The sequence below is a fragment of the Proteiniphilum sp. genome, from assembly GCF_040307845.1.
In the GTDB taxonomy this organism is placed as follows: Bacteria; Bacteroidota; Bacteroidia; order Bacteroidales; family Dysgonomonadaceae; genus Proteiniphilum.
The window spans coordinates 1-57,671 of record NZ_JAWRIS010000039.1 but is presented as its reverse complement, the minus strand read 5'-3'; the positions used below and the strand labels follow the sequence as shown (position 1 = coordinate 57,671).

The 57,671-nt window shown below is 45.4% G+C and carries 40 protein-coding genes and 1 tRNA gene (1 of these 41 running past the window's edge); 21 read left to right on the top strand and 20 right to left on the bottom strand.

The window, feature by feature from the left end; translation table 11 throughout:
- The 4 genes from ABV001_RS10135 to ABV001_RS10120 form a co-directional block, all read left to right on the top strand.
- Positions 1 to 1,427 carry the 3' portion of an alpha-L-fucosidase gene (locus ABV001_RS10135; protein ID WP_352422692.1) on the top strand. Its footprint begins 664 nt before the window's first position, so only the last 1,427 of its 2,091 coding nucleotides appear in the window; its start codon lies off the left edge, out of view; its stop codon occupies positions 1,425 to 1,427.
- 146 nt (positions 1,428 to 1,573) lie between these two features.
- Positions 1,574 to 1,930: an arsenate reductase family protein gene (locus ABV001_RS10130; RefSeq protein ID WP_352422691.1), complete on the top strand. Its 357-nt coding sequence runs from the start codon at positions 1,574 to 1,576 to the stop codon at positions 1,928 to 1,930.
- A gap of 67 nt (positions 1,931 to 1,997) precedes the next feature.
- Complete coding sequence (gene dusB / locus ABV001_RS10125) at positions 1,998 to 2,984, top strand: tRNA dihydrouridine synthase DusB (protein WP_352422690.1); 987 nt, start codon at positions 1,998 to 2,000, stop codon at positions 2,982 to 2,984.
- Positions 2,985 to 3,028: 44 nt separating this feature from the next.
- On the top strand, positions 3,029 to 3,391 hold the full coding sequence (locus ABV001_RS10120) for a hypothetical protein (RefSeq protein WP_352422689.1): 363 nt from the start codon (positions 3,029 to 3,031) through the stop codon (positions 3,389 to 3,391).
- Positions 3,392 to 3,455: 64 nt separating this feature from the next.
- On the opposite strand, the gene ABV001_RS10115 is transcribed toward ABV001_RS10120, so the two are convergent.
- The 4 genes from ABV001_RS10115 to ABV001_RS10100 all read right to left on the bottom strand — a co-directional run bounded on the left by ABV001_RS10115 (position 3,456) and on the right by ABV001_RS10100 (position 7,741).
- Positions 3,456 to 5,201, bottom strand: coding sequence for a S41 family peptidase (locus tag ABV001_RS10115; protein ID WP_352422688.1), 1,746 nt, complete (start codon positions 5,199 to 5,201; stop codon positions 3,456 to 3,458).
- Between the two features lie 76 nt (positions 5,202 to 5,277).
- On the bottom strand, positions 5,278 to 5,886 hold the full coding sequence (locus tag ABV001_RS10110) for an L-threonylcarbamoyladenylate synthase (protein WP_352422687.1): 609 nt from the start codon (positions 5,884 to 5,886) through the stop codon (positions 5,278 to 5,280).
- Between the two features lie 104 nt (positions 5,887 to 5,990).
- Positions 5,991 to 6,848, bottom strand: coding sequence for an enoyl-ACP reductase FabI (locus ABV001_RS10105; protein WP_352422686.1), 858 nt, complete (start codon positions 6,846 to 6,848; stop codon positions 5,991 to 5,993).
- A 209-nt stretch (positions 6,849 to 7,057) separates the two neighbouring features.
- Positions 7,058 to 7,741 carry an MIP family channel protein gene (locus tag ABV001_RS10100; protein WP_352422685.1) on the bottom strand — a complete coding sequence of 228 codons (684 nt, stop codon included), beginning with the start codon at positions 7,739 to 7,741 and terminating at the stop codon, positions 7,058 to 7,060.
- A 213-nt stretch (positions 7,742 to 7,954) separates the two neighbouring features.
- Here ABV001_RS10100 and ABV001_RS10095 point away from each other — a divergent pair, with 213 nt between their 5' ends.
- The 5 genes from ABV001_RS10095 to ABV001_RS10075 all read left to right on the top strand — a co-directional run bounded on the left by ABV001_RS10095 (position 7,955) and on the right by ABV001_RS10075 (position 13,318).
- Positions 7,955 to 8,680 carry an MBL fold metallo-hydrolase gene (locus tag ABV001_RS10095; protein WP_352422684.1) on the top strand — a complete coding sequence of 242 codons (726 nt, stop codon included), beginning with the start codon at positions 7,955 to 7,957 and terminating at the stop codon, positions 8,678 to 8,680.
- Positions 8,681 to 8,958: 278 nt separating this feature from the next.
- Positions 8,959 to 9,339 (top strand): VOC family protein, encoded by a 381-nt coding sequence (locus tag ABV001_RS10090; protein WP_294081774.1) that lies wholly within the window; start codon positions 8,959 to 8,961, stop codon positions 9,337 to 9,339.
- Between the two features lie 83 nt (positions 9,340 to 9,422).
- Positions 9,423 to 11,276, top strand: a complete 1,854-nt coding sequence (locus ABV001_RS10085; RefSeq protein WP_352422683.1) for a 4-hydroxy-3-methylbut-2-en-1-yl diphosphate synthase — start codon at positions 9,423 to 9,425, stop codon at positions 11,274 to 11,276.
- 167 nt (positions 11,277 to 11,443) lie between these two features.
- Positions 11,444 to 11,517: transfer RNA gene (locus ABV001_RS10080), tRNA-Ile, on the top strand.
- A gap of 211 nt (positions 11,518 to 11,728) precedes the next feature.
- The gene (locus tag ABV001_RS10075) at positions 11,729 to 13,318 is read left to right on the top strand and encodes an outer membrane protein assembly factor BamB family protein (protein ID WP_352422682.1); all 1,590 of its coding nucleotides are present in this window, start codon (positions 11,729 to 11,731) and stop codon (positions 13,316 to 13,318) included.
- 43 nt (positions 13,319 to 13,361) lie between these two features.
- Here ABV001_RS10075 and ABV001_RS10070 read toward each other — a convergent pair whose 3' ends face one another.
- The 15 genes from ABV001_RS10070 to ABV001_RS10000 form a co-directional block, all read right to left on the bottom strand.
- Positions 13,362 to 13,988, bottom strand: a complete 627-nt coding sequence (locus tag ABV001_RS10070) for a cytidylate kinase-like family protein (protein WP_352422681.1) — start codon at positions 13,986 to 13,988, stop codon at positions 13,362 to 13,364.
- 83 nt (positions 13,989 to 14,071) lie between these two features.
- Positions 14,072 to 15,454, bottom strand: coding sequence for an MATE family efflux transporter (locus ABV001_RS10065; RefSeq protein WP_352422680.1), 1,383 nt, complete (start codon positions 15,452 to 15,454; stop codon positions 14,072 to 14,074).
- Positions 15,455 to 15,608: 154 nt separating this feature from the next.
- Positions 15,609 to 16,979, bottom strand: a complete 1,371-nt coding sequence (locus ABV001_RS10060) for an alpha-L-fucosidase (RefSeq protein WP_352422679.1) — start codon at positions 16,977 to 16,979, stop codon at positions 15,609 to 15,611.
- 168 nt (positions 16,980 to 17,147) lie between these two features.
- On the bottom strand, positions 17,148 to 18,581 hold the full coding sequence (locus ABV001_RS10055; RefSeq protein ID WP_352422731.1) for an MFS transporter: 1,434 nt from the start codon (positions 18,579 to 18,581) through the stop codon (positions 17,148 to 17,150).
- Between the two features lie 304 nt (positions 18,582 to 18,885).
- Entirely contained in the window at positions 18,886 to 19,554 is a 669-nt protein-coding gene (locus ABV001_RS10050; protein ID WP_352422678.1) for a bifunctional 4-hydroxy-2-oxoglutarate aldolase/2-dehydro-3-deoxy-phosphogluconate aldolase, read from the bottom strand.
- Between the two features lie 126 nt (positions 19,555 to 19,680).
- A complete protein-coding gene (locus ABV001_RS10045) occupies positions 19,681 to 20,718 on the bottom strand; it encodes a PfkB family carbohydrate kinase (RefSeq protein WP_352422677.1) in 1,038 nt (345 codons plus the stop codon).
- A 1-nt stretch (position 20,719) separates the two neighbouring features.
- Positions 20,720 to 21,865 (bottom strand): BT3233 family polysaccharide utilization protein, encoded by a 1,146-nt coding sequence (locus ABV001_RS10040; RefSeq protein ID WP_352422676.1) that lies wholly within the window; start codon positions 21,863 to 21,865, stop codon positions 20,720 to 20,722.
- A 225-nt stretch (positions 21,866 to 22,090) separates the two neighbouring features.
- Positions 22,091 to 22,882, bottom strand: coding sequence for a gluconate 5-dehydrogenase (locus ABV001_RS10035; protein WP_352422675.1), 792 nt, complete (start codon positions 22,880 to 22,882; stop codon positions 22,091 to 22,093).
- Between the two features lie 6 nt (positions 22,883 to 22,888).
- Positions 22,889 to 23,731 (bottom strand): 5-dehydro-4-deoxy-D-glucuronate isomerase, encoded by an 843-nt coding sequence (gene kduI / locus ABV001_RS10030; protein ID WP_352422674.1) that lies wholly within the window; start codon positions 23,729 to 23,731, stop codon positions 22,889 to 22,891.
- Positions 23,732 to 23,817: 86 nt separating this feature from the next.
- Positions 23,818 to 26,154 (bottom strand): pectinesterase family protein, encoded by a 2,337-nt coding sequence (locus ABV001_RS10025; RefSeq protein ID WP_352422673.1) that lies wholly within the window; start codon positions 26,152 to 26,154, stop codon positions 23,818 to 23,820.
- A gap of 44 nt (positions 26,155 to 26,198) precedes the next feature.
- A complete protein-coding gene (locus ABV001_RS10020) occupies positions 26,199 to 27,380 on the bottom strand; it encodes a glycoside hydrolase family 88/105 protein (RefSeq protein WP_352422672.1) in 1,182 nt (393 codons plus the stop codon).
- A gap of 41 nt (positions 27,381 to 27,421) precedes the next feature.
- Positions 27,422 to 29,098 carry a glycoside hydrolase family 28 protein gene (locus tag ABV001_RS10015; protein ID WP_352422671.1) on the bottom strand — a complete coding sequence of 559 codons (1,677 nt, stop codon included), beginning with the start codon at positions 29,096 to 29,098 and terminating at the stop codon, positions 27,422 to 27,424.
- A 117-nt stretch (positions 29,099 to 29,215) separates the two neighbouring features.
- Positions 29,216 to 30,763, bottom strand: a complete 1,548-nt coding sequence (locus tag ABV001_RS10010) for a DUF4957 domain-containing protein (RefSeq protein ID WP_352422670.1) — start codon at positions 30,761 to 30,763, stop codon at positions 29,216 to 29,218.
- Positions 30,764 to 30,777: 14 nt separating this feature from the next.
- A complete protein-coding gene (locus ABV001_RS10005) occupies positions 30,778 to 32,541 on the bottom strand; it encodes a RagB/SusD family nutrient uptake outer membrane protein (protein ID WP_352422669.1) in 1,764 nt (587 codons plus the stop codon).
- Between the two features lie 22 nt (positions 32,542 to 32,563).
- Positions 32,564 to 35,770 (bottom strand): SusC/RagA family TonB-linked outer membrane protein, encoded by a 3,207-nt coding sequence (locus ABV001_RS10000; RefSeq protein WP_352422668.1) that lies wholly within the window; start codon positions 35,768 to 35,770, stop codon positions 32,564 to 32,566.
- Between the two features lie 440 nt (positions 35,771 to 36,210).
- Between ABV001_RS10000 and ABV001_RS09995 the strand changes: the two genes are divergently transcribed.
- The 11 genes from ABV001_RS09995 (at position 36,211) to ABV001_RS09945 (ending at position 55,083) form a co-directional block, all read left to right on the top strand.
- Positions 36,211 to 37,827: a glycoside hydrolase family 43 protein gene (locus ABV001_RS09995; protein WP_352422667.1), complete on the top strand. Its 1,617-nt coding sequence runs from the start codon at positions 36,211 to 36,213 to the stop codon at positions 37,825 to 37,827.
- 61 nt (positions 37,828 to 37,888) lie between these two features.
- Positions 37,889 to 42,322 carry a hybrid sensor histidine kinase/response regulator transcription factor gene (locus tag ABV001_RS09990; RefSeq protein ID WP_352422666.1) on the top strand — a complete coding sequence of 1,478 codons (4,434 nt, stop codon included), beginning with the start codon at positions 37,889 to 37,891 and terminating at the stop codon, positions 42,320 to 42,322.
- A 53-nt stretch (positions 42,323 to 42,375) separates the two neighbouring features.
- Positions 42,376 to 43,605, top strand: a complete 1,230-nt coding sequence (locus ABV001_RS09985) for a DUF4861 family protein (RefSeq protein WP_352422665.1) — start codon at positions 42,376 to 42,378, stop codon at positions 43,603 to 43,605.
- Positions 43,606 to 43,693: 88 nt separating this feature from the next.
- Positions 43,694 to 45,100 (top strand): glucuronate isomerase, encoded by a 1,407-nt coding sequence (gene uxaC / locus ABV001_RS09980; protein ID WP_352422664.1) that lies wholly within the window; start codon positions 43,694 to 43,696, stop codon positions 45,098 to 45,100.
- Positions 45,101 to 45,233: 133 nt separating this feature from the next.
- Positions 45,234 to 46,484: a tagaturonate epimerase family protein gene (locus ABV001_RS09975; RefSeq protein WP_352422663.1), complete on the top strand. Its 1,251-nt coding sequence runs from the start codon at positions 45,234 to 45,236 to the stop codon at positions 46,482 to 46,484.
- A gap of 94 nt (positions 46,485 to 46,578) precedes the next feature.
- On the top strand, positions 46,579 to 47,391 hold the full coding sequence (locus tag ABV001_RS09970) for an SDR family oxidoreductase (RefSeq protein ID WP_352422662.1): 813 nt from the start codon (positions 46,579 to 46,581) through the stop codon (positions 47,389 to 47,391).
- Between the two features lie 425 nt (positions 47,392 to 47,816).
- Complete coding sequence (locus ABV001_RS09965) at positions 47,817 to 48,896, top strand: sugar kinase (RefSeq protein ID WP_352422661.1); 1,080 nt, start codon at positions 47,817 to 47,819, stop codon at positions 48,894 to 48,896.
- 202 nt (positions 48,897 to 49,098) lie between these two features.
- Positions 49,099 to 50,553 carry a decarboxylating NADP(+)-dependent phosphogluconate dehydrogenase gene (gene gnd / locus ABV001_RS09960; RefSeq protein WP_352422660.1) on the top strand — a complete coding sequence of 485 codons (1,455 nt, stop codon included), beginning with the start codon at positions 49,099 to 49,101 and terminating at the stop codon, positions 50,551 to 50,553.
- A 176-nt stretch (positions 50,554 to 50,729) separates the two neighbouring features.
- On the top strand, positions 50,730 to 52,013 hold the full coding sequence (locus tag ABV001_RS09955; protein ID WP_352422659.1) for a nickel-dependent putative hexonate epimerase: 1,284 nt from the start codon (positions 50,730 to 50,732) through the stop codon (positions 52,011 to 52,013).
- 24 nt (positions 52,014 to 52,037) lie between these two features.
- Positions 52,038 to 53,462 (top strand): Gfo/Idh/MocA family oxidoreductase, encoded by a 1,425-nt coding sequence (locus ABV001_RS09950; protein WP_352422658.1) that lies wholly within the window; start codon positions 52,038 to 52,040, stop codon positions 53,460 to 53,462.
- Positions 53,463 to 53,724: 262 nt separating this feature from the next.
- Positions 53,725 to 55,083 carry a 3-keto-disaccharide hydrolase gene (locus ABV001_RS09945; RefSeq protein ID WP_352422657.1) on the top strand — a complete coding sequence of 453 codons (1,359 nt, stop codon included), beginning with the start codon at positions 53,725 to 53,727 and terminating at the stop codon, positions 55,081 to 55,083.
- 125 nt (positions 55,084 to 55,208) lie between these two features.
- Here the strand turns inward: ABV001_RS09945 and ABV001_RS09940 are convergent, their stop codons facing one another.
- Entirely contained in the window at positions 55,209 to 56,645 is a 1,437-nt protein-coding gene (locus ABV001_RS09940) for a tetratricopeptide repeat protein (protein WP_352422656.1), read from the bottom strand.
- 832 nt (positions 56,646 to 57,477) lie between these two features.
- Here ABV001_RS09940 and ABV001_RS09935 point away from each other — a divergent pair.
- Positions 57,478 to 57,671: DUF3575 domain-containing protein (locus tag ABV001_RS09935; protein ID WP_352422655.1), on the top strand; the 194-nt coding region annotated here is incomplete at its 3' end.

Sequence of the window (57,671 nt, the reverse complement as noted above, 5' to 3'; positions counted from 1 at the left end):
AATGTATGATCAGTGGCCGCCTGGGGAACGATTATGTGGACTTCTCGGTGATGGCCGATAACGAATATCCCGATTACCAGATCGGTGTGCCTTGGCAGACGGCTGCTTCCATGTTCGATGAGACCTGGGGGTACCGCTCCTGGCAAGAAAGAGGTGAAGTACAACCGAAAGTAAGGGAAAAGATTGAGAGTCTTGTAAAAGTGATCAGCAGGGGAGGGAATTTCCTACTCAATATCGGCCCAAGGGGGGATGGTTCCGTGGTCGAGTTTGAGCAGCAGGTATTACTCAACATCGGCGATTGGGTAAAAGCCAATAGTGAAGCTATTTATGGAGTCCGTGCCAATCCGTTTCATCAAACATTTGCCTGGGGTGACATCACTACGAAAGAAGATCGTCTGTTTGCCTTTGTCGAAAACATACCGGAGTCGGGCAAGATCGAATTATCCGGGTTCAATGGCAAAGTGAAGGGGGTGACACAACTGGCATCTGGAGATCAACTGCCTTACACCCAAAACAAAGGAGAATTGGAAATCGATCTCTCCACTGTATCCTCCGGAGAGGACATTCCCGTGTTGAAAATTATGTTTGAGGACGGGTATACCATTATTCCTCCGTCGATTGTGACGAACGGGATCTTAACTCCCCGGAATGCTGCCTCCCTATATGGGCATTCGAGTCTCAATTATTATGCCGGCTACAAAAGTGTGATCGGTTATGATTGGATACTCTATTCTCGGAAATCATCCGTCTCTCCGCAAATTACTTTCACAGAAAATGAAAGAGGGAGAAGGATAGAATTGGAGATTGACGGGCGGAGACACCCGGTCACATTGGAAGCAGATGCATCAGAAACGGTCCGATTGCCCGGGAACAGTGTGAAATGGGGTAATCTGTACAGAAAACCGGGTAGGGGTGTGTTTGGTAACGTGGAAGAAGAACGCATACAGCGGGTCGATGTAAACAGAGCCGGTTCGCGGTGGGAAGCAGTGGATGAGTTCCATTACGGAGAGAGTTATACAGAATCTATCTTACAGCGTGCAAGTGTTGTTTTCCTGCAGGAAATAGAATCAACGGACGAACAGACTGTCGCTGTGAAGATCGAAAGTGGCAATGCTGTTTATATCCTGCTCAACGGGGAGTATGTCACAGCACATTTTTCGCCCGACAGGGTCAAGCGACAGGAAGAGACCGTCCTGTTACCGCTAAAAAAAGGGCGTAATCAGCTGATCATTAAATATTATAACGGCTTTGAAAAGGAATTTTCTTATGGCATCACCCCATTGGATGAGTGGACGGTCTATACCCGGAAGCTTGCTTCTGTCCCCTTGGGGAAAGGAGTCGATCACCAAATTTCCATCCGTTCCGCCGATTCCCCTTCGAATGTATCTCCCCTGCGATTGAACAATATCAATGTCATGTTCCGTTAATTTTAAAATTCGCATCTCATTGATTATCTTTGTATATAAATTTCAGAATCAAGAATCAAGAACCAAGACTTTTAATTTGGGATACGGGAACTGTGTCCTGTTGATTCATTGGTAATTGGTAATTAATAATTGGTAATTAAAAAGAAATGTCCCCATTATTCATACAGTATCCTAAATGCGGCACTTGCCGCAAAGCCTCCAAATGGTTGGACGAAAATCATGTGGAAGTAACTTCAAGACACATTGTAGAAGAGAATCCTACCAGGGAAGAACTCTCGCTGTGGATTGACAGGAGCGGATTACCCATCAACCGTTTTTTCAACACGTCCGGCTTGGTTTACAAGGAACAAAATTTGAAGGAGAAGGTGAAAACGGCCTCACGTGATGAACTGCTCGATATTCTGGCTTCGAACGGTATGGTGGTAAAGCGTCCTATTGTCGTGGCCGATGACTTTGTGCTGGTCGGCTTTAACGATAAAGAGTGGAAAGCGAAGCTCGGGTGAGGCGTGGGTGGAGAAATTCGATGAAACCACCGTGCCAAAACGAGAATCGGCGTAAGAGAGTCAACAAATGAAGATCGCGAATATAGAATTTCCGGATAATCCCGTATTCCTCGCTCCGATGGAGGATGTGAGCGATATAGGTTTTCGATTGCTGTGCAAGCAGTTCGGGGCTGATATGGTCTATACTGAATTTGTATCGAGTGATGCCCTTATCCGGGATATAAAGAAAACCAAGGAGAAAATATTCTTTAGTGAGGAAGAGCGCCCCCTTGGGATACAGATCTACGGAAGTGACCCCGATGCGATGGTGGAGGCTGCCAAAATCTGTGAAGAAGCCGATCCCGACCTGATCGATATCAATTTTGGCTGTCCGGTAAAGAAAATCGCCGGGAAGGGTGCCGGGTCGGGGATGATGCGTACGCCTGATGTGATGCTCGATATCACCGCAAAGGTCGTGAAAGCGGTCAATAAACCGGTCACAGTCAAGACCCGCCTGGGATGGGACGACAACTCCAGGATTATTGTACAATTGGCGGAACGGTTGCAGGATTGTGGCATCGTGGCATTGACCATCCACGGTCGTACCCGCTCTCAGATGTATAAGGGAGATGCTGACTGGACATTGATCAGGGAGGTGAAGAATAACCCCCGCATGCATATCCCCATTATCGGCAATGGAGATGTGACTACGGTAGAACAGTGTAGGCAACGTTTCGACGATACCGGCGTGGATGCCGTGATGATCGGCCGTGGAAGCATTGGTGCACCGTGGATATTCAGGGAGATGAAGTATTACCTGCAGACCGGTGAACCCCTCCCAAAAGAACCTTTCCGCTGGTATCTGGATGTCCTCAAAAGGCAGGTACTCGAAAGTGTGGAACGGATTGACGAAACACGTGGAATCCTTCACATGCGCCGTCATCTGGCAGCTACACCTTTGTTCAAAGGCATCCCCGATTTCAAACCCACACGCATTGCCATGCTCCGTGCCAGTACCCTTAAAGAATTATTCGCTATCATGGATGAGATTCCGGAGAAATATCAGGTGGATTAAACAATTTTAAACTGTGTTAGTCTTACTGAAAAACATAAAATAATATGATGAAGAAAATTTTAATCTTGGCACTATTAATGTTGGTCGTTGCAGGGCTCTCCGCTCAACAGTCCTCCCTTGTGGAAGATGCTTTGGAGAGGAGTGTTGAAGAGAAAGTGGCTTCCATGCAGAAACTCATTGGTTTTGATGATGCGCAGGCGAAAGAACTGAAGGAAATGGAACTGCATTTTCTGAAGGAAGTGAACAAAGCCGAGAATTGTTTTCTATGTAAAAAGCAGAAACGTATTGAGAAACTGAAAAAGAAACGCGATGTGGAACTGCAAAAGATTCTCGAACGTGATCAATATATCAAATATGATGCGATCGAGAACGATAGGATAAAGAAACGCCCGTTATGGGCTAACTAACAATAAAAAATAAGGAGACCTTCGGAGCCTCTTTATTTTTTTACCATCCTTTTGTGGGATGTTTTTATTTTCGTAATTCCCGGAGCTTTTGGAAATCATCCGCGGTCAGTTTCACATTATCTATGATAACAGGTTTAGCCATATCACGGGAATCCATGATATCTTTCGTTTGCATGCTGCGTGTTGACCGAGGTTGTACGGGAAGATAATCGGCATCTCCTGAGATCAGGTACAACGCTTGTCCCAATAATACATCTTTCGTATCGCCTATAGGAGTCCAGTAGTCAATATAACCAAACCCTTCGTTCAATTTATGGTCGGGGGCTAAATATCCGGGATTGCTGAAATTCTTACTATCCTTGTCGGCATACATGGCTACGATGGGTTGCATGGCCCAGTTTTTCAATTGTGTTTTTTCGGAAGATGAAAGTTTCTTTTCGTCATATACTGGCATTCCGAGTTCGTCGTCATACCCGTGAACAGTCCATGATGCCGTATATTTTCCTCCTGTGTTTCCCCCGATGTGCACCACATCCATATAGGGCTCCAGACAGAATAATGTGAGTTCTGAAGCTGAATAGGATCCACCTGTCGCGATGATATATACTTTGCTTAAATCGAGATTAGCATCTAGCGGATTTTTATCTTTGGAGGAGTCAAAAGTGCCAAAATAATCTTTTCTGTCATATTTGTATTTGTCGGCCGGTTTTGCCTCCTTATACCATTGGTCGAACAGACTATTCCATAGATCATTGTAATCCATGACAACAAAGGGAGACTTGTCTTCTATAATAGCTTTTGGCGCTATCAGGGAAGCCAGATAAATTGCAGAAGATACAGATCCTCCGGTATTATAGCGCAAATCTAACACCAAATCGGTTACGCCAGACTGTTTAAATTGGCTGAAAACTTCATACAAGCGATAATTATAATTATCGTAGTAATTGGTATAAAATAGGTATCCGATTTTCTTATCTCCTATAGTGTAAATATTGTCGTAAAGAACAGGATTTTTGGCACTTTTATCAGGCGTAATAGTAACCTCTTTATCCGGTATAATCTGATCCCCTGATAGTTTATAGGTGGAGAATGTGACGCTATTATTGCCATAGAGTAGATTGATTGATTGGTCACTTATATAGGTGTTCCCGCCTCTTTGCACAGTCGTAATAGGTTGCCCGTTCAGTTCTCCTATCCAATCAAGCCGCTGTAATCCTGCTTTCGAAGCCGGTGTATTGGGATATACATATTTAATGATCGCGAACACATCGTTTCCGATCATGGTGAAACTCAGATCATATCCAAATGACAGCGATTCACCTTCAAATCCGGCTAAAAGCCCGTTCACATCATCTGTGATCCATGACCATCCTTTCTGGGTATCTGTGGGATGCAGGATTTTATAGAAATAATTTTCCGGATCGACATCGGTAAGTTTTGGTTCTTTGCTTGTTATGTAATCTGCCCAGTAATAATAAGTAGACATTCCGTCATACACAAACTGGGTGACAATATTTATATCTTGTGAAATAGTCGCATTCCCGCTGACAGTTGCATCGGCCGCATATAGATAAGTTTTATCATCAAGCGCATAACCTGCTGTTGGAGGGTCTACGGTATTATCTATGACCGCCGGGTAGCTTTTTTCGCTTCCTTTACTGTATTTTACAACAAACGATTGGCTTGTCGCGTCATAAGTAACTGAAACGACATCTCCCAGGGAAGTATCCTGAGTATCTTTGGAGTCGCAGGATGAAACCACAAACATCAGTGTGGCAATAAGCGGAAAAATGAGAAATAATCGTTTCATAATGGAGGTTTTTGTGCTATTATTTAAAATGATAGACTGCGAAAATAGGAAAGAATTGGTTACTATTTGTCAAATCTTAGAAATTTAACGTTCCCTTGCCTTGCCGGGTGATTTCCGGTTCGTCGGAAGTGCAATTGACTATCGTGGAAGGTTCAATTCCTCCAAATCCGCCGTCGATCACGATATCGGCGATTTCTCCCCATTTTTCGTGGATCAATTCGGGATCGGTGGTATATTCCATTTCATCATCTTCATCCTTTACGGATGTGCTCAGCACCGGGTTTCCGAGCTGTGCCACAATTTCCCGGATAATATTATTGTCGGGCACACGGATACCCACAGTCTTCTTGTTCTTGTAGATTTTGGGTAAGGAGGAGGTGGTAGGCAAAATAAAGGTGAACGGGCCCGGCAGGTTCCGCTTCATCAGTTTAAAGACGGGGGTGCTTACTTTTGCATATTCACTGATCACACTCAAATCGTTGCAGATGATCGACAGATTGCTTTTTTGGGGATTGATCCCTTTCAGGCCGCATATCCTCTCTACCGCCCGTACGTTCAGCGCGTCGCACCCCATACCATACAGTGTATCGGTAGGATAGATGACAATACCTCCGTCACGAAGGGTGGAAACCACTTTCTCTATTTCCCGGGGATTCGGGTTCTCATTATATAATTTTAGAAGCATAACATGCAAATATACATGATAAAAATGGATTATGACCCAGACACATAAAAAAATAGCTTCAACCTTGTCGATCGAAGCTAATTTATTCAACGTTACGGTGATATTTACCCGTAAATCACATTGCCGTTTTCATCGCGATTTTCATCCAGTCCGTTGCTGTATTGCTTCATCGCGCGCAGACTCATGCCCATGCTCGAGAAACCTCCGTCGTTGTAAAGGTTTTGCATGGTGACCTTGCGGGTGAGGTCGGAAAACATCACGATACAATAATCGGCACAATCGTCGGCATCGGCATTTCCGATGGGAGCCATCCGCTCGGAGAAATCCATCAGGTCGGTCATCCCTTTTACTCCGCTACCCGCGGTGGTCATGGTGGGCGACTGCGAGATGGTGTTCACGCGTACCCCTTTGTCTCGTCCAAGGATGTATCCGAAACTGCGTGTGATGGATTCGAGCAACGCTTTCGCATCTGCCATGTCGTTATAGCCATAAAAAACACGCTGCGCAGCTACATAGGTAAGAGCGAGCATTGATCCGCCCCTTTCAACAGCATCTAATTTGCGGGCTACCTGCAGCATCTTGTGGAATGAAATGGCTGAAATGTCAAGGGTCTTTGCCAGCATATCGTAGTCAAGATCATCGTAGGTCCTTTTTTTGCGGACGTTCGGCGACATGCCGATGGAGTGGAGCACGAAATCGATTTTCCCTCCCAGTATCTCCATCGATTTGGAAAATACCATTTCGAGGTCTTCCACATTGGTGGCGTCTGCCGGAAGGATCTCGGCGTTGAGTTTCTCTCCCAGTTTGTTTGTATCTCCCATGCGGACTGCAACCGGAGTGTTGGATAACGTGATAGTAGCACCTTCTTCAACAGCTCTTTCAGCGACTTTCCAGGCAATGGACTGATCATTCAGTGCTCCGAAGATAATGCCTCTTTTACCTTTTAATAAATTGTAACTCATAATTTTTTCAATTTTGATTCTCCGGAAAAAATCAATTGTTCCGGAACTTTTATTATGCTTGCTGTGATTTATTTTCGAAAAACTGCGCAAATTTACAAAAACTGTGCAATAATTAAACGTTTAGTGAGGAAATAAGTTCTCGATACCCGCAAAAAAGAGAGTGAACCTTATTTGACCCACTCTCTTTCCTTAATTTTTCGGATAAATGATTATGCCTTTACTGCGTCGTTTTCTACTGTAATTCCTTTCCAGACAACAGCCGCTATTGCAGCGCCAAGTAATGGGGCTACAATGAATAACCATAGTTGGGATAATGCCGCACCTCCTTCAAAAAGAGCCGGGCCTATACTGCGGGCGGGATTTACAGACGTTCCTGTAATGGGAATACAAACAATATGCACCAATACCAATGCCAGACCGATAGCCAGACCTGCAAATTTATTCAGGCCATTCTTGGCAGTCACTCCTAGTACAACCAGTACAAAGATGAAAGTGAACACCGTCTCGGCTACAAAGGCCACACTCATCTGCCCGTCGGCAAAACCGTTGGCTCCGGTGAGGGTGGTGGTGGAACCGGAATCTTTTGCCAAAAACCAGAGGATGGAAGATCCTAAAATAGCTCCGATCACCTGAAAGATCATATACATGCCGGCATCTTTACCGCTCATCCTGCCCGAAAGGAATACTCCCAGTGTGATGGCCGGATTGATATGGCATCCCGAAATACTACCGATGGCATAAGCCATTGCCACTACCGAAAGGCCAAATGCAAACGCAACGCCTAACGTACCCACGGAATCAAAAGGCTGCCCTGCCCCTGCAAACACGGCTGCACCGCAGCCCATTAATACCAGTACCATCGTACCGATCATTTCTGCTAAATACTTCTTCATTATTTTTTGATATTTTAGTAAAATATACATTACTCTGCAAAGAAAGAAATTAATTTGTAATAAATTACGAATCAGATTAGAAATTGTGGAGTCATTCCACATATTTCTTTTCTTCCTTCCTGGAGAATGCGTTTTACTGTTTTTACCAAATTTTATGTGAAACCTATTGAACATTTGTCGGCTTAGTTGTTATTAATGGTAGTAATTTCAGTTATGACAATCACTTATATATATCATAGTTGCTATCTGATTGAATTCGATGGGTTTTCAATACTCTTCGATTATTATAAGGATGTGCCCCGTGAAGATGGTTCGGAATGGGTGAGAGATTGGCTGCTCAATAAAGAGGAGGAGCTCTATGTGTTGTGTTCGCATTCGCACTACGATCATTTTAATCCCGAAATTCTCTCCTGGAGGGAACGGAAGAAGAATATCCGGTATATCTTCTCCAGGGAGTTGTTGGAGACCGGGGTTTCAAAAGCGGGGGATGCCCTCTATCTTGAAAAAGAAGAGGTATATCGCGACCAGCGACTTATGATAAAGGCATTTGGGTCGACGGATGCCGGAGGTTCCTTTTTAATAGAATACAATAAACGGCAGTTTTTTCATGCCGGCGACCTGAACAACTGGCACTGGAGTGAGGAGGTAAGTGCGGAAGAGGCACTTTCTTATGAAAATCATTATCTATGTGAACTGGAATTGTTGGCGGAACAGACTAATCGTCTCTATCTGGCGATGTTTCCCGTTGATCCCCGGTTGGGAAAGGAATTTATGCGGGGGCCGGAACAGTTTGTGTCACGTATAAAAACCGACCTTTTCCTGCCGATGCACTTTGGGGAGAATTATGATCAAGTGAATCGGTTCGAAGAGATTGCGGCACGGTACGATTGTCAATGTCTGCCGTTATCGCACCCGGGACAATCCTTTACGTTTGATTAAAAGAATAAAGAACAAAGAGTAAAGACTTTTGGAGTCAAGACATCTAGAACCAAGAGCCAAGATGCAAGAACGAAGAGTGAATTTTCTTAAGAACGAGGGCAGAGCAAACTTGTTTGTACTATGCTGAGCGATGACGGAAAGTCTACGTAGTGAAGATTGAAAATTGAAAAAAGTTCCACACTTCTCCACTTCTTAACTTCTTAACTTCTCAATTTCTCCACTTCTCCACTTCTCAATCAACAGTGCAACAATTCAACAATTTAAAAAATTAGAAAATTATGGAAATAAAAGCAAGATTCGATCATTACAACATCAATGTATTTGACTTACAAAAGAGTATTGAATTTTATGACAAGGCATTGGGCCTGAAAGAGGTCCGCCGTAAAGAAGCATCCGACGGATCCTATATACTGGTCTATCTGGGTGATGGGGTGACGGGTTTTACACTCGAACTCACATGGCTGCGCGATTGGGACAGGCCTTACAATATGGGTGATAACGAGCAGCACCTGTGTCTCCGTGTGGAAGGAGATTATGACGAGACGAGGGCTTTCCATAAGGAAATGGGCTGTGTGTGTTACGAAAATCATACAATGGGGCTTTATTTTATCATTGATCCCGACGGATACTGGATTGAAGTATTACCTTTGCAGAAGTAATCAGTAAAATATTCCCGGGCGTTTTTCTCCGTTCAAAAAAATGCGTTGAAACATTTGGGTTTTTAATTTTGTCTCTTAAGAGTATGGATTTTTTCAATTACAAGCGTCGCCCTACCATCGATGTACATGTGGGAAATCTAGTCATGGGTGGAAACTATCCGGTTGTCGTGCAGACGATGACCAGTACCAATACGCTCGATACCGAGGGCAGCGTGGCGCAGTGCGAACGCATCATCGCTGCCGGTGCCGACCTGATCCGCCTGACGACGCAGGGTGTACGCGAAGCCAATAATTTACGGGAGATACATCAGCAACTGAGGGATAAGGGATATACCATCCCCCTGTCGGCCGATATTCATTTTAATCCCCGTGCGGCGGAGGTGGCAGCCACCATCGCCGAGAAAGTACGTATCAATCCCGGTAATTTCGTGGATAAACAAAAAACTTTTGCCGAGTTGGAGTATACCGATGAGGAGTATGCACAGGAACTGGAAAAAATACGTTCGAAGGTAGTTCCTTTTCTGCGTATCTGTAAGGAACATGGAACGGCCGTGCGTATCGGCGTGAACCACGGTTCCCTGTCGGACCGCATCATGAGCCGCTATGGTGACACCCCCGAAGGGATGGTGGAATCCTGTATGGAATATCTGCGGATCGCCATGGAAGAAGATTTTTCCGATATAGTGATATCGATGAAGACTTCCAATACCTTGTTGATGACCAATGCCGTACGTCTGTTAGTCGCCACTATGGACAAGGAGGATATCCATTTCCCGCTCCATCTGGGAGTGACCGAAGCCGGAGACGGAGAGGACGGTAGGATGAAGTCGGCGGTGGGCATCGGTGCCCTGTTGAGCGACGGTCTGGGGGACACCATCCGTGTTTCGTTGAGCGAAGACCCCGAAGCGGAAGTGCCCGTGGCCAGGAAATTGGTGGATTATGTAAACCTGAGAAACGGGCATACGCCAATAGAAGGCCGTGCTTATCCCGGCTTCTCTCCCTATTCCACAGACCGCCGTGAAACGGACAGTGTCTGGAATATCGGTGGAGAATATCTACCGGTGGTAATATCCGACAGGAGTAAAATCGATGACATGTCGATCAATCCACATTTCATCCCCGATTATATTTATGTGGGAAACCGTATGCCGGTTAACTTCCCGAAGGGAATGAAATCTATTATCGATTATCCCTATTGGGAAGAGAGGATAGATAATTTTCCGCTCTTTACGGGCGACTCCCTTGATAAAATAAACGATTGCAACGCAGAAGTGAAGTTTTTAAGGATTTCCTATCCCGACCTTTCGGATGAGGTGATGGCTTTCCTGAAGGAGACGCCCAAAATAGCGGTGATTCTTACTACGGGTCATCAGAACGGTGTAGGCGAACAAAGGGCTTTCTTTCATGCGTTATTGAATGCAGGCTGCCGCGTGCCGGTCATCATTCAGCGGAATTATGCCGAAGATGAGGCAGAAGATATTCAGGTGAAAGGCGGCGTGGATTTCGGTACTGTTCTCCTCGATGGCTTCGGTAACGGAATTATGATAAGTAATCAGGGGCAGATAGATATTACCGATCTCGATGCGTATGCTTTCGGTATTTTGCAGGCAGCACGCGTGCGGACAAGCAAAACCGAGTTTATTTCCTGTCCCAGTTGCGGAAGGACATTATTCGACTTGCAGACGACTGTTGCTTTGGTAAAACAGCATTTCTCTCATCTCAAGCACTTGAAAATAGGGGTGATGGGCTGTATTGTGAATGGACCCGGTGAGATGGCCGATGCCGATTACGGATATGTAGGGGCCGAACATGGAAAGATATCACTCTACCGGAAGAAGGAACTGGTAGAGAAAAATATTCCCCAGGCAGAAGCTGTAGAACGCCTGATCCAGTTGATCAAAGACCATGGCGACTGGATTGAACCTGAAAGGAACTGATCAGGAGAGGCAAGGACCCCCGTTTTAGAAGAAGGGGCATAAGATATGTTTGCATTCAGGAAAGGATATGTTTAAAGATAAAATGATTATTGGCATTTCTTTTGGAAATTTGCGAAAAAAGCAGTAATATTGCACCCGCTTTCGCTGAAACTAAAAGCTGAAAGAGAGGTCCCATAGCTCAGTTGGTTAGAGCACCTGACTCATAATCAGGGAGTCCTTGGTTCAAGCCCAAGTGGGACCACATTTTTTGAATGGAGAGTTGTCTTTTGAAGGCAGCTCTTTTTTTTATCCATATATCAATCCTCTTTTGTCTGTTCTATATTTGTCCGGAGAAAGGAATCGCGGATAGGTTGCTTCTCCTATAAATAAAACTTTTGTACATTTGTCGTGAAAAATCATCTTCTTAATTGGTCTCTTTTATGAAACGAGCGTTTGTTCTATTGCTAATACTCATGTGTTTTCTAGGAGCGGCTTTTGGACAGACACCAAGCCAATGGTTTTCAGTCAAAGATTCCATCGCCGGAATGTCGTCTCTGACAGGCCTTCCTGTTACGGCAACCCGTTACGAAACTCCTGCTAAAATATACAGATGGCACTGGGATGGTGGCTCGGATAATTTATTGCTTGAACTCAGAGAGACCAACAAGAAAGGGACGTCGTTCAAAAACGGTGGAACGCTTAACATGGTCGGCTTGTGGGATAAAGAGTTGAAATGGGTAAGGGAGGTAAACTATAACTCCTCGGAACTGAAACAGCAGGGCAGCTACTATTTTCTTACCGACAAGAAGAAAAACCTCTGCATTGATCCCGAAACGGGAGCGGTGTTGTGGGAGAATAAGAATGATTTTTATTTTATAGAACCTTCCCTGCATATCGGCGTGGGATATCCCATCCAGTCCATGTCGAATAAGTTGACGGCTGTCAATTTATCAAACGGAAAAGAACTGTGGTACAGGGATCTCGACCGTTCATTCGGTTGGGATGATGCATATATGCTGGATGATTCCGTATTGTTGATTTCAACCAATGGTCTCCGGGCTGTCCATCTTGTAAATGGAGCGGGTTGGGCATACAAGGCAAATACTACAAAAAAAGAGATTGGGAAGATGATCGGTGTCAATGCATTTGGTCTCCTTCTTGGTGTGTTTACCGGTGTATATACTTATCAGGACCAGCCTGACGTGGCTTCCGATATGGTGTCGAATATGCTGATCGACCCCGATGAATCCATCGTATTGGCTTCTCGTGATCAAATTGCCAGGGTGGATAATGCCGGGAATGTTTTGTGGACTACTCCATTGCCGGAGAAAATTACTTCGAAATCATCCCTGTTTCTCGTCGATTCCGTGGTGTATATGATTAATCGGGGGTATGCGCAATACAACGGCGGTTTTTCTATGATTGGAGACCCCTATCTCGCGGCATTTGATCTGAAGACCGGTAATCGGTTATATCTTACCCTTATCCAGGAAAAGAAAGAGTTTATCCGTAATTTTCAGGTGGTAAACGATATGCTGTTCGTGGTCTTTGAAGATAAGATCGGCTTTTATCGATTGGGAGATGGCACGTTGATAAAGGAGAAAGTGATTGAACTGCAGAAAGATGAGCACTTAGATGCTTTTGTAGAGTCGGGGATATATTGGAAACGGAACGATTCCGAATTCACAGACCTCATGTCCGAGTTTTCCAATTACAATCTGATGATGACCACCCAAGGACGGGTTTTTGTGCTGACCGACAGCCTGGAGAAGGTATTCGCCTATGACAGGGACGATCTGTATCATATAGCGACTGAAAATTCTCGGTATGCGTTGATCACAAATAACGATTCCGATTTTGTAGTGCTCGATGCTTCGGACAATCCGGTGGCGGCATTGAAAGCATCCGGTGAGATGTTTTTATACCGTGATAAGCTTTATTTCTTTGATAAAGATTCTTTTTCGGAGATCGATCTTAGCCAGTTGAGTCAACCAGCTTCGATCTCTGTCTGGCAATCTATTTTTAAACAAGTCTCCAGATTTATTCCGAATTCGTATAATTGAGATGCTGTCCGGATAATATTTACATGGAAAAAGCAGGGTAATGTCATCTACACGTGGTGAATTCGTGTAAAAAACTCTCGATAAAACCGGTTGTCGCCTCGATACCCAATACCGACGAATTGATGCACAAATGGTACGACTCGGCGGCGCCCCATTGTTTATTGCTGTAATAATTGTAATATCCGGCCCGTTTTTTATCGGTTTTCCCAATCAGCTCCAACGCTTTCTTCTCGGTCAGTTCATAGTAATCCATGACCCGCTTTACCCGGTCGCCTTCTTCGGCGCTGATAAAGACGTTTAAGGCATGTGGATGATCGCGCAAAATATAATCGGCGCAACGCCCGACAAATATACACGATTTTTCGCGGGCCAAATCCTGTATCACATCGCTTTGAATTTTAAACAACATTTCGTTCCAAAGGTAATTATTAGAGAAATCTTCATCCAGCACCGATGTTTTAAGTCCCAGCCATCCTCCGGTCAAGGAAAAACGTTTCTTTTCATCTGCTTTTTCAAACACTTCTTTGGCCAAACCACTCTGTTTCGAAGCCAACGTGATCAACTCCTTGTCGTAAAACGCAATATCCAGCCGCTTTGCTAAAAGCTGCCCTATTTGGCGGCCCCCGCTACCTAACTGGCGACCTATGTTAATAATAAAATTGTCCTTCATTTCTTTATTTTTTAAGTAAATCCAATAGAAGTGCAGTATGTCTCACAAGTGGCGTATGCCTTACAAATGGCGTAAGCGCTTCACTAAACATGCTGTTGGGGAGGACCTAACTCTTCCTGCCCTTTTAATTTAAATTGCCGGAATTGATAAATCAACATGGCCGCAGCCACGATGCTCGAAATCAGATCGGCGGCAGGCATGCTGTACCAGATGCCGTTGATTCCCCAGTAATAAGGAAAGATCAGCAAGCAGGGTAACAGGAACAACAATTGGCGGCTGAGTGACATGAATATGGCCTTGCCGACCATCCCGATACTCTGGAAAAAGTTGGACGTTACCATCTGGAAGCCGATGATCGGGTACGTTAAGAAGACAATGTGTAACCCATTTTTTGAAAGCTCAATCAGTTCCCTGTCGCTGGTAAACATGGAGGCAATTGTTTCCGGAAAAAAGAGTACGACCAGAAAACCGAAAGTAGTCACGCCGGTGGCCAGAATAATCGATTTTTTCAGGACCTCGTTCACCCTCTTATAGAGCATAGCCCCGAAATTATAACCGGCAATGGGCTGCATCCCCTGATTCAATCCCATTACAATCATGAGAAACAAATAGGAGATACGGTTTACAATGCCATAAGCCCCAATGGCCATATCACCTCCCGTGCGTAACAATCCCTGATTGATGACAATGACGATCAGACAAGATACGGCATTCATCAGAAATGGCGACAGCCCGATCGAAAGCGAATCGGTCACGATTTTTTTATGAAGCTTAAAGGCTTTTTTCTGAAGGTAAATGAAATTATTCTTATTGCTGAAGAATTTCAATTGCCAGACCAACATGACCGTTTGTGAAATGACGGTAGCCCATGCGCTTCCTTTTATTCCCCATTGAAATACGAAAATAAACAGTGGATTCAGCACAAGGTTGATCAGTACGGTAGCTATGGTGGCAACCATTGCCTTCTCCGGCCTTCCTGCTGAGCGTAGCATGCCGTTCAGCCCCAGGTACAGGTGGGAGATGACGTTACCCAACAAAATAACATGCATAAAATCTCGTGCATATGGGATCGTTGCCTCGCTGGCCCCGAAAAAGTAGAGGATCGGGTCCAGGAAGATAAGCGCCACGACCGAAAACCCGATACCGAAAATAATATTCAATGTCAGTTCATTCCCTAAGATGATATTAGCGGTCTGGTAATCTTTCTGCCCCATGCGTATAGAAAGCAACGTAGCCGCCCCTGCGCCGACCAGTGAACCGAAAGCGGCCGCCAGGTTCATCAGCGGGAAAGTAATGGCCAGTCCCGAAATGGCCAATGGCCCCACTCCATGCCCGATAAAAATACTGTCGGTAATATGGTACAGAGATGAAGCCGTCATGGCAATAATAGCCGGAATGGCGTATTGTGCCAATAATTTACCTATTTTTTCCGTGCCTAATTCCGTCGGATTTTTTACTACACTCATTCGTTATCATTCTTTTTTATTTTCCGGCCTCAAAGCTACTAAAAAAGAAGATGATGATTTCGTTAAATAAATCAAATAACAATAAATAAGAATTGGCCGGAACACCATTGTTAACCGGTCATCGTCCTTAGGGTTAGTAAGAAATGGGTTTTGATTAATCTTTAAAATCTGAAACTTTGTAGACCCAGGCATGCTCCGACGGATACTCATCGATCGTTAAAACGGGTGGTGTGATGGTTAGCCTGCCGTTTTGCAATGATGCGTTAACAGTGCCTGGATATCCCAGTAATTCCACTTCCCCTGCCTGTTCCAGTCCAGGGATGATGAGGGGATCCTGTTGCCATTCTTTGAGGATGACGTACAGGTTGCCCTCCCTTTGGGTGAAAGCAATCTGCCCGGCTTCCGGTTTGTTGGCGTTTCGCCACGGGCTGGAAGAATAGATGGCCTCACCGTTTATCTTGAGCCATTTCCCCATATCGAGCAACCGCTCTTGCATCACTACCGGTATCATTCCTGTGGCATCGGGTCCCACGTTCAGCAGGAAATTACCTCCGTTGGAAACTTTATCGATCAGGATATCGATCAATTGCTTCGATGAGAGATAATGTGCGGATGTCTCAAACCGGTTGTAGCCATACGATGTGCCTATGCCCCGACTCTCTTCCCATGGATGGTCGGCCTTGTCGCCGATACCTTCACTACTGTGCACCAGATCATACTCTGTGGTGTAATAATCGCCGTGTTTACTACGTGTCTCCTTACCCCAGCGATCGTTTGCCACTACCGAGTTTTTTACGGGGGATTCGTTGTATAGCCATGCTAAAAACTCCTCGCTTTTAAGTGTCTTGCTGTCGTAATCCCATTCTCCATCGGAGAAGATTATTTCGGGTTTGTAAGTGTTTACCAACTCTTTCATTTGCGGGATCATGTGGGTGTCTACCCATTGTTCGATGGTGGGTTGGGTATACAAAGGATGTGCCCATTCGAGCAAAGAGTAGTATAACCCGAAACGCATTCCCGCATCGCGTACAGCAGTTGACAGCGTGTCTATAATATCCATGTGTGGACCCATCACCACACTGTTCCATTGTGGGGTTTGGGTACTCGGCCACAGGCAGAAGCCATCGTGGTGTTTAGATGTCAGTACCACGTATCTGGCTCCTGCTTCTTTGAAAAGTTCTGCCCATTCCGTGGGATTAAAATATTCTGCCGTGAACATGGGAGCAAAATCGGCGTATGTAAAATTCTTACCGTAATGCTTGGTGTGAAAATCGGTAAATAATTTGTTCCCGGCTAATAAACGGTTGTAATAATGTTCGGCATACTTTTCATAGATACCTTCCACTTCATTGACAGGGGCATATGCCGGGACTGAATACAATCCCCAATGGATGAATATCCCGAATTTGGCGTCCGGCCACCAGGAAGGTATCTCACGCTTGTCAAGCGATTGCCAGTCGGCTTTGAATTGTGCTTGCGCAGTAGAGAATGCGAAGACAAGAAGAATAATCATTAATTTTTTCATCGTATCCATTTAAATAAAAATATTAGTTTTCCCCAAAATTATATCGTCCAAAGTTAGTGAATAACTTTATATTATCCTCTAAAAAAGGAAGAGGATATCCCAAACGTGAGATATCCTCTTCTATAATATATGATGATTGCCGCTTTACAATCATCATTCGCCGGTACATTACATGTCGGTAACCGGTTTGTATTTGGGCACAAGTGATTTCATGATTGCCCATCCTATCAGGTAAGCGAAGGCACAGACACAGAAGATAATGAAATAGCCGGCAGGCTTTCCCTCAAATCCCATGAATGTCATATTGGTCTCACCGGCAAAATAGAACAGGTTACCCGCTCCTTTCTGCATAATCATCGATCCTATACCTCCTGCCATACCGCCAATGCCGGTGACGGTGGCGATGGCCCCCTGTGGCAACATGTCACCGATGGTGGAGAAAAGATTGGCGCTCCAAGCCTGGTGCGCAGCACATCCGATAGAGATGAGCAAGACGGGAATCCATGCCGCATTCTTGCCTAGATAGGCAAATTCCATACCCAATGGTTGTGCAAATAATACCACTAATGGGAAAAATGCAAAAATCAGCATCGCCTTCATGCGTGCGGCATACGGATTCTGACCGCTCCTGTGAATAAACACAGTGGGCAGCTTCCCACCATATATTGAGAGCACCGTCACAATCAGGTAAAGCGTGAAAATAAGGGCCATGCCCAATCCTTCGGTTGTTTTAATGCCAAATTGTGTATTCAGGTAGGACGGAGTCCAGAACAGGAAGAACCACCACACTCCGTCGGTCATGAATTTTCCTGCGACAAATGCCCAGGTTTGTTTATATGAAAAACATTTTTTCAAGGATACTTTTGCGATGCTTTGTTTGTTTTCCGCTTCGCTCAATTCATATTTGTCCTGTTCAATATAATCCAGTTCAGCTTTATTGACCCTTTTACTTTCTGCCGGTTTATCGTAGAAGAAAACCCAGAATCCCATCCAGATAAAACCCAGCACCCCGATAATGATGAACGCCATTTCCCAGCCAAACGCTTTTGCCAACGGAGGAATACTCAGCGGTGCAAACAATGCGCCGATGGATGCGCCGGCATTAAAGATGGAAGTGGCATAAGCACGGTCTTTTTTGGGGAAATACTCGGCTGTTGCCTTGATCGCTGCCGGAAAGTTACCGGCTTCTCCCAGGGCAAGCACACCCCGTGCCACCAAAAAACACCACATGCTCACTGTGGCAATCACTACCGCCACATCTCCTGTGGCCGCAATCAGTTCGGCCCTGTTGCCCAAACCCACATAGGCTTCAGTGACAATGCCGCACAGTGCATGTAGGCATGCGCCAAAACTCCAAACGCCGATGGCCCAAAGAAATCCCTTTTTAGTCCCCATCCACTCTACAAAACGGCCTGCAAAAAGCATACTGATGGCATAAAAAATGGAAAAGAATGAGGTGATAGTCCCGTAATGCGACTCATTCCAGTGAAATTCGGGTTTGATAAATTCGTCCCACGTAAGTGACAGGACCTGCCTGTCTAAATAATTGATGGTTGTTGCCACAAATAGCATTGCGACGATCGTCCAACGGAAATTAGTCATTTTTGCTGTACCTTCTCCTTGTAGTTTACTCATGATTTTTATGATAATTATTGTTTAGAATTTTCATACGATTTTTTATGTTTATATTTCGGGGTATGGAACATTTGCATTAAGCTAAATGAGTAAAGTCAAACTTGTTTGAACTTTGCCATAGCGAGCAAATGACTAACTTTAGCGAACTCGCGATAATCATGAACTTAGATGCAATGGTGTTCATGCTCGTTTCACTGAAACTGGTCTTTTTCAACACTTATTATTGACGAAAATGGGTATGACCAAAAGTTCGTTTTTCTGAGTGTATACGCTACTGATATTTTTTAACAATTGACAGACTCTGGCTGCACAGTTCGGTGATCTTGTGCCACTCCCCATTTTTTAGCACCTCTTTTGGGAAAAGATTGGAGCCCATTCCCACGCAGGTCACCCCTGCACGGAACCATGCGGAAAGGTTTTCTTCGGTAGGCTCTACCCCTCCTGTAACCATAATCCTGGACCATGGCATGGGCCCTTTGATGTTTTTCACGAATGAAGGGCCACCCACGTTCCCGCCCGGAAATACTTTCACGATCTCTGCACCCAACTCCTGGGCCAGGCCAATCTCTGAGACGGTGGCACAGCCGGGTGAATAAGCGATCTGCCTGCGGTTGCATACTTTAAATACTTCGGGATTCAGCAATGGGCCTACTACAAAGTTTGCCCCCAATTGAATATAGAGTGCGGCAGTAGGGGCATCCACTATGGAGCCGATACCCAATATCATCTCCGGGCACTCCTTGTCTGCCCATTTCACCAGCCCGGCAAACACCTCATGGGCAAAATCACCCCTGTTGGTAAATTCGAATGCCCTGACACCTCCCTCATAACATGCTTTCAGTACCTTTTTTGCCACTTCGGTATCGGAATGATAAAATACAGGTACAATGCCCGTATTCACCATAGTTTGATAGACTTGCAGTCGTGTAAATTTAGCCATATTTTTAATTAGAATAAAGAGTAAAGAGTAAAGAGTAAAGAATAAAGACTTTTGTAAATGAAAAGTGAATTTTCTTAGGAACGAGGGCAGAAGCAAACTTGTTTGTATTATGCCGAGTGAGGACCTTTACCGTACCACTCTTCCCGATCCGTCGCCTTTCATCAGAGTTTCCACTTCCGAAACAGTCACCAGGTTGTAATCACCATAAATGGTATGTTTCAGGCAGGAGGCTGCTACGGCAAAGTCGAGTGCTTTCTGGTCGTCACCCGTATAGGTCAGTAATCCGTAGACCAGGCCACCCATGAAGGAATCCCCTCCGCCTACTCTGTCCACGATATGGGTAATATCATATCTCCTGGATTGGTAGAGCTTGTCGGAATAGAGGCATCCACCCCATGTATTGTGATTGGCATTGATGGAACCGCGCAGTGTAATAATCACCTTTTTCGCACGGGGGAATTTTTGCATCAGTTGTTTGCAGACCGACTCGAATTCCGCTGCATCCACCTCTCCTGATGTATGTGCTACCTCGAATCCTTCCGGTTTGATACCGAATACTTTCTCGGCATCTTCTTCATTGCCCAGGATGATATCGCATCCCTTTACCAGTTCGGGCATGATGTCCGCAGCCTTTTTTCCATATTTCCAGAGGTTTTTCCGGTAGTTGAGGTCGCACGAAACGGTTACGCCCAGGTCATTGGCCGTCCGGATCGCTTCGAGGCAGGCATCGGCAGCTCCCTGCGAGAGGGCGGGGGTGATTCCGGTCCAGTGGAACCATGATGCATCCTTGAGTATCTCTTTCCAGTTGAACATTCCCTTTCCTACTTCTGCGATGGAGGAATGCGCCCTGTCGTAGACTACTTTTGAAGGTCGTGCCACAGCCCCGGTTTCGAGGAAATAGATACCTACACGTTCTCCGCCACGCAGGATATGCTCTGTCCCGACGTTCATTTTCCTGAGATCGGAGATACACCATGAGGCGATATCATTCTCGGGCAGACGGGTGACAAACTCCACGGGAATACCGTAGTTCGCCAGTGAAACGGCTACATTGGCTTCGCCGCCGCCAAAGGTAGCGGTCAGGTGGTCCGACTGGATAAATCTTTTATAATCGGGTGTGGCGAGACGCAACATGATCTCGCCGAAAGTTACCACTTTCTGCATTTTATTTTATCTGAATAGTGAATGGTTGATCTATTTTTTCTTTCTCTTGTTTTACAAACTGGATCCAGGCCTCAAAGCTGTCGAATCCGGCTTTGCTCCAACCTCCACCGGCATAATAGGTATAGGATGTGCCGGGTTGATAGTTGTTCAATCCCAGAAGATGTCCGTTTGCCACTTTGATATCCCTGAATCCGTCGGGGTGGATAACTGCAGTATAAATAGTACCGTTGACATTATCGGCCGGAGTTTCGTAAGCAATAATACCGGAATTGTCGCCAAAGATAATTTCCGGTTTATCTTTCTCCATTACAATGCCGGTAGCGACGGTCAGTTCATCGGCATCCACCTTGTTGAAAACATTGGTCACCTTGTTAAAGTGCCTGTATGCATCCAAAGAGATGAAACGTACTTCGTCGATTGTTTCTCCACCTGCTTCATAAGGATCATAGGTGAGTATAAGAGTAATCCGGAGCGGCCCGTTGTCGAGGATTTCCGCTGTTACAAAATTGTCACCTAAGCATAAGGTATCATTATCGAGGGGAGCGGTCATTCCCAAGCCGAGGGTACGTCCGACTTTATAAAAATCCAACCCCTCTCCATGATCTTCATGGTAGGAGGCAACTCCAGCCAGATCGTCTTTATACCACTTGTCGATGACTAACGACTCGGTTTTCTTGGCCCAGAAGTCCATTCCGTTACTGATCTCACCGGTTGCTTTTAGCGCAGGACCGTATATTCTGAAAGCGACACGGTTGTTCTCCCATGCGAAGTCATCTTTTCGTTCAGGTACCAGGCGGCCGTATACAAGTGGGGTAAATGTTTCCGGCTCCCCTGTTGTAATTTGGAAAGTAGCTGTCTGTCCGGCTTGCAGGGAGACCGGAAAAATGAGCGTTTCTTTAATTCCCGTTTTATCATTGGTCACAAGTTGATAGGGGAGTTGCTGTCCGTTGTCACCGGTTACGATGATTGTTTCCTCTGCTGAAAGCGATAGTTTTTGCTGTACTGTTATCCAGTCGAGTTCTACCATCTCATTTTCTTTGTCTATTGATGCCGGGTTGTTCACTTCTACTATCAACGCTTGTTTTGAGGGACTGCACCCTATAAATAGCGCGGTTGCCAGCAGTAATGTAAAAATTTTTGTTTGCATAGCTGTTTAATTAATATGCCAATATACCAATGTGCCAATGTGAGAATTGAAAATTGACGTAGTTAAATTAGAAGTCTGAAGTTGCGAAGTTAAGAAGTTAAGAAGTTAAGAAGTTGAGAAGTTAAGAATACCCATAACTCTCTGTCTCCCCAGTCCCCCTCTTTCCTCGTTTCCAAGTCATCCTCTCTCCCCAGTCACTTTCCACCTTTCCACTTTTCACCTGTATTATGGTTGTTTCCCGATATACGCCAGGATACCACCATCCACATAGAGGATATGTCCATTCACGAAGTTGGAAGCTTCCGACGCAAGGAAGACAGCAGGTCCTGCCAGGTCTTCGGCAGTACCCCACCGGGCGGCCGGTGTTTTGGCAATGATAAAGGAGTCGAACGGATGGTGCGACCCGTCGGGTTGTCTTTCCCTTAATGGAGCGGTTTGCGGTGTGGCGATGTATCCCGGGCCGAGACCGTTGCACTGGATGTTGTGTTCGCCGTACTCGGAACAGATATTCCTTGTCAACATCTTTAGTCCACCTTTAGCAGCCGCATAAGCGGAAACGGTTTCACGTCCCAGTTCGCTCATCATGGAGCAGATATTGATGATTTTTCCGTGTCCCTTTTTGATCATATGGGGGATGACCGCTTTTGAAACGATAAACGGTCCGTTCAGGTCAATGTCGATCACCTGCCGGAATTCGGCAGCACTCATCTCGTGCATCGGTATACGTTTAATGATACCGGCGTTGTTTACGAGGATATCAATTACGCCAACATCTTCTGTAACCTGGGTAACGAATTGATTCACCGCCTCTTCGTTTGTCACGTCACACACGTAACCATGGGCCTCAATCCCTTTTTCCTTATAAGCCGCAAGGCCTTTATCCACCAATTCCTGCTTGATATCATTGAATACGATTTTGGCGCCTGCATCTGCAAAGGCGGATGCTATGGCAAACCCGATACCATAGGATGCTCCTGTGACAAGAGCTATTTTTCCCTCTAATGAAAAATTAACCATAATATTTTATCTTAAATCAATTATTTTAGAAAAATCCTGATCCCCATAATCGAGATTCTCGCCTGCCATACCCCAGATGAAGGTATAGTTGGTGGTAGCTGCACCTGCATGGATCGACCATTCGGGAGAAAGCACGGCCTGGTCGTTATGCATCCATATATGGCGTGTCTCATCGGGTTCGCCCATAAAGTGGCAGACAGCCTGGTCTTCGGGCACCTCGAAATAGAAGTAGGCCTCCATCCTTCGGGAGTGGATATGTGCCGGCATGGTATTCCACACGCTTCCGGGAGCCAGTTCGGTCATTCCCATTTGTAACTGGCAGGTAGGCAGCACCTGGTTGACGATCATCTTATTGATATTTCGGTGGTTGGATGATTCCAGAGCTCCCATTTCCGCTACCACAGCATCGGCTTTGGTCACCTTTTTATCAGGATAGTTACGGTGTGCCGTAGACGAGTTGAAATAAAACTTTGCGGGTTTGGCGGCATCATCACTTTCAAAATAGACTTCACGTTCACCGGAACCGAGGTAAAGCGCCTCTTTGTAATCAAGTTCAAAAACAGTATCTCCCACCTTTACTTTTCCCTTGCCTCCTACATTGAAGATGCCCAATTCACGACGGCATAGAAATACCGGCTGTTTCAACGGGTCTATCGCTTCAAGGTGCAACGGCTCGTTCACCGGCATAGCTCCTCCCACCACCATGCGGTCGTACATCGAGTAAACCATATTCACTTCATCGGGAGCGAATAATTTCTCTATGAGAAAATCCCTTCGCAAACGCTGCGTGTCATAAGATTTCGCATCTTCGGGGTGTGCTGCATAACGTAATTGATAATTTGTCTTCATAATATATATTTGTTTTTTTGATAATCTGAATAAGCCTGTGTACACGCACAAAAATACTATTTATTCTAATTATATCAAAAAAATCATCACTTTGGCGAAGAATATATTGTTGTTTTGATACGATTATAGAATTCTCCCATCACTTTTTCCAAAGTAATTTCTCCGGCTTCTCCCGAAGATAATATTTTCGCCCAGCACACTCGTTGGGAGGTTTCACTTCCTGCTCCAGAGTTATTATATTCGGCATATCTGGCTGTTTTCTCGTTTTCAGGATTACGCCAGTTGTCCCATCCGTACGGATTGATTTCCCCGGGCAATTCACAGTTCATAAAAAGAGTCATGGCATATGGTCGCCAGGGTCTCCCCAGATAGACCGAGGTTACTTGGTTGGCAACGGTGATGGTGGAGTTATTGAGAATATATCCGAACTTCACCTCCTCGGGTGTATTTGCTGCGGTGATATAGGAGTTTTTCTTGCAGTGGATATCACACTTTTCGAACCATGCAGTGGCGGGGCCAAAAATAAAATCTGTAGTTCCTTCAATATAGCAGCGATAAAAATAGAGCCTGCCTTTTTGCCTGCCGGCATAGAGAGTGTCCTGATTTCCCAGTAATCTACAGTTTGTTATTACGACTCGATCTCCATCGATATGTAAAGCCACTGCTTGTGCTACTGGTGGAGCACTGTTCTCGATGGTGATATTCTGCAGGGTAATATCTTCTCCTCTGATCTGCAAAGTGTATGTCTTGAAAGTGCCCATATTGTTGATCAGGGCGTGGTCATTATTCGTGATAATGGTTCTGTCCCGATTCTCTCCAACAATGGTCAGGTCGCGGATATAATCAGGGACGACGATCTTCTCATAATAGGTGCCTTCTTTCACAAAGATAGTGGTTGTATGATCGGGATCGAATGCCCTTACTGCGTCGATGGCTGCCTGTAGTGTGGAGAAATCACCATTTCCGCTTTTGTCTACCACTATCTCTTTAGTTTTTTTTTCGGTGGATACTTTCTTGTCGTTTATATGAGTTGATTCACTGTTCATCAGATGATTCACGAGGCTGTTGAGATATATCTCGAGATAAGTATATCCGTCACTGTGCAATTCATAGCCCTTTTTCCCGGGATAATTTTTCTCTGTCCATCCATCGGGAATACCGTCGGAATCCGAGTCAACATAATTATTATAGGTTTTATATTCAGGCCATCCACCTACGTCATGCTGGCTGTCAATCAATCCATTGTCGCTTCCTGCAGAGCCTTTGAAAGAGTAGGAGCGGTTTTTTACATTATCCACATATCGAAGGTCATGTATATCCCTTGCCAAAGCACACCCTCCATATTTCAGCACTTTTTCGTATGCCTCTTCCGGCGTCTCTGTGGTGACGGGTAAGGACGGGAATTCGTCATCGGCAATAATATCTTTCAGTGTAATATCCGGAGCAAACTTAGCGAATGTACTGCCCATTTCCACACCCAGGGTGTTATTTCTGCTCACTTCCTGATTTCCGTCCAGATAGTTCCCTTTGATATGAAAGTGACCGTAAATACCTTTGGGCTGTTGATTCTCTCCATTGTCTGCATCGGGATTTATAAGCCGTTTCTTTGAACTGCTACTTGAAGCGGGGCCATATTTGAAATAATTGTTGATAATATTATAACTACCGCCTTCAGCTGCGTAAATATGGTTCGATCCCCAGTTATAGATTACATTGTTCCGGAAGTCCACCCTTTCCAAATCAGGTTGGTTGGAATAGCGGCTCCCGCAGAAACGCGGATTTCGACTGTCGTTGTGGGCGAGGAGGTTATGGTGGAAGGAAGCGTTTTGTCCCCCCCAGATACCACCATAGCCGTGTTTGCCTTTTCCGTGAACAGAACTTCTCAGGCTTTCGGTAATGAAACACCACTGCATGGTGAAGTTGGTGTTATCATAAAAGGAAGACAACTCATCTATGGCCCAACTCATACTACAATGATCAATGATTATATTCTTATTTCTGTATCCCGAAAGGGCGTCCACAGCGCGTTTTGTCCTATCACCCAGACGGAAACGAAGAAAGCGTATGATCACATTGTCTGCGCTGATTATAGTTTCATAGTCGCTGATACAAATCCCGTCGCCGGGAGCGGATTGCCCGGCAATAGTAAGATCTCCGTTGTTGATCTTTAAAGGGCTTTTCAGTCGAATATGTCCAGATATTTTAAAAAGGATAGTCCGTGGCCCTTTCTGTTTCACTGCCCATCGCAATGTGCCGGGTTGTTCGGAGTCCTCCAGGGAGGTAACATATAACACCTTACCCCCTCTTCCTCCGGTAGTATATTTACCGGCCCCTTCTGCACCGGGAAAGGCGGGAATCTGTGCTGTTAGCCCGGCTGAAATAAACAGAAATAGTAGGGTTAGTTTAATGAAGGATGATTGCATGCGTATGGTTGAATTGTTGAACTGTTAAACTGTCGTATTGTTTTTTATCTGTCAAGTAGTAGGCTTGTCATGATGAATGGACCTACTGCTTTGGGATCGTCATCTCTTACCGGTTCAGAGGTATAGTACTCGAAACTGCCGTCACGGTATACTTTATCTCCGCCTAATCCGGCCACGGAACATACACTGGTGACGGAAATAGTACCGTCGCCATTTTCACGGATAAATTGTTTCAGATACTGGTCGTAGGCTGCCGCTCCCTTTTCGGCAAATTCTTCCGGCAAGTAGCCCTTTTGCGCTCCCTTTACCCATGTGTAGATAAACATAATGGAGCCGGATGACTCCAGATAGTTGCCCTCCCTGTCGGGCAGGTCGGTCACCTGGTACCACATCCCGGTTTCAGGATCGCGGTATTGATCGACCGTAGAAGATAATTTGTTCAGTTTATCAATAATATCATTTCTTTTGGGATGGTTTTCCGGCACAAAATCGAGCACATCCACCAATGCCATCATATACCAACCGATACTTCTCGACCAGAAGTGGGGTGATTTTCCTGTTACGGGATCGGACCAGCGCTGTTCGCGGCTTTCGTCCCATCCATGGTACAGTAGTCCGGACTTCTCGTCGATCAGGTCTTCCCAGGCAGTGTCAAGCTGAAGAGCTACCTCGTCGAACAGGCCCGGCTCGTCAAAAGTCTTTCCGTATTCTGCAAGAAAGGGACAAGCCATATACAATCCGTCGAGCCATACCTGGTGTGGGTAGATCTGCTTATGCCAGTACCCCCCGTTGGAGATGCGCGGATGGGTTACCATCTGGCTTCTGAGCAACTGTAATGCTTTCAGGTATTTGGTGTTCCCTGTCCTTTTGTATATGGGGTACAGCATTCTTCCGGGATTGATGTGATCAATGTTGTATCGCTCCAAGTTATAGGTCTTGATGGTACCATCCTCATTGACCATGGTGTCGGCATAATTTTCGGCGTAGTTGAAATATTTCTCATCAACAGTCTTTTCCCATACCTGAAGAATCGCCTGCAGTTCCAGTCCATGTGTGTAGTTCCATTTAGGTGCTTTCACAAAGTCAATCATCCAGCTTTCCGGATTCCTTTGCATTTCTGAATCTGCCATTCTCACATAGTAGGGATCGGTAAGGGCTTCTTTCCCGCCGCAGTTCATCATGAAAATGGGGACAAGCATTAAAAGTAGTGCTGGTATCTTTTGCATACTCAGTTTGTTTAAATCGATAAAGTTACTGTTTTTTTTGATTATCTGAAGATGATCTCATCTTTGTCTACTTCAGGAGCTATCTTAACCAGTTTTTCCGGTAAATCCGGAAGAGAGATGGCTGAACTCCGACTTCCGGTTATACTGGCAGCTTTGTCTGATTCACTAATCTCAAATGCAAGACCGTCACTCTGGAAATTCGTTACATTGTTCAGTTTATAGGCAGCTCCCTCTTCCGGAATCACCGTTACATTCTTGAAAACAATGTCTTTCGATTCCGAAATTTCAGCGCCATAGTGTGCAGTGATAAATGCATTTTCGAGATTGATGTTTTCTATATTCATTTCTGGAAGTCCGTTAAAGAGCATTGCTCTGCGGGCATTCCTCGATACGAGATTCTTTACATAGATGTTTCTGAAGACGGGAGTTTCTTCGGTAACCGGCAACGCATCTTCATCGGAAGGTGTCGTATCCCCGTCGGCCAATGATTCCGATGCCGATTTACCGCCGTAGTACAAGTCGAACAAGAACGATTCGGTCACTATATTATACATATAAATGTTTGAAATATGGATATTTTCTACTATTCCACCGCGTCCGCGTGTACTTTTGAACCTGAGACCTACATCCGTGCCGAGGAAGTGGCAGTTTGTCACCGAGATATTTCTAACGCCTCCCGACATTTCGCTACCTACGATAAATCCTCCATGCCCATGGAATACTTTACAATTATCCACGATCAGATTTTCCGTAGGACGTGCCCGACGCCGGCCGTCTTCATCCTTACCAGATTTGATGCAGATAGCGTCATCGCCCACATCGAATATGCTGTTCACTACGATCGAGTTGACGCATGATTCGAGATCAAGACCATCGCCATTTTGTGAATAGCTGGGATTTTTTACATATATATCATCAATGATCACGTTCTCACACATCAGCGGATGGAGGTTCCATGCCGGGGAATTTTCAAAAAGTACGCCGTGGAGGTATACATTTTTACATTCGATAAAACTGACCATTACCGGGCGAAGAAAATCCTTTATTTCGAGCCATTCCTCCTCTGTCATATCGTGGCGTGGCACATTCATGTCGCTCATCAGGTATCCTTTCAGAGAACTTTCGGTTGGAAACCAGTAATCCCCGTTATGTAGCACGCCGCCCGACGCAACTGTCTCCTTCCATTTCTGTTCGGTTACCTTGTCCTTCTTCAGCGGACGCCATGCTTCACCATAACCATCGATGGAACCTTCACCAGTGATGGCGATGTTCTCTAAGTTTCTCCCTGAAATGGGCGACTGGCAACGGCGCGTGTCTAATCCTTCGAATATGGTTTCTACTAAAGGGTAAAGTGCAAAATCAGGTGAAAAAAGGATCAAAGCGCCTTTCTCCAAATGCATGTTGATATTGGAACGGAAAACGATGGGGCCGGTAAACCATACCCCCTTGGGTACAATCAGCATGCCGCCTCCTTTCTGTGAAAGCGCTTCCATTGCTTTCTCAAAGGCCTCGGTATTCAACGCAATGCCGTTGGGATTGGCTCCGAAGTCGGCTATATTTACCTGATTATCGGGAAAGGTGGGAGGATGTATGTGGGGCATCTCGAAGGGAAGATCGTCATAAAGGTATGCGTATTTGTGGGAGGACTTCTCTACCGGTATAGGGGTACACGAGATGGCTACAAACAAGAGCAACACTAATTGCAATAATCGTTTCATCAAATTTAATTTTATTCAAGTCATTCATTCAGTTTCATCAAATTGTAGGTTTGCAACTAAAGCATCGACTGGCAATGTCTCAGCTTTAGTTACAAACATTACAAATAAACTGGTCTATTATTCGTTTAACCAGCGAGGATCACCCATCCTCTTTGCATTTACATCTATGTTGTTTACTTTAAAATCGCCCTCACCGGGATTTTCAAATTCCGGATTCAGTTGCAGTCCAGATTCATCAAAGAATCTGGAGGAACTTCCGCCGGGTAAAAGTCCGGGTGACTGGAAATAGTTATTATTATTGAAAGTAGGAATTTGGGTAGCAGCTTGATTTGTAAATATTCCTCCACATAGGGCGATAATGTTATTGGTAAACGTTATCTGATGGCTTGTGAAACGAATATAAAGCAATCTATTGCTTGAACCGGTACATACATTATAAATCGTATTACGGTCGATAATAATTCTAGATTCTATTCCCGGGAAAGCAGAGGAAGGGTTGTCATAACGAACCATATCGCGTGCGATTGCGCTATTGGAGATGGTACTGTTGGAAATTGTAAGCACCTTTATCGCTCCCGCCCTGCTGTCGAACAGGTCCCCCCCATTACATTCCACATGATCGATCAACGTATTGTTGATGGTGATGGACTCTACCAATGCTGCTACATTCAGGTAATAAACCCCTTTCACATGATTGCGTATTTCACAATTCTCAATCCTGATATCACCATAAGCAGCTCCTGTGGTTTCGAAAACAATTGCCTGGTTGCCATCGGTTAATCCGGCACCGTCCAGTACAATGCTTTGCAACAGGAGTGATGAGTTACCCACCATGGAGAAATATCCTTTCAATATGGGTTTATCATAAGGGAAGACAGCTCTGATTTCAATATTCTTGCTTACTATAAATTTGTTCATATCACCGTAAGTACCGGGGAATAGTGCAAAGGCATCACCATCTTCGGCGTCAGCGAGCAGGGCAATGAGATCGTCTTCAGGATGTACTGCTATTGCGTTTCCTATGTTTACCAACGTTGTGAAAGAGACAGTAGCACGTACTTTTTCTCCATTCATTACCCTTGCCGTGTAAGCAGTGTTATCGGTTAATCCCTCGACAATGGCGATGCCTTCCTCCACTTCGGAAGGAGTAACCGTATGGATAATGTTGCCCGGATTTAGTATAATCCCGGTAACCTCCTGACCGGCAGGCCAGCGGAATAGTACACTTGTGGAATCGATATCGCCATCCTGAAAAGGCAAAAGGAGATGTTCTGCTGCGGTTTTGAAGAATACCGTTGACCATTTGGAGTCGGCCGTTTTGCTGCTCACCGCTTTTACCCTTGCCGAATAGCGGGTCTCGCCATCTAAGTGCTCTATTATATTCTCAGTAGTAGTAATACCTTCGAGTGTGATTACCGGTGAGCCTGTGAATGTCAGGCTATCGTTTGCAAAGAGTTCAATTGTATAACTGTCTGCAGAGGTATTATTAACCCACTTAAGACGTACGTTGTTTCTGTTCAAAATAGTTGCTTCGAGTTTGGTCGGTGAGAAAACCCTGTCGTAATTGATTTCCGTAACTTCCGTCAGGTCATCGGAGCAACTTGTCGGGATAGCTATTGTAATTATAAACAGGACAATAGCCGATGTATATTTTATAATCTTCATATCATTTCCTACTATTAGTTAGACAACATTCCGTTACTTATATCGATAAAAAACTTCCAGATAGGCCAGAATTGGTTCTGATCCGGATCTTTCTGGTAAAGAGCGTTGATTAATTCTTCGGGAAGTTTGTCGGGAGCAATCCAAACGGTGTTGCTCTCATATCCCAAGCTCGCTCCTATTTCATCGGTATCGCCATGATTCAATCCGTAGATCATCAATGTCTCACCATCAGGTGCCGTTTGATAGTAAAGCTTTTCGGGTAAATCGGCATATGGTCCTTCACGGTTTGCCAGTTGGCGCATTTTATTTTTTGCTTCATCTAATTTTACTTTGAGCAAATTCCAACGGATCAGATCGGCTTTGCGAAGAGACTCACCTGCAAATTCAAACGCCCTTTGTTCCACTATAGCATTGAAAAATGCCTCTTTGCTGGCTGTTGCCTGGGTCATATAAGTGGGGACTTTTGCGGGAGGCAGTGCGCGGTCGAGAATTGGTTTCAGATAAGGTGCTGCAGCCGCCGGCCCTTCGAGTTCGTTGATCGCTTCAGCTGCCATCAGATAGACATCGGCTAAACGCAGGTATTGCCAGTTGATCCCGTCGTCGTTTGTAGATATGACACGGCGTGACATCCATTCGTAACGCAACTTGCCGAAGCACCACGATTTGAGCGTACTCAACTGCTGTACGGCAGGGTTATTATTCCAGTTATAAGGGATGCAGGTGATATCGCGGCGAATGTCGTCTATATCATAATCGTAAAACAGGGTGGGTATCGGTCCGTTAACACCCCCTTGTGCCTGTCCTGTGTATTGGTTTACGACCCTGTGTCTGATACCGAATGTATAGAGTACTCGTCCGCGACCGGCTGCGAAAGGAATTTCCCATAGAGACTCGTTTCCTGCCTGTACATTATCCTGGCACAGTAACCGGAAGTTCTGCTCGAAAGTGCCCAGTGTATTTGTGCCGCTATTTATCACCTCCAGCGTCTTCTCCTTGACCAATTTGTACATGTTGGCAACGGTGAGTTCCGGATCGGTACTTCGGCGAACACCATCGGAGCGTTGACTGTACCCTGAGGCGTAGAGCGCGATACGCGCCATCAAGCCTTTTACAAATGCTTTGTTCACGCGTTCGGTAGAGCTTGTAATATTTGACCCGTTAGGCCACGCTACCAGATTTTCTGCTTCAGCCAGATCTGCAAGTAGTTGTTTATAAATAATATCCCTGTCTGTTCTTGGTAAATAGAGTGTTTCGGTAGAGATAGGTTCCAGGCGTAAAGGTACATCGCCCCATCCTTTTGTCAGGTCCAGATAGATAACCGCTCTTAAGGTAAGCGCTTCGCCAAGGAGTTGCGCCATATCGGGATCGTTTTCTACATTTCCGAAATTGCGAATCCCTTCAATGGCCAGGTTAGCACGCTCTATACCTTCGTAGAATTTTGCCCAGGCATTGTTATCCGTATTCATCTGGGTATTGGTCGGTCTTGCTGCATAGCCGGTCAGTTCATACTTGCCGTCATCGGCGATTTGTCCGGAGATATTGTTAATCCATTCGATATCGGAGTTAATTCCGTAGAAGGGAATATATCTTCCCCGGTATGAGTTTGTTTCGGCAAACGACTGATGAATGCCCATCACCAATCCTTGGGCGAGGTCGTAATTAGAGGTTACTACCCGGCTTTCTGCAGCCGATTTTGCCGGTGTGTCCAGGTCACAGGATGTAAATAACAATCCTGCGGATACCAATATCGTGCTGAGTATATAAATTATTTTCTTCATCTTGTCCTGTATTGATTTGTCATTAAAAACTTAAATTTACTCCAAATACAAATTGACGACTCTTGGGGTATGCTGAATAATCTACACCGGGAGTGAGGTTGGTTCTGCGCATGGTTGAATTCTCGGGATCATATCCTGAATAGTTAGTCCATAAGAAAAGGTTATAACCTGTTACGTAGAAGCGGAGATTATCCATTTTGATTTTATGCGACAGCGTTTTAGGTAAGGTATACCCCAGCGTAAGCATATTCAAACGCAGGAAACTTCCATCTTCTACTGCCCAGTCGCTTAAGATCATTCGTGCCGTGTAGGGCGACCACATGGTGGTATTGGCGTTCATTTCAGCAAGCTCCTGCGGATCGTTGCTGATTGTTCCGTCGGGACGGAGGTTTGTCCAGCGCGAACCTTCCTTCATAATATTGATCATATTCCGGAACTGGTATTTACTGGTCTGGGTAAATTCAATCTTATTGGCATTGTACACATCGTTACCGTAACTCCAGTTAAAGTTGGCCGATAGGTCGAAATTATGGAATGATGTATTGATTGTAAAACCTCCCGTATGGAGAGGATTGGCATCACCAATTACCTCTGTATCGGTCACACTGACCACACCATCGTCGTTGAGATCCTTTAATTTCATCGCTCCCGGTCGGATAGTCCCTACAACTGGGCCTGAATCGGCAACCCCTTCTTTAAGATGCCATTTATCAGCTGCGCCGTCATATCGTTCAAAATCATCCACTTCATATCTCCCATCCGAACGATAGCCGATTATCTGGCCGACAGCTCCTCCTTTGGCAATCCAGTACTCGGAACCTATTTCGGTAGAGGCCCAGGCAGTTGCCCAGCCAAAGTCGTTCATGTCACCTAAACTGATGATCTTCGTTTTGTTGAATCCTATATTTCCACTAAAGCTGAGCGTGAAATTTTTCTTGTTTACCGCATACCAGTTCAGAGTGACTTCGACACCGCTGTTCTGGTTTTCACCCATATTGCGGTATTGGTTATCGTAACCTACTCCCTGCACCGGGAATAAGATCAACAGGTCTTTGGTGGAATTGCGGTATGTTTCTACCGTACCGCTTAATTTTCCTCCAAGGGTGGTAAAGTCCAACCCCACGTTCCGTGTAACGGTGGTTTCCCATTTCAGATCGGGATTCGCCATGGTTTTGGAGGGTGCCCAATAGGTGTCAAATCCATTGATCCATGCGGTGGCATCTGGTGCGAACAACTGCCTTAATTGACCTGTTGGGATATTATTGTTACCTGCTGTCCCATAGCTAAAACGCAGTTTCAGGTCGTCCAGCCATGACTGGCTGTTTTCCATAAATGGTTCGGACGATATACGCCATGCCGCGGCAACTGACGGGAAATACCCCCAACGGTTAGCTTTACTGAAACGTGATGATGCGTCGGCTCGGAATGTAGCGTTTAACAGGTATTTACCCTGGTAATCATAATTCGCACGGCCGAAGAATGAGAGCAGTTTGTCATCCTCGTGGAAAAAATTATTTACTTTAAAGGGTTTACCTTCTGCAGAGAGTTTCCATGCATCCTGGGCAGTGAATGATTCGGGAAAACCGTGTACCACATCGGTCAATGTTTTCTGTTCTGTTATCATATATTCATGTCCCACCAGAAGGTTTACACTATGGTCTTCTGGCAAAATATTCCTGAAATCCCAATTGACGGTATTGGTGTTCCTAACCGTGTTTTTGGTACGGTTTTCCAACTGGATAGCCGGCTTTCCCTGATTTTCGGGTGCTGGTACATTTTTAATATAATAGGTGGTTAATCCCCAGAAGCGCTGATCGCTATGCCTGTTATCATCCAATCCTATTTCTGATTTTAACGTGAGATTCCGAAGTGGCTTGTAACTCACACTACCTCCTAAATTCAGGATCTGTCTTGTTCGTTCACGGTCGTTGTCATCGATGGATTCCAATGGGTGATACAGATTTCCCAATTCATCATCGTCGCTTCCCACCGATGCATCCAGATTTTTAAGAGGTATGGGTGTGTATATGACCGAATATTTCAATCTCCTATCCGAGTCATAGGGACTTTGCGTGTCAATGGCCCCTCCGCCGTATATTTCAGTATTGGAATAGCGGGCGCTGAAATCGAGAGATACTTTATCATTTACTTTATTATTCAGTTTCAGGCTTACATTATCACGATTAAAGCTTGATTTATGCATAATGGCCTTATCGTCTATATGGGAGTAGTTGAACGAATAACGCATCTTTTCGCTACCTCCTGTAATGCTTATACTATGGTTAAAAGTTTTTCCGGTTCTCCCGAAGGTAAGATCCTGCCAGTCGTTTGAAGGGACGTTCCTGTATAAATCAATATCCTGGAAATTACCAAAAAAGTCGAGATACTTATTCATATCGTTTGAACTCTTCAACGATGCCAATTCATACTGCCATAGTGCATAGTCATAAGGCGACAGTACATTAAGGGTTTTCGAGATATTTTTTACACTATAATAAGCATTATAGCTTACACTCAACTTACCTACTTTCCCCGATTTGGTGGTCACAATTACAACGCCGTTCGCACCGCGTGAACCATATATGGCAGTGGAAGAGGCATCTTTCAATACATCGATAGATTCAATATCCGAACTGGGGATATCCGAAATAGATTCTACCGGAAATCCGTCCACAATAAAGAGCGGTTCGTTACTCTGCGTGATGGAACCGCCACCACGTACACGTATTTTCATTTCCGCATCGGGTGAACCTTCTGTTGTAGTGATATGCACTCCGGCCATTTTACCGGTCATCGCTTCTGTAACGCTCGCTACCGGAACCGCAGCGATGGTTTCTGCACTTACAGATGACACTGATCCGGTAAGATCTCTTTTTTTGACTGTGCCGTATCCAATTACCACCACTTCATCCAAACTGGCTATATCTTCTTCCATGGTGATATTGACTACACTCCCTGTTATAGGAACTTCAATGTCTTTCATCCCGATATAGGTGACTTGTAATGTGGTAGCGGATGCTGGTGCTGATAGTGAATAGTTTCCATTGATATCAGTTGCAGCTCCTGTACTTGTTCCCTTCGCCATCACACTGGCGCCAATGATTGGTTCGCCGTAAGTGTCCTGTACTACTCCCCTGATTGTTCTCTCCTGGGCCGAAATACCCAGGGAACAAAATAGGTAGAGCAGTAATCCGATGGATACCTTCAATTTCATTCTTGAATCATTCATACTTGTCATGTTTTATTTAAGTTAATTAAATTTTGTCATGGAGAGATGTTAGGTAATTTTTCATCTCTCTTTTTCATTCCTCGTTTATAATTGTTAACACCACGTTTGCACAGTAACAGTTTATGTTTACATTTTTTCGCTCCACAATATTACACTGCTTTTTTCTTTCGAGAGGTGATGAATTGATTTTTAAAGGGTGATGAATTGTTATAAAACAAAAAATAGGTTCAATTAAACGTAAACAATCGTATATTTGTGTTGGTTGACATAGTCATAAACTTTATTGTAAACGTCCGGTCGCATAGCAAATATCTAAATTTACAAAGTAAATTTTGAATAACAACCGACCCACAACCGAATAACAACTGAATAACAACCGAATAACAACCGAATAACAACTGACCAACAATTGAATAACAACTGACCAACAATCGAACAGAATGAAAAATAGTGTTTTAGTATTGATCCTCTGCTGCTTATCCGTGTCGTCATACAGCCAGCGATATGTATCGAAATCATGGGTCGCCGATCAAGGGAATGGCACCTACAAGAATCCCATCCTGTATGCCGACTACTCCGATCCCGACGTATGTCGCGCGGGCGATGATTACTACATGACCGCGTCGAGTTTCAATACCGTTCCGGGATTACCCATCCTGCATTCGAAAGACATGGTCAATTGGACGATCATAGGCCATGCGATAGATCGGCTGAAACCCGATTCCGTTTTCTCGCTCGCCCAGCATGGGAATGGTGTCTGGGCACCGTCGATCCGTCACCATAACGATGAGTTCTATATCTATTATGGTGATCCCGATTATGGGATTTATGTGCTGAAAACGAAAGACCCGGCAGGTCAATGGAGTGATCCAGTGTTGGTGAAGGCGGGGAAAGGATTGATCGACTCATGTCCGTTGTGGGACGATGACGGGAAAGCTTATCTGGTATATGCTTATGCGGGAAGCAGGGCAGGAATAAAGAGTGTGCTCTCCATTGCCGAGATGAACAGCGAAGGAACCAAGGCTATCTCACCCGGAAGGATCATCTATGATGGGCACGAGGACGATCCCACAGTGGAAGGGCCGAAATTCCATAAGCGGAATGGTTATTACTATATTTTCGCGCCTGCGGGTGGCGTAGCGACCGGCTGGCAGATTGTGTTGCGTTCAGAGAATGTGTTTGGCCCCTACGAGCGTAAAGTGGTCATGGCACAGGGTAAGAGCGATGTGAACGGGCCGCACCAGGGAGCCTGGGTGGATACCCCTACGGGAGAGGACTGGTTCTACCATTTCCAGGATGCGGGAGCGTTCGGGCGTATCGTCCATCTGCAGCCTATGGCATGGAAAAACGACTGGCCGGTGATTGGAATCGACAAAGAGAATAAAGGATGGGGAGCACCCGTAACCACCCATCGTAAACCCAATGTAGGAGGAAGTTACCCAATCCTAACGCCGGCGGAAAGCGACCCGTTCGACTCCGGCACGCTGGGATTGCAATGGCAATGGCATGCCAACCCCATGGACTGGTGGCATTTCGCCGATGCTGGTACCGGAGCGTTGCACTTGTATTCGGTTCCTGTCCCCGATGATTATGTAAGCCTCTGGGATGTTCCAAACCTGTTATTACAGAAATTCCCTTCCAACCGTTTCACGGCCACCGCTAAGGTGACTTTCCGCCCGTCGGAAGCCATCACCGGGGAAAGATTCGGTTTTGTGGTGATGGGAATGAGTTACGCCTTGTTGTCGTTTGAGAAGACGGAGCAAGGGTTTGTCCTTTCCCAGAATGAATGTTTGAAGGCTGACAGGGGAGGCAGGGAAACGGTGAACGGGCAGGTGTCGTTGAATGATTCCACCCTCTTTTTCCAGGTGAGTGTGACACCTGACGCACAGTGCGTGTTTAGCTACAGCACCGACGGAAAGTCATTTGATACGCTCGGCAAGCCGTTTACGGCGGAAAAGGGTAAATGGATCGGAGCGAAAATGGGATTTGTATGCTCCCGTCCTGTGAAGAATAACGATGGTGGAAGAGCTATTATCGATTGGTTTGAAGTAGAGTAAATTTGGTTTGAAACAGAATGTATAATGAGTTGTTGTTAATCCTTGTGATTCTGGCGATGAGATGAAGACAAAATTAAAAATAGTATTCCTCTTTTTGGCTCTATTCTTTTTTGGAGTAGGAGTTGCCATGTCCCAGCCTCCGGCTTACTTCGTGCATTACGGCTCTGAGGACGGTCTTCCGCAACATACTATTACTGATATCCTGCAAGATGGTAAAGGCTTCATGTGGTTCAGCACCTGGGATGGATTGAGTAAGTTCGACGGTTACACATTTACCACATACCGTTTGCCGGCTGGCCGTTTCGAATCCCGAAGCAGTAGGGTTGATGGGCTATATGAAGATGAATACAATAATATATGGGTGTTGTCATACGATGAAAGAGCGTACCGGTTTAATGTGGATACCGAATCGTTTATGGGGACAAACTCGGTAGAGGCATATAAAGATAAGAATTATTACGTCTCCCGGATTATTCCTGTCGAAAGCGGAAAGGTCTGGCTTTTGTCGGAAAAAGAAGGATGTATTTCAATTGTAGACTCAATGTTCAATGCGGAAGTATACAGTACACGGGATCACAATCTTACCGGAGATTTTGTGCATACTGTCCATGAAGATATGCACCGCAATTCGTGGATCCTTACCGACAAAGGATTGACATTCCTGCCTCCTGACGGCACCGGTCCTCTCTTTTACTTCCACCCATCGTCCGGTAGCAACTTGAAAAAGGAGACCCCCTTTTTCAGTGTGCTGGAATCCGGGAATGAACTCTGGTTCGGTTCAAGTGAAGGTGTGGTATGGATATATGACTGCGATAAGGAGATGTTTAAGGAGATCCCCACTGAACTGGCATCTGATATAATTTCCATACAGGAGATATCTTCCGAAAAAATACTTATCCTCTCAAACCGTAGCGGTTTTGTTATATATAACTACTACGACGGCAGCATGGAAGTTTACAATAACAAAACGCTTCCGGCAATGCAGTACAAGGAAATAATAACAGCTTATATCGATAATTCAAAAAATATCTGGCTGGAGACTGATAGGTTGGGTGTGTCGAAATTCAATCCTTATACGGGAAAATACCTTCATTATACGCCTTATGTGGAAAGTGCCGTCTCGTCAGTATTCCGTCCTAATTTCTTTATCTTCGAAGATAAGGAAAACCGGTTATGGGTCCATCCCAGGGGAGGGGGATTTTCGCTGTATGACAAGATGGAAGATAAACTCATCCCTTTTTATAATGAACCCTCTTCCCCGCGGTCATTGTTTTCCAATATGTTGCACTCGGCCTGTGCCGACAGGCAGGGCAATTTATGGATGTGTACCCGCTCTCCGGGATTGGAAAAGGTGATCTTCTATGATGATTCAAACTTTAAAGCGTTATCCATCAGTGACCAGGATAATTCAACTATCAGCAATGAAGTCCGCCCTATCTATGAAGATTCTCACGGGAGTATCTGGGTAGCCACGAAAGATGGCAAGACACATGTATACGATGCCGGGCTGAATGAAAAAGGTATTCTCACGCAACAGGGAGAGATTGGAAGAGGTACGCCCCTGAATGGGATTGCTTATTGTATCACCGAAGACTCGGAGCAAAATATATGGATCGGAACAAAAGGGGAAGGGGTGTATAAGCTTATCCGAAGGAAAGACGGGAATAGTTTCGATGTGCACCATTTCAGGAACGATCCATCCGACAAATACTCGTTGAACAGCAATGATGTGTATTCCATCTTCGAAGACAAAAACAAGAATATATGGATAGGTACTTACGGGGGTGGGCTTAATCTGATCCTCTCTTCCGATGAAGGGAGAATCATCAACCATCTCAACGACCTTACCCGGTTTCCCATCAATCATGCCGACCGGGTAAGGATCATATCGGAAGACAAGCATGGGAATATCTGTGTGGGGACTACCTTCGGATTCATCATGTTCGACGCAGGTTTCGAAAAGCCCCAGGATATCGTTTTCAAAGTATATGCGAGAAATAACAGCGATTCGGGCGGTATCGGTGCCAACGATATCATGGATATCTGTACGACACAATCGGGGGAGACTTTTATCGGGACTTTCGGTGGAGGAATCACCCGGATTGATAGTACGGATCACAAAGGGTTCCCGGTTACTTTTGAGACCTACAACACCATCGCTGGGTTACCTTCAGACATCATCCTGTCCATCCAGGAGGACAGCAACGGCCATTTATGGATCGGCAGTGAAGGCGGACTTACTAAATTCAATAGGGATAAACAGACATTTGAGAATTTCAGTGCGGTCAAACGGTTGATGAAGCGAACCAATTTCTCTGAAAATTCGAGGTGGCGCCTGAGGGATGGAAGGATAATTTTTGGCTCTTTGGAGGGAATGGTGCTGTTTGACCCTCAGGACGTGAAAAACAATACTTTCAATCCTTATCTCGCATTCGTCCAATTTAAGCTGTTCAACCGGAATGTTCCGGTTTCTTCGGACGGACTTCTCAAACAGAATATCGACGAGTCGGATCATCTTATCCTTGAACACAACCAGAATTTCATCGGTATTGATTTTGCCGCATTGGATTATATCGATCCTGAAAATATACTCTATATGTACAAAATGGAGGGAGTCGACAAAGAGTGGATCTTTTCCGGCAATCACCGGAGTGCCAATTACACCAACCTCCCGAAGGGAAAATACCTGTTCCGTGTGAAGTCGACCAACAGCGACGGGGTATGGGCAGACAATGAGCGGTTGTTGTCACTGGAAGTGTTACCCCCGTTTTGGGCTACCGGATGGGCCTATCTCATTTACATCCTGGTGGCAATCCTGCTTTTATATGCCACCTTTAAAATACTCTATACATTTTACAAAATGCGGAACAAAATCGTGCTGGAAAAGCGGGAGTCGGAAATCAAGACTCGCTTCTTCACCAATATTTCGCATGAGATCCGTACTCCGCTTACAATGATCGTTTCTCCTATTGATAACCTGTTGCAAAGTAAAACCACGCCCCAACCGGTAAAAGACCAACTTTCGCTTGTGTCGAAAAATACCAATAGATTGCTGAAGATGGTGAACCAGATTCTCGACTTCCAAAAAATGGAACAATCGCAGCTTGTTGTCAATAAAATCGAGATAGCCTCTTTCGTGGAAAATATATACATGAACTATATCAGGAATGCAGAAATAAAAAAAATCGACTACTCTTTTGTGAACAGGGTGGGTGCCCAAATGATATGGATTGATACCGAGGCAGTGGAAAAGATCATCGTCAACCTGCTTTCCAATGCTTTTAAATACACTCCTCCCGGAAGAGCCATTCAAGTATCTGTCTACAACGAAAACAGTGAGGTGGCCGTGCGGATCAAAGATACGGGGGGCGGTATCTCGAAAGATAAGCAGGAGCGGTTGTTCAAGAGGTTTGAATCTTTTAATGAAGACCCAAGTAAACCCAGTACCGGCATCGGCTTGTCCATCGTGAAAGAGATGGTCGACAAGCATCACGGTAAGGTGCTGGTTGAAAGCGGGGAAGGTAGGGGAAGCACTTTTACCGTACTGTTTAAAAAGGGAACTTCCCATTTTGGTTCCGACGTGATCATTGACCATGCTGTGAAACCCTCGTCACCGTCACCGGATGAAATGGAAGAAACGGCCATGACGGAGAGGGAATCCATGCATGCTTTCGAAGAGGTCAGCGATACTCCCTGTGTGCTGGTCGTGGAAGATGACGACGATCTCCGTCAATTTATCCGTTCCATCCTCGAAGATGAATACGAAGTACATGAAGCCTCCAACGGTAAAGAAGGTTTTGAAAAAGCATTGGAGCTGATCCCCGATTTCATCGTAAGTGATATTATGATGCCTGAAATTGACGGTATCGAGTTCTTAGGGAATATCCGGAAAAATACCCAGACAAGCCATATCCTTTTCCTGCTCCTCACGGCAAAGACTACGTTGGACAGCAAATTGGATGGTTTTGAACATGGCGCGGATGAGTATATAACCAAGCCTTTCAGTGTTTCTTATTTCAAAGTGCGGATGAAAAACCTGTTGCAACGGAGAAGCGAGTTGCAGGAATATTACAGGAATAAAACCAATATGACGCCACAAATTCCGTTAAAGGAAAAAAGCGGTGACAATGCTGTCTCCGTCAATGAAAAAGACATAGATTTCATCCGGACTGTCAACTCTTTTATTGAAAAACATTTGGGTGAAAACGATTTTGTGATAGAAGACATGGCCGTGGAGGCGGCTATGAGCCGGACGGTATTCTTCAAGAAGCTGAAAGGACTTACGGGATTGGCGCCGGTCGAATATGTCCGTGATTATTTGATGCAACATGCGGCGGAATTGCTCGAAAACGAGGATTACACCATAAAGGAAGTAGCCTACAGGATTGGAATGAACGACGCCAAATATTTCACCAAATGCTTTAAGAAGAAATATAATATGACGCCAAGCGAATTTAAGAAGTCTTATGGTATTCATGTGCGCGTGGAGCAGTAAAAGATGAACATGAATAAAATGGTATCATGGGTAATTTTAAAATAGATAATCATATGGAGAGAACATCATTTTTTAAGGTCGGACTGTCTGCGGTTGCACTTTTTCTTTTTCTTGCCACGGAGGGTTACGCCCAGAGTATCATCGTGGAGAACAGGTCGGGAAAAGCGCTCAGCAACTATACCGTGGAGATACCGATGGAAGAGTTTTCCTTGGCTTACGACAAATATATGGCAGTGACCGAGGATGGAGAAGAGCTCCCCTTGGAGATCGTAGCCGACATCCACGGTAATCGTAAAGCAATCTTTCCGGTAGATTGTCTCCCGGGTAATAGTAAAAAAGTCTTTCAGGTGAAGGAAGGAAGTGCCGACCGATACCCCAAACGGGCGTATGCCGAATTGGCACACAAGATAGGGGGAGAATTCGCCGGACCGAAGTATGAAGGAGGTTACTCATGGGTAAAACCCAACCGGCTTACGGTCGATGGCGCTTTCAGGGATCATGCCTACTATATTAAATATGAAGGTCCCGGTTGGGAAAGCGATATGGTAGGCTTCCGGTTTTACCTTGACCAGCGAAATGCGGTGGATGTCTTCGGGAAGAAAACTCCCGGGATCATCCTCCCTTTTGTAGGAGTTGACGGATACGACAGCTACCATGAGATGGCCGACTGGGGGATGGACAATATGAAGGTGGGGAATACACTTGGTTTGGGCTCCATTGCAATATGGAACGGCACCAAAGCCGTGAGGGTGGAGAAACGCGACAGTGTGGGTTGCTATATTCCTGCCGACGGGAAAGTACGCGCGCAAGTGATGACCACTTATTACGGTTGGGATGCCAACGGCGTCAAATGTAATTTGGAATCGCTGATCTCCATAGATGCTGGGAACAGGGCGTCCCATATGGAGTTGAAAGTGGATCGAACGGTCGATAATATTACCACAGGCATTATTAAAAGTAAGGATGCGAAACTCATTTTGCCTGCTGAAGAAAACAACAGTAAGACCCATTGGTCCTATATCGCCACCTTCGGAAAGCAGAGCCTGAATAACGATATGATGGGGTTGGCTGTTTTTTACAGGAGCGACCAGTTGAAAGAGGTCTCCGAAGATGCGTTGAATCATCTGGTGGTCCTCTCTCCCCAAAATGGATATGTGGAATATTTTTTTATGCCTACCTGGGAACTTGACTGGCAACCCGTAAAAGATGAAGCCGCATTTCGAAAATGTCTGGATGACATGTTGCGGAAATTAAATCATTCTGTATTGGTCATTATCAAATAAAAATATATAACTTTGGGACTTCTATGGGTTGTGTACGACAACAGTGAGTCCCATGGCGGGGAATAACCATTTTTAATTATAGTATGATATGAAAAATTTTATTCACGAAGATTTTTTGCTTCAGACGGATGCTGCGAAAGAGCTGTACCACGGACATGCAAAAATGCAACCTATTATTGACTACCATTGTCATCTGAACCCTGAGTATATCGCCAATGATCATGCTTTCGACAATCTGGGTCAGATATGGCTCGAAGGGGATCATTATAAGTGGCGTGCCATGCGTACCAATGGGGTGGATGAAAGATACTGCACCGGTAAAGATACCTCCGATTGGGAAAAATTCGAGAAATGGGCCGAAACAGTACCTTACACCATGCGGAACCCATTGTATCACTGGACTCACCTGGAACTAAAGACTGCTTTTGGTGTGGACAAGCTTCTGAATCCCGAAACAGCGAAAGAGATATTCGACCATTGTACAGATCTGTTGCGTACTCCGCAATTCTCCGCACGGGGACTAATGAAAAAATTCAAGGTAGAGGTGGTCTGCACCACCGATGATCCTGCCGATAACCTGGAGCATCATCTGTCACTGAAAAAGGAGAATTTCGATATCAAAGTCCTGCCTACCTGGCGTCCCGATAAAGCGATGGCGGTGGAGAATCCGCAGGAATACCGTGCGTATCTGGAAAAACTGTCCGCGGTGTCGGGTGTGACTATCAGCCGCTTCAGCGACCTGATCGAAGCGCTTCGTAAACGGCATGACTTCTTTGCCGCTGTGGGTTGTAAACTCTCCGACCATGGCATCGAGGAATTCTATGCCGAACCCTATACACAAGCCGAAATTGAGCAGATATTCAATAAGGTGTACGGTGGAAAAGAGTTGACGAAAGAAGAAATCCTGCAATTCAAGTCGGCCATGCTCTATGAAGGTGCGGTGATGGATTGGGAAAAAGGATGGACACAACAATTCCATTACGGGGCTATCCGTAACAATAATACCCGGTTGTTTAACAAGCTTGGTCCGGATACCGGTTTCGATTCAATCGGCGATTTCAATACGGCAAAAGCGATGAGCCGTTTCTTCGACCAACTGGACAAAGACAACCGGCTGACAAAGACCATTATTTATAACCTGAACCCCAAAGATAATGATCTTATTGCGACTATGATCGGTAACTTCCAGGACGGATCGGTCGCCGGAAAAATGCAATTCGGTTCCGGATGGTGGTTCCTCGATCAGAAGACCGGGATGGAAGCCCAGATGAATTCCCTCTCTAACCTCGGGCTGTTGAGCCGCTTCGTAGGAATGTTGACCGACTCACGCAGCTTCCTCTCTTATCCGCGCCATGAGTATTTCCGGCGGATATTATGCAATCTCATCGGAAATGATATTGAGCAGGGACTGTTGCCCGCTTCCGAAATGAAATTCCTCGGCGAGATGGTAGAGGATATATCTTATCGGAACGCCAAACAGTTTTTTAAATTTTAGGGGTTGGGAAGTTGGGAAGTTGAGAAATTGGGAAGTTGAGAAATTGGAAAGTTGAGAAGTTAAGAAGGTGGGAAGTTAAGAGGTTGGGAACTAAGAGTGAAGAGCTAAAAACTAAAAACTAAAAATAAAACTTATGAAATTAGGAAAATACAGTATAGGCGTGGGTGACCGTTTCACTCATCAGGGAAAAGCGCAGTTGAGCGCTATCATGAAAGCGAATGAAAAAGGAGGACTGGATATCAGTCCGGTATGGAACAAGTCTAACCGGGAGCATATCTATGTGGGCACAGTGCCGGCAGATACCCGCCGGGAAGCAGACGAGGCTGTCAACGCTTTGGACTTCAAAGGGCTCTATTTTGTGGATGCCGACCATATCAATCTCAGTACGGTAGCCAAATATGTGGAAGTGTCCGATTTCTTCACATTGGATGTGGCGGCTTTCATCGGTAATGAGAGCACGCCTGAACAGGTGGACGCTTTTGTGGCTTCCTGCAAAAAATATATGGGCAGCTTGCATCTTCCCGGGATCGGGGAACCTTTGCAGGTGACTGAAACGTTATTACGGGGCATCGCTGCCAAATTCCTTGCCGCCATGCAACATGCCTCGGAGATCTATGCCTTTCTGAAAAAAGAGAAGGGTGAAGGTAATTTCATCACCGAAGTATCCATCGATGAGGTGGAGACGCCTCAAACCCCCGTCGAATTGCTGTTCATCCTGAAAATGCTGGCCGATAAAAATGTGCCTGTCCAGACAATTGCACCCAAATTTACAGGCCGTTTCAATAAGGGAGTCGATTATGTGGGCGATCTGGATCAGTTTGCCAAAGAATTTGAAGAAGATGTACTGGTGATCGACTTCGCGGTGAAAGAGTTCGGACTGCCGGGAGAGTTGAAACTGAGCGTTCACTCGGGAAGCGACAAATTTTCCATCTATCCGGTGATGGCCGGTATCATTGCCAGGCACGACAAAGGATTGCATCTGAAAACAGCAGGGACAACGTGGCTGGAAGAGGTGATCGGCCTGGCCGTGGCTGGAGGTGAAGGTCTTGCATTGGCAAAGAAGATATACCGGAATTCTTATGACAAGCGTGAAGAGCTCTGCGCTCCTTATGCCGACGTGATCGATATTGACGGCACCAAACTGCCTTCGGTGGAAGAGGTGAACGGATGGACAAGCGAGAAATTCGCCAATACGCTCCGGCATATCCCCGGACACCCCGATTATAACCCCAATTTCCGGCAGTTGGTCCATGTGGCCTATAAAACGGCGGCTGACTTGGGTGCCGAATATACGGACATGCTCGTGAAATATGCCGATGTGATCGCCCAATGTGTGGAAGAGAATATTTATGACAGACACTTGAAGAGGCTGTTTAATATATAGGATAGCCAATTTAAGTGAAGAATATTTTACGGGAAATAAGAATAAGAAATAACATGGGTGGCCTATTTTTGTCCCGTCATTAAAACAATAAATTATGTACGAATTATTTGATATCAAAGGAAAGGTGATTGTTATCACGGGTGGGACCGGCGTATTGGGTTCCTCCATGGTAGAGTATTTGGCCGGGCACGGTGCAAAAGTGGCGGTGTTGGCACGAAACAGGGAAAAAGGCAATGAACTGATTCAAAAAGTAAAAACTGCCGGAGGGGATGCCATGTTCCTCCAGACCGATGTGACTGATGAGGCCGTACTGAAGCAGAATGCTGAAGAGATTGTTGCCAGATACGGCCGGATAGATGTGCTGATCAACGGTGCCGGCGGAAATATGCCCGGAGCCACTATCGGCCCTGATAACACTATCTTCGACTTGAAAACCGATGATTTCCGGAAAGTGGTCGACCTGAACCTGATGGGAACGGTTGTACCTACACTGGCTTTTGTCAAATACATGGTGAAGGAGAAGAAAGGAAATATAGTGAATATCTCTTCTGCGTCGGCCCTGCGTCCGTTGACTCGTGTCGCGGGATACGGAGCCGCCAAAGCAGCAGTGACCAACTTTACCAAGTATATGGCAGGAGAGTTGGCGATTAAGTTCGGTGAAGATTTTCGTGTGAACGCATTGTGTCCCGGTTTTTTCATTACGGAGCAAAACAGGACATTACTCACCAATCCCGATGGTTCCTATTCAGCAAGGGGAAACACCATTATTGCTCATACTCCTTTCCGCCGGTTCGGGATCCCCGAGGACCTGTTGGGTACACTCCACTACCTGGTAAGTGATGCGTCTAAATTTGTAACCGGGACGGTAGCGATCGTCGACGGCGGCTTCGATGCGTTTAGTATTTGATAAGTGGAGCAGTGGAAAGGTGCCTGAGTGGTTAAGTGGTTAAGTGATTAGGTGGGAAGGTGGTTAGGTGGTTAGATGGGAAGGGGGAAAAGGTTGGACAATCCCAAACTTCTCAACTTCTTCACTTCCCAACTTCTTGACTTCTTGACTTCTCAACTTCCCAACTTCTTCACTTCTCAACTTCCGACTTCTTTTCTAATTAGTCTTATTGGCACATTGACTTTGTCCATTTTCTGTCGTTACTCGGCAAAGTTCGAGTAAACTCAGATGTTTTCTTTGCTCAACAGAGAAAAACAAGTTTTTCATCTGTGTTCACATTTCGAAAACAGGGCAAACAAGTTTGACTTTGTATTCGTTCCTAAGAAAATTGGCATATTATTCACATTAGTAAAACATCACATCAGTAAATCATTACATCAATCAACATGTCTTTAGCATTAAAAAAAGAATTCAAATATTCATTGGTGGTACCCACCAGTATGGGGGTACGCATTACACCGGTAGATGCACAGCCGGTGCAGAGTACCAACCTTTTCCGGATGCAGGCAACCAGTGCCGAGACCAATGTGGCGAGCATTTCGTCTTATCTCGGGCTGCCTGTGAAGGTACTCACTACTTTCGTAAAAAATAGCCCGATAGCCGCTTTTATCAAGGCCGACCTCAGGGCTCGCAATATGGAATACGAAGGGCCGGAGGTGGCTCAGGGTGACCCCTGGGGTTACCGTCATCAGTTCAATATTGCCGATAGCGGCTTTGGACTGCGTGGTCCGCGGGTACAAAACGACCGGGCAGGTGAAGTGGGAAAAACGCTGAACGTGAAGGATTTCGATCTGGATCGAATCTTCGGACAGGAAGGCGTACAGGTTGTACACCTTTCCGGACTTATCGCGGCACTTTCTCCCGATACAAGTAATTTCTGCCTTGAAATAGCCCGTTATGCCAAAAAACATGGTACTCTTATTTCTTTCGACCTGAATCACCGGGCTACGTTCTGGAAGGGCAGGGAAAAGGAACTGAAAGAAGCCTTTACGGAGATCGTTTCCCTTTCTGATATCGTTATCGGTAATGAAGAGGATTTTCAGCTTTGCCTCGGTATTGAAGGGCCGAAAGCCGGAGGTGAAAATATTGGCGAAACGCTGGATGCTTTCAAAGGGATGATCCTGAATGCACATAAAGCCTTTCCTCATGTATCCGTCTTTGCCAATACGTTGCGTGAAGTGGTCAGTGCCAATGAACATCTCTGGGGTGCCATTGTTTATGAAAATGGAAACTGGCATGAAGCGCCGTTGCGCCGGATCAACGTGATGGATCGTATCGGTGGCGGTGACGGTTTCGTGGGCGGGCTGCTCTACAGTATCCTGAAAGGGATGGAACCTGAGAAATGGGTACAGTTTGCCTGGGCAAGTGGTGCGCTGGCGACTACCTTCCTGACAGATTATGCACAGCCGGCTGATGAGGAGGTGATATGGAGTATCTGGAAAGGCAATGCCAGGGTCGTGAGATGATTCGGCTACGCCGGGTTCAATAGTTATTCGCACTTCGTGCGTTATTCGATAGTTATTCATGCTTCGCATGTTATTCGTGCTTCGCACGTAATTTCAAATAACAATCGAATAACAATCGAATAACAATCGAATAACAACTGAATAACAACTGAATAACAACCGAATAACAACCGAATAACAATCGAATAACAATCGAATAACAATGAATAAAAAAGCAGATATCGGATTGATCGGATTGGCCGTAATGGGCGAAAATCTGGTCCTCAATATGGAAAGTAAGGGATACACGGTAGCCGTGTTCAACCGTACGGTCGACAAAGTGGACAAGTTTGTCAACGGACGGGGAAAAGGGAAGAATTTTATCGGTGCGCACTCATTGGAAGAATTGGTGGCATCTTTGGAAAGGCCTCGCAAAGTGATGATGCTGGTCAAGGCGGGTAAACCCGTGGATGATTTTATCGAAAAGCTTATCCCGCTATTGGAACCGGGTGATATCATCATCGACGGTGGAAACAGCCACTTCCCCGATACCATCCGCAGGACGAAGTACGTGGAGAGCAAAGGATTGCTCTATGTGGGAACCGGTGTTTCCGGCGGTGAAGAGGGAGCCCTCAAAGGACCTTCGTTGATGCCGGGCGGATCACCCGAAGCGTGGCCCCACGTGAAAGAGATATTCCAGGCTGTGGCCGCCAAAGTGGGCGCAGGTGTTCCCTGCTGCGATTGGGTGGGTGAAAACGGAGCCGGACACTTCGTCAAGATGGTGCATAATGGCATTGAATATGGTGACATGCAAATCATCAACGAAGCGTATCAGCTGATGAAAGAACTGCTCGGGATGGATGCTTTTGAGCAGCATGAAGTATTTAAGAAGTGGAATAGCGGCGTGCTGGACTCTTACCTGATAGAGATTACGGCCGATATCATGGCATATAAGGATGAGGATGGAAGCCCGCTGGTGGAAAAAATTCTCGATACGGCGGGCCAGAAGGGAACCGGCAAATGGACGGCCGTGTCGGCACTCGACTTGGGAATCCCGCTTACACTGATCGGCGAGTCGGTCTTCTCGCGTTGTCTCTCGGCACAGAAGGATCTGAGGGTAAAAGCTTCTGAAGCCATTCCCGGAAAGAAATCCGCATTTAAAGGCGACAAACAACAGTTTGTCGATGATCTGGAAAAAGCACTCTATGGCGCTAAGATCATCTCCTACGCGCAAGGTTATGATCTGATGATGGAAGCTGCCAAAGAATATGGATGGACCCTCAATTACGGTGGTATCGCCCTGATGTGGCGAGGTGGTTGTATTATCCGTTCCCGTTTCCTGGGAGATATCAAAAAGGCGTTCGACAACAATCCATCCTTGGAAAACCTGTTGCTCGACGGTTTCTTCAAGGAAGCGGTGCTGTCGGCAGAAGAAAGCTGGCGCAGGGTTTGTGCCACAGCTTTGCAGAATGGAATTCCCGTGCCGGCACTTACTTCGGCGTTGTGCTATTTCGATGGTTTCAGGAGTGCTCGTCTTCCGGCAAACCTTTTGCAGGCACAGCGTGACTATTTTGGTGCTCACCAGTACGAAAGGGTGGATAAACCACGGGGTGAGTTCTTCCATACCGACTGGACCGGACGCGGTGGAAATACCGCCTCTACCACGTATGACGTTTGAGAAGGAGGGAATTGACAATTACTAATTACCAATTATCAATTACTAATTACTAATTACTAATTACCAATTACGAACTTTTAGTTCTTCACGCTTAGTTCTTAATTTTTAGTTTTTAGTTCTTAGTTTTTAGTTAGTTCTTAGTTTTTCACTTACAAAAGTCTTTACTCTATCAAAGAATGATTTACTACGAAAACGGCTCAAAAGAAACCGCTCTCTCACATGATGATCTGAGAAGAGGGTTATTTGACGCATTGGAAAAATTGGGCGAACGGCGGAAAATTCTTGCTGTTCCGCCTGATTATACCCGTCTGCCCAGTCGCGCCGGCGAGCTCACCGAGATAGCATGGGAATATTATGGTGAGAAACTTACCGACATTCTTCCCGCTCTGGGGACACATACGCCTATGACTGAAGAGCAGATCGACCATATGTTTGGGAAGACCCCAAAAGCACTCTTTCGCGACCATGACTGGCGGAATGATGTGCTCACGCTGGGCGAGGTGCCGGCAGAGTACATTCGTGACATCTCCGAAGGAAAAGTCGATTTCTCCTGGCCGGCACAAGTGAACAGGCTATTGGTGGAAGGCGGTTTCGACCTTATCCTCTCTATCGGGCAAGTGGTACCCCATGAAGTGGTGGGGATGGCCAATTATAACAAAAATATCCTGGTCGGGACCGGAGGCAGCGAAGGGATCAATAAGAGTCATTACATAGGGGCCGTCTACGGTATGGAGCGGATGATGGGCAAGGCTGATACTCCTGTCAGGCGTGTGTTTAACTATGCTACCGAAAAGTATTTAAAGGATCTTCCCATTGTGTATGTACTGACTGTGGTAGGAGTAAACTCCGACGGAGCGCAGCAGACTTATGGGCTGTTTGTCGGAGACGACCTGGAGGTATTCGACCGGGCTGCCCGACTCTCTTTACAGGTCAACTTTGTAATGGTCGAGAAACCATTGAAGAAGGTGGTTGTATGGCTCGATCCTACTGAATTTAAAAGTACCTGGTTGGGAAATAAATCTATCTACCGCACACGAATGGCTATCGATGACGGAGGAGAGCTGATCGTACTGGCTCCGGCATTGAAAGAATTCGGTGAAGACAAAACGATCGATCTGCTGATCCGCAAATATGGCTATTTCGGCACGCCCCACACATTGAAGGCGGTATCCGAAAACCAGGAACTCAGGGATAATCTGGGTGCTGCGGCACATCTTATCCATGGATCATCCGAAGGTCGGTTTTCTGTTACCTACTGCCCCGGGAAAGAAGACTGGAACCTTAGGCGGGAAGAGATCGAGGGCGTGGGTTTCCAATGGGGCGATATCAACGAGAAGATGCGGAAATATGATCCGTCCCGACTCAAAGAGGGATTCAACAGACTCTCGGATGGAGAGGAGATTTACTATATTTCAAGTCCCGCGCTTGGCTTGTGGGCTTATAAAGACCGGTTTGCCTAATTTTATAAACTCCATATATATATCATGTCAACGAGAAGAGAATTTATCAGGAACGCCGCCCTGGCTTCGGCAGGGCTGGCTATGAGCGGCGGCATATCGACTAAAATGAGTGCCGCGAGTTACAGTAGGGTTGTGGGCGCCAATAAAAAGGTGAACCTGGCCCATATCGGAATTGGAAACAGGGGATGGGAGATCATCAATGATTTCGACAAGACGGGATTGGCCAATGTGGTTGCCCTTTGCGACGTCGACTTGGGAGCCGAGCATACCAAAATGGCACTCGACAAGTTTCCCAAGGCAAAACGGTTCAAGGATTTCAGGGAGATGTTCGACAAGATGGGGAATGAGATTGAGGCGGTGGCGATTGCCACACCCGACTTCTCCCATTTTCCCATTGTGATGATGGCGATGGCGTACGGTAAACATGTGTACGTGGAAAAACCGCTGACCCGTACTTTTCATGAAGCGGAACTGCTCCTGAAAGCAGCAAAGAAGTATCCGAATGTGGTCACCCAGATGGGTAACCAAGGCCATTCGGATGCTAACTATTTCCAGTTTAAAGCCTGGAAAGAAGCCGGCATTATTAAAGATGTGACGGCGGTGACGGCGCACATGAACAACCCGCGCCGTTGGCACGGATGGGATCCCAATATCAAGAAATTCCCCGCAGCCGAACCTATCCCCGAGACATTGGATTGGGATGTATGGACGATGGCGCAGCGTTACCACGATTACAACAAGGATTTCCACTACGGACAGTGGCGGTGCTGGTATGATTTCGGAATGGGAGTCCTGGGTGACTGGGGAGCACATATTATTGACACGGTGCACGAATTCCTCGATCTGGGCTTGCCTGAAGAGATCAACCCTGTGCTGCTGAAAGGTCATAACGATTATTTCTTCCCGATGTCGAGTACCATAGAGTTCAAATTCCCGAAACGGGGGAAGATGCCTCCGCTGGTAATCACATGGTACGATGGTCTGGACAATATCCCGTCTGTTCCCGAGGGATATGGTGTATCGGAACTCGATCCCAATATTCCCTCCGTAGGTGGTGGGAAGATACAGCCGGCCAAGCTGAATCCGGGGAAAGAGATCTATAGCAAGAAACTTACCTTTAAAGGCGGGTCGCATGGTAGCACGCTGAGCATCATACCCGAAGAGAAGGCGAAAGCGATGGAGAAGGATCTTCCCGTGGTGCCGGTGAGCCCATCCAACCACTTTGCTAACTTCCTCCTGGCCTGTCAGGGCAAGGAAAAAACTCGTTCCCCGTTTGAAATATCTGCCCCGTTAAGCCAGGTGTTCTGCCTGGGTGTGGCTGCGCAGAAATTAAACCGGAAGATCGTGTTCGACCGTAAAACCAAGCGCGTCACCAACGACGCCTTTGCCGATGCGTACCTCACCGGGGAACCACCACGGAAAGGATGGGAAGATTTTTACGTAATTTAATGGTAATTCTATAGTTATTCAATTGTTATTCGGCTTCGCCGTTATTCGCTTCGCTGTTATTCATGCTTCGCATGTTATTCGCTTCGCGTTATTTCCCGCTTTGCGGGATAATTTCAAATTACCATCGAATAACCATTGAATAACAATTGAACAACAACTGAACAACAACCGAATAACAACTGAATAACAATTGAATAACAACCGAATAACAACCGAATAACAACCGAATAACAACCGAACAACAATAAAAATAAAAAGAACTATGATAAGAAAAACAATAATAACAATTTTGGCAGTGATAGTAACTGTTTCGGCATGGGCACAGGAGCCGGAATGGGAGAGCCTGTTCAACGGGCGTAACCTGCGGGGATGGGAGAAATTGAATGGCACCGCGGAATATAAAGTGCAGGACAATACCATCATCGGTATTTCAAAGCTGAATACTCCCAATACTTTTTTAGCCACAAAAAAGATGTACGGCGATTTTATCCTTGAATTCGATTTTAAAGTAGACGACGGGTTAAACTCCGGTGTCCAGTTCCGTAGTAACAGCCTGAAAGATTATATGAACGGCCGTGTGCACGGCTATCAGTTCGAGATCGATCCTTCCGCCAGGGCATGGACCGGGGGTATCTACGACGAAGCTCGTCGCGGATGGCTCTATCCGATGAACTATAATCCTGAAGGACAGAAAGCATTTAAAAACGGAGAGTGGAACAGGGTACGTATCGAAGCGCTCGGCAGTTCTATCCGCACATGGGTAAATGGAATTGCCTGTGCCGATCTGCTGGATAACACCACACCGTCGGGTTTTATTGCTTTGCAGGTGCATGCCATCGGTAAAGCCGAATTGGAAGGAAAGACCGTTGCCTGGCGTAATATCAGAATTCTTACGCAGGATCTGGAACGGTTTAAAACGCCCGAAAATAAACAAGTGGAACAGATCAATACAATTGGCAATACCATTTCGGAACGGGAAGCCTCCGAGGGATGGAAACTGTTGTGGGATGGAAAGACTACCAACGGGTGGCGCGGCGCAAAGCTGGATAATTTCCCCGAAAAAGGATGGTCGATCGATGATGGGATATTGAAAGTGCTTAAAAGCGACGGAGGTGAGTCCACCAATGGTGGTGATATCGTTACTACACGTCCCTATAAGAACTTTATCCTGAAGGTAGATTTCAAGATCACCGAAGGCGCTAACAGCGGTGTCAAATATTTTGTAGATACCAACCTGAACAAGGGAGAAGGATCGGCTATCGGATGTGAATTCCAGATCTTGGACGACAAAAGGCATCCCGATGCAAAACTGGGCATTGCAGGTAATCGTACGCTGGGTTCACTTTACGACCTGATCCCCGCCCCCGCGGACAAGCCTTTCCGTAACGGATTCTTCAATACCGCCATGGTGGTTGTCAAGGGAAATCATGTGGAGCACTGGTTGAATGGGATAAAGATCATTGAGTACGAACGCAATAACCAGATGTGGGGCGCATTGGTGAATTACAGTAAATACAAGGATTGGCCCAATTTCGGCAATGCCGAAGAAGGATTACTCCTCCTCCAGGATCATGGCGATGAAGTATGGTTCCAGAATATCAAGATCAAAGAACTGGATTAATCAAAGAACTGGATTAGTAGTTACTGTTTCACACTTTAGCTGATAATGAAAAAGAGAGCATCTTCCGATGACCGGAAGTATGTTCTCTTTTTTTCTACTTTTCAAGTACTGCCGATGAAAGGTGTTTACGTAAACGACTTGAAATATTGATAGAGGTCGGTTTCGTTTGGTATACCCAGTTTTTTTCTCAACCTGCTTTTGCTGGTCTGTACCGAACGATGAGTGATAAACATGCAATCAGCTATTTCCTTTGAGGCAAAATTCAGGAATATCAATGCGCTCAACCGCAACTCGGTATTGGTCAGGTCGGGATGTTGCGTGAGGAGGTTTTGGGTGAATTCAGGATATACCTCTTTGAAGCGGGGAAGAAAAGCCGTGTTGTTTTTTCGGGCTAATTCGATCATCTCTTCAAAGGTATCATTCAGTTTTTGTTTCAGTGTTAAGATTTCAGATTCTTTCTTTTTTCTTTTTATCACCAATTGCCGGTATATAATACCAGAGATCAATGAAGCAATCACAAAAAGTATGACTACCAGGGAAATGATTCTTTGCTGTTTCATCTGTGACATTTTTCGTTCTTCCCTAAGGAGCATCGCAAATGCCTCCTCCGACGCCTCGTTTCTTGCCTCTCCTAATTCGGTTGTCACTTGTTGCAACTTTTCCAGGTACCATCTTGCCGAGTCTTCTTCACCCTGTTCGGAATAAATATCGGCTATTCTTTGGTAAAATCCCGGTAATTCATTTTTTATGTTGGTCACCATCAAGTTGTTCAGCCCGTTACGGTAAAGCACCATGGCAGAATCGCTATTCCCTGTTTCCAGTTGCAGGTCACCCCACCGCTGGAAAAGCCAAGAAGAGTAGAGATAATTATACTGACGGATGATGGAGTGTGCCTTCTCAAAGTAATATGTAGCCGAATCAAATTGCGATCGTTTCGTATAATGTTCGCCGATATGAGTGTAGAGGTTGATCTTGTTCCTGAACGCCAGGCTGTCGTCCATGGTGGAAAGCAGTTGCTCATTTTTCTTCATCCAGTAGAGTGCCGAGTCGGGTATCTCCCGTATCAGGGAATAAGCGATGGCCAGGTTCTCATAGGCCAGACCGGTAAAGCGGTCTCTTTTCTGTTTGTCCTTTATCCTGCGGGTATATTCATGTGCTTTCATGAATTCTTTCAGCGAGGCATTTTTCAGGTTGAGCATATAGTACACCTGGCCCTTTATCCGGCTTATCTCTGACTGTATCACGGCGTTGTCCCTACTGTAGCGCTCTTGCTCCGATAACGCGAGGTATTTCAGTGACTTCTGGTAATCACCAAAGTAACTCAGTACCTGTCCGATGTAGAAACAGGACATCGCTTTTCCTTTTGAATATCCTATATCCCTGCTCAGTGATAGCGCTTCGGTAGCCAGTTCAAGTGCCTTGGCGATGTTTACTCCCGATATCTCCAGAGACACCATGGAGAGTATACTGTCGGCTTTTTCAGTACCGCTATCCAATATGGGGCTGGCTTTTATATCGATTGCGATGAGTAATAATGAACAAAGGAATAAGAAATGCCTCATATAGCGTAGATGCTTAGTTATAAGATGACTGCCTATGACAAGCGTGAGAAAAAGAGGTCGCTTGTAACCCTCCCTCACAAAAATAGCACTAATACTTATCAATCCAAAATTTATTTTTGTTGTTCTGTCCTCCTTTTCCAAATGCTGATTGTTGCTATAGGAACATTTATTTGTAATAAACAGGATGAAGTTAATAGTTGCTGATATTCAGATCTTTGTTTTTGATTTTTTAGGGATAATTGCATATGTTGTATATTTGTTGTACCCTGTTTTAGTCCTTTTTCTGTAAAAAAGGTGAACTTTGTCATGCTTTTTTAGGTTAATGATGCTCTGCAAAATAATTAGCTAATTTTAAGTATTCGAATATGGTTGAATGTGCTATTTTATTTCAGGGCGTTTATTTAATGTTGATAAAAGACATTATTGTTGATAAAAGACATTGTTGTTGATAAAAGACAAATGAGGGTAAATAAAAGGACAAAAATACATGTAAATATTGGGGAAAAAATACACACTCCCTTTTTTTTGTATTACCTGTTAAAAAATAGGCTATAGCTTTGCGGGTAATTAAAATATTGGAACGTTTTTCTACACAAAGAGATAAGAGGTGCGATTTGGTAATTTTTGGTAATATTCGAAAATAATATTTTTAAATATTAGATAGAGGTGAGGGTTGGCTTGTCCAGTGTGTGAATTAAAAATGTCCTTTTTTAATAGTAATAGTGTCTATTTAATATTGAGACCTATAGATTGTAAAATAATTGAACAACGGAGACTCCGTATATTCACAGCATATCAACAGATACACAGCATATCAATTAATAAACAAATTATGCATAAGATTAGTCACAAGTTTCTCTTGGTCATCCTGGCGCTGGCGGCCTCCCTCCCGGGAGCATTCGCGCAAAAGGTGGCCATCAAGAACAACCTCCTTTACGACGCTACGGCCACACCCAACCTGGCCTTGGAGATGGCATTGAGCCGCAAGATGACCCTGGAGCTGGGAGCCGGCGTAAACCCGTTCAC

Bases quoted from the DNA above. Each gene is read 5' to 3' on its own strand.
- ABV001_RS10095 (WP_352422684.1), top strand. From the start codon at position 7,955: ATGACAATCACTTATATATATCATAGTTGCTATCTGATTGAATTCGAT.
- ABV001_RS10010 (WP_352422670.1), bottom strand. From the start codon at position 30,763: ATGAAGATTATAAAATATACATCGGCTATTGTCCTGTTTATAATTACA.
- ABV001_RS09965 (WP_352422661.1), top strand. From the start codon at position 47,817: ATGTCTTTAGCATTAAAAAAAGAATTCAAATATTCATTGGTGGTACCC.
- ABV001_RS09990 (WP_352422666.1), top strand. From the start codon at position 37,889: ATGAAGACAAAATTAAAAATAGTATTCCTCTTTTTGGCTCTATTCTTT.
- ABV001_RS10045 (WP_352422677.1), bottom strand. From the start codon at position 20,718: ATGCAGAAAGTGGTAACTTTCGGCGAGATCATGTTGCGTCTCGCCACA.
- ABV001_RS10040 (WP_352422676.1), bottom strand. From the start codon at position 21,865: ATGCAAACAAAAATTTTTACATTACTGCTGGCAACCGCGCTATTTATA.
- ABV001_RS10050 (WP_352422678.1), bottom strand. From the start codon at position 19,554: ATGGCTAAATTTACACGACTGCAAGTCTATCAAACTATGGTGAATACG.
- ABV001_RS10115 (WP_352422688.1), bottom strand. From the start codon at position 5,201: ATGAAACGATTATTTCTCATTTTTCCGCTTATTGCCACACTGATGTTT.
- ABV001_RS10110 (WP_352422687.1), bottom strand. From the start codon at position 5,886: ATGCTTCTAAAATTATATAATGAGAACCCGAATCCCCGGGAAATAGAG.
- ABV001_RS10005 (WP_352422669.1), bottom strand. From the start codon at position 32,541: ATGAAGAAAATAATTTATATACTCAGCACGATATTGGTATCCGCAGGA.
- ABV001_RS10015 (WP_352422671.1), bottom strand. From the start codon at position 29,098: ATGAAACGATTATTGCAATTAGTGTTGCTCTTGTTTGTAGCCATCTCG.
- gnd (WP_352422660.1), top strand. From the start codon at position 49,099: ATGAATAAAAAAGCAGATATCGGATTGATCGGATTGGCCGTAATGGGC.
- ABV001_RS10105 (WP_352422686.1), bottom strand. From the start codon at position 6,848: ATGAGTTACAATTTATTAAAAGGTAAAAGAGGCATTATCTTCGGAGCA.
- ABV001_RS10085 (WP_352422683.1), top strand. From the start codon at position 9,423: ATGGATTTTTTCAATTACAAGCGTCGCCCTACCATCGATGTACATGTG.
- ABV001_RS10130 (WP_352422691.1), top strand. From the start codon at position 1,574: ATGTCCCCATTATTCATACAGTATCCTAAATGCGGCACTTGCCGCAAA.
- ABV001_RS10000 (WP_352422668.1), bottom strand. From the start codon at position 35,770: ATGAATGATTCAAGAATGAAATTGAAGGTATCCATCGGATTACTGCTC.
- ABV001_RS10055 (WP_352422731.1), bottom strand. From the start codon at position 18,581: ATGACTAATTTCCGTTGGACGATCGTCGCAATGCTATTTGTGGCAACA.
- dusB (WP_352422690.1), top strand. From the start codon at position 1,998: ATGAAGATCGCGAATATAGAATTTCCGGATAATCCCGTATTCCTCGCT.
- ABV001_RS10025 (WP_352422673.1), bottom strand. From the start codon at position 26,154: ATGCAATCATCCTTCATTAAACTAACCCTACTATTTCTGTTTATTTCA.
- ABV001_RS10070 (WP_352422681.1), bottom strand. From the start codon at position 13,988: ATGAAGGACAATTTTATTATTAACATAGGTCGCCAGTTAGGTAGCGGG.
- ABV001_RS10100 (WP_352422685.1), bottom strand. From the start codon at position 7,741: ATGAAGAAGTATTTAGCAGAAATGATCGGTACGATGGTACTGGTATTA.
- ABV001_RS10060 (WP_352422679.1), bottom strand. From the start codon at position 16,979: ATGAAAAAATTAATGATTATTCTTCTTGTCTTCGCATTCTCTACTGCG.
- uxaC (WP_352422664.1), top strand. From the start codon at position 43,694: ATGAAAAATTTTATTCACGAAGATTTTTTGCTTCAGACGGATGCTGCG.
- ABV001_RS09985 (WP_352422665.1), top strand. From the start codon at position 42,376: ATGGAGAGAACATCATTTTTTAAGGTCGGACTGTCTGCGGTTGCACTT.
- ABV001_RS10065 (WP_352422680.1), bottom strand. From the start codon at position 15,454: ATGAGTGTAGTAAAAAATCCGACGGAATTAGGCACGGAAAAAATAGGT.
- ABV001_RS09995 (WP_352422667.1), top strand. From the start codon at position 36,211: ATGAAAAATAGTGTTTTAGTATTGATCCTCTGCTGCTTATCCGTGTCG.
- ABV001_RS09975 (WP_352422663.1), top strand. From the start codon at position 45,234: ATGAAATTAGGAAAATACAGTATAGGCGTGGGTGACCGTTTCACTCAT.
- ABV001_RS09940 (WP_352422656.1), bottom strand. From the start codon at position 56,645: ATGAGGCATTTCTTATTCCTTTGTTCATTATTACTCATCGCAATCGAT.
- ABV001_RS09950 (WP_352422658.1), top strand. From the start codon at position 52,038: ATGTCAACGAGAAGAGAATTTATCAGGAACGCCGCCCTGGCTTCGGCA.
- kduI (WP_352422674.1), bottom strand. From the start codon at position 23,731: ATGAAGACAAATTATCAATTACGTTATGCAGCACACCCCGAAGATGCG.
- ABV001_RS10035 (WP_352422675.1), bottom strand. From the start codon at position 22,882: ATGGTTAATTTTTCATTAGAGGGAAAAATAGCTCTTGTCACAGGAGCA.
- ABV001_RS09945 (WP_352422657.1), top strand. From the start codon at position 53,725: ATGATAAGAAAAACAATAATAACAATTTTGGCAGTGATAGTAACTGTT.
- ABV001_RS10120 (WP_352422689.1), top strand. From the start codon at position 3,029: ATGATGAAGAAAATTTTAATCTTGGCACTATTAATGTTGGTCGTTGCA.
- ABV001_RS09970 (WP_352422662.1), top strand. From the start codon at position 46,579: ATGTACGAATTATTTGATATCAAAGGAAAGGTGATTGTTATCACGGGT.
- ABV001_RS10075 (WP_352422682.1), top strand. From the start codon at position 11,729: ATGTGTTTTCTAGGAGCGGCTTTTGGACAGACACCAAGCCAATGGTTT.
- ABV001_RS10090 (WP_294081774.1), top strand. From the start codon at position 8,959: ATGGAAATAAAAGCAAGATTCGATCATTACAACATCAATGTATTTGAC.
- ABV001_RS10020 (WP_352422672.1), bottom strand. From the start codon at position 27,380: ATGCAAAAGATACCAGCACTACTTTTAATGCTTGTCCCCATTTTCATG.
- ABV001_RS09955 (WP_352422659.1), top strand. From the start codon at position 50,730: ATGATTTACTACGAAAACGGCTCAAAAGAAACCGCTCTCTCACATGAT.